48 protein-coding genes and 1 pseudogene are annotated in these 48870 nt (G+C 61.0%); 20 read left to right on the forward strand and 29 right to left on the reverse strand.

The features are described from left to right. Positions 1 to 543 (forward strand): annotated as a pseudogene (locus GNZ13_RS12450) (collagen-like triple helix repeat-containing protein); the annotation flags it as partial. Between the two features lie 123 nt (positions 544 to 666). On the opposite strand, the gene GNZ13_RS12455 reads toward GNZ13_RS12450, so the two are convergent. The 3 genes from GNZ13_RS12455 to GNZ13_RS12465 are packed head-to-tail and all read right to left on the reverse strand — an operon-like array spanning position 667 to position 2768. After that, complete coding sequence (locus GNZ13_RS12455) at positions 667 to 1746, reverse strand: NAD(P)H-dependent flavin oxidoreductase (RefSeq protein WP_172164261.1); 1080 nt, start codon at positions 1744 to 1746, stop codon at positions 667 to 669. A 29-nt stretch (positions 1747 to 1775) separates the two neighbouring features. Next, entirely contained in the window at positions 1776 to 1979 is a 204-nt protein-coding gene (locus GNZ13_RS12460; RefSeq protein WP_172164264.1) for a tautomerase family protein, read from the reverse strand. A gap of 51 nt (positions 1980 to 2030) precedes the next feature. Beyond that, a complete protein-coding gene (locus GNZ13_RS12465; protein WP_172164267.1) occupies positions 2031 to 2768 on the reverse strand; it encodes an SDR family NAD(P)-dependent oxidoreductase in 738 nt (245 codons plus the stop codon). 170 nt (positions 2769 to 2938) lie between these two features. On the opposite strand from GNZ13_RS12465, the gene GNZ13_RS12470 reads away from it, so the two are divergent. From GNZ13_RS12470 to GNZ13_RS12480, 3 genes are all read left to right on the forward strand, one after another. After that, a complete protein-coding gene (locus GNZ13_RS12470) occupies positions 2939 to 3919 on the forward strand; it encodes a LysR family transcriptional regulator (RefSeq protein ID WP_172164270.1) in 981 nt (326 codons plus the stop codon). 6 nt (positions 3920 to 3925) lie between these two features. Then, positions 3926 to 4852, forward strand: coding sequence for a LysR family transcriptional regulator (locus GNZ13_RS12475; protein ID WP_172164273.1), 927 nt, complete (start codon positions 3926 to 3928; stop codon positions 4850 to 4852). A gap of 196 nt (positions 4853 to 5048) precedes the next feature. Further along, a complete protein-coding gene (locus GNZ13_RS12480) occupies positions 5049 to 6332 on the forward strand; it encodes an MFS transporter (RefSeq protein ID WP_172164276.1) in 1284 nt (427 codons plus the stop codon). Between the two features lie 51 nt (positions 6333 to 6383). On the opposite strand, the gene GNZ13_RS12485 is transcribed toward GNZ13_RS12480, so the two are convergent. The 4 genes from GNZ13_RS12485 to GNZ13_RS12500 all read right to left on the reverse strand — a co-directional run bounded on the left by GNZ13_RS12485 (position 6384) and on the right by GNZ13_RS12500 (position 10219). Continuing rightward, complete coding sequence (locus tag GNZ13_RS12485; RefSeq protein WP_172164279.1) at positions 6384 to 7427, reverse strand: alpha/beta fold hydrolase; 1044 nt, start codon at positions 7425 to 7427, stop codon at positions 6384 to 6386. A 240-nt stretch (positions 7428 to 7667) separates the two neighbouring features. Next, entirely contained in the window at positions 7668 to 8984 is a 1317-nt protein-coding gene (locus GNZ13_RS12490; protein ID WP_172164282.1) for a sensor histidine kinase, read from the reverse strand. Continuing rightward, entirely contained in the window at positions 8981 to 9721 is a 741-nt protein-coding gene (locus GNZ13_RS12495; protein ID WP_172164285.1) for a response regulator, read from the reverse strand. The genes GNZ13_RS12490 and GNZ13_RS12495 overlap by 4 nt, the downstream gene beginning before the upstream one ends. A gap of 126 nt (positions 9722 to 9847) precedes the next feature. After that, complete coding sequence (locus tag GNZ13_RS12500) at positions 9848 to 10219, reverse strand: GFA family protein (protein WP_172164288.1); 372 nt, start codon at positions 10217 to 10219, stop codon at positions 9848 to 9850. A gap of 227 nt (positions 10220 to 10446) precedes the next feature. Between GNZ13_RS12500 and GNZ13_RS12505 the strand changes: the two genes are divergently transcribed. Further along, positions 10447 to 11028, forward strand: a complete 582-nt coding sequence (locus tag GNZ13_RS12505) for a thioredoxin family protein (protein ID WP_172164291.1) — start codon at positions 10447 to 10449, stop codon at positions 11026 to 11028. Positions 11029 to 11238: 210 nt separating this feature from the next. Then, positions 11239 to 11478 (forward strand): DUF4148 domain-containing protein, encoded by a 240-nt coding sequence (locus GNZ13_RS12510; protein WP_172164294.1) that lies wholly within the window; start codon positions 11239 to 11241, stop codon positions 11476 to 11478. Positions 11479 to 11601: 123 nt separating this feature from the next. Here the strand turns inward: GNZ13_RS12510 and GNZ13_RS12515 are convergent, their stop codons facing one another. Beyond that, positions 11602 to 12684 (reverse strand): aldo/keto reductase, encoded by a 1083-nt coding sequence (locus GNZ13_RS12515; RefSeq protein WP_172164297.1) that lies wholly within the window; start codon positions 12682 to 12684, stop codon positions 11602 to 11604. Positions 12685 to 12850: 166 nt separating this feature from the next. On the opposite strand from GNZ13_RS12515, the gene GNZ13_RS12520 reads away from it, so the two are divergent. The 5 genes from GNZ13_RS12520 (at position 12851) to GNZ13_RS12540 (ending at position 19059) form a co-directional block, all read left to right on the forward strand. Further along, a complete protein-coding gene (locus tag GNZ13_RS12520; RefSeq protein ID WP_172164300.1) occupies positions 12851 to 13759 on the forward strand; it encodes an AraC family transcriptional regulator in 909 nt (302 codons plus the stop codon). Between the two features lie 249 nt (positions 13760 to 14008). Beyond that, positions 14009 to 14923, forward strand: a complete 915-nt coding sequence (locus tag GNZ13_RS12525) for a LysR substrate-binding domain-containing protein (protein ID WP_172164303.1) — start codon at positions 14009 to 14011, stop codon at positions 14921 to 14923. A gap of 181 nt (positions 14924 to 15104) precedes the next feature. Continuing rightward, complete coding sequence (locus GNZ13_RS12530; RefSeq protein WP_172164306.1) at positions 15105 to 16394, forward strand: dicarboxylate/amino acid:cation symporter; 1290 nt, start codon at positions 15105 to 15107, stop codon at positions 16392 to 16394. Then, positions 16391 to 17869, forward strand: coding sequence for a cysteate racemase (cuyB, locus tag GNZ13_RS12535; protein ID WP_172164309.1), 1479 nt, complete (start codon positions 16391 to 16393; stop codon positions 17867 to 17869). The genes GNZ13_RS12530 and cuyB overlap by 4 nt, the downstream gene beginning before the upstream one ends. 20 nt (positions 17870 to 17889) lie before the next feature. Next, the gene (locus GNZ13_RS12540) at positions 17890 to 19059 is read left to right on the forward strand and encodes an asparaginase (RefSeq protein ID WP_172164312.1); all 1170 of its coding nucleotides are present in this window, start codon (positions 17890 to 17892) and stop codon (positions 19057 to 19059) included. 90 nt (positions 19060 to 19149) lie between these two features. Here GNZ13_RS12540 and GNZ13_RS12545 read toward each other — a convergent pair whose 3' ends face one another. Further along, positions 19150 to 20292, reverse strand: a complete 1143-nt coding sequence (locus GNZ13_RS12545; RefSeq protein ID WP_172164315.1) for a branched-chain amino acid ABC transporter substrate-binding protein — start codon at positions 20290 to 20292, stop codon at positions 19150 to 19152. A gap of 228 nt (positions 20293 to 20520) precedes the next feature. Between GNZ13_RS12545 and GNZ13_RS12550 the strand changes: the two genes are divergently transcribed. Further along, on the forward strand, positions 20521 to 21444 hold the full coding sequence (locus GNZ13_RS12550; RefSeq protein ID WP_172164318.1) for a LysR family transcriptional regulator: 924 nt from the start codon (positions 20521 to 20523) through the stop codon (positions 21442 to 21444). Between the two features lie 78 nt (positions 21445 to 21522). Here the strand turns inward: GNZ13_RS12550 and speB are convergent, their stop codons facing one another. From speB to pxpB, 14 genes are all read right to left on the reverse strand, one after another. Beyond that, entirely contained in the window at positions 21523 to 22500 is a 978-nt protein-coding gene (gene speB / locus GNZ13_RS12555) for an agmatinase (RefSeq protein ID WP_154559398.1), read from the reverse strand. 245 nt (positions 22501 to 22745) lie between these two features. Continuing rightward, a complete protein-coding gene (locus tag GNZ13_RS12560) occupies positions 22746 to 23501 on the reverse strand; it encodes a glucose 1-dehydrogenase (RefSeq protein WP_172164379.1) in 756 nt (251 codons plus the stop codon). A 51-nt stretch (positions 23502 to 23552) separates the two neighbouring features. Then, positions 23553 to 24062: a gluconokinase gene (locus tag GNZ13_RS12565; protein WP_328807225.1), complete on the reverse strand. Its 510-nt coding sequence runs from the start codon at positions 24060 to 24062 to the stop codon at positions 23553 to 23555. 113 nt (positions 24063 to 24175) lie between these two features. Continuing rightward, positions 24176 to 25024 carry a transporter substrate-binding domain-containing protein gene (locus GNZ13_RS12570; RefSeq protein WP_172164321.1) on the reverse strand — a complete coding sequence of 283 codons (849 nt, stop codon included), beginning with the start codon at positions 25022 to 25024 and terminating at the stop codon, positions 24176 to 24178. 96 nt (positions 25025 to 25120) lie between these two features. Further along, on the reverse strand, positions 25121 to 25849 hold the full coding sequence (locus tag GNZ13_RS12575) for an amino acid ABC transporter ATP-binding protein (protein WP_172164323.1): 729 nt from the start codon (positions 25847 to 25849) through the stop codon (positions 25121 to 25123). 27 nt (positions 25850 to 25876) lie between these two features. Then, positions 25877 to 26626: an amino acid ABC transporter permease gene (locus GNZ13_RS12580; RefSeq protein ID WP_172164325.1), complete on the reverse strand. Its 750-nt coding sequence runs from the start codon at positions 26624 to 26626 to the stop codon at positions 25877 to 25879. 1 nt (position 26627) lies between these two features. Continuing rightward, positions 26628 to 27329: an amino acid ABC transporter permease gene (locus tag GNZ13_RS12585; protein WP_172164327.1), complete on the reverse strand. Its 702-nt coding sequence runs from the start codon at positions 27327 to 27329 to the stop codon at positions 26628 to 26630. A gap of 371 nt (positions 27330 to 27700) precedes the next feature. Further along, on the reverse strand, positions 27701 to 28711 hold the full coding sequence (locus tag GNZ13_RS12590) for a 2-hydroxyacid dehydrogenase (protein WP_172164329.1): 1011 nt from the start codon (positions 28709 to 28711) through the stop codon (positions 27701 to 27703). Between the two features lie 65 nt (positions 28712 to 28776). Then, a complete protein-coding gene (locus tag GNZ13_RS12595; RefSeq protein ID WP_172164331.1) occupies positions 28777 to 31569 on the reverse strand; it encodes a phosphoenolpyruvate carboxylase in 2793 nt (930 codons plus the stop codon). An 8-nt stretch (positions 31570 to 31577) separates the two neighbouring features. Continuing rightward, positions 31578 to 32336: an SDR family oxidoreductase gene (locus tag GNZ13_RS12600; RefSeq protein ID WP_172164333.1), complete on the reverse strand. Its 759-nt coding sequence runs from the start codon at positions 32334 to 32336 to the stop codon at positions 31578 to 31580. 192 nt (positions 32337 to 32528) lie between these two features. Beyond that, positions 32529 to 33296 (reverse strand): LamB/YcsF family protein, encoded by a 768-nt coding sequence (locus GNZ13_RS12605; protein WP_172164335.1) that lies wholly within the window; start codon positions 33294 to 33296, stop codon positions 32529 to 32531. A gap of 85 nt (positions 33297 to 33381) precedes the next feature. Then, positions 33382 to 33861: an acetyl-CoA carboxylase biotin carboxyl carrier protein gene (locus GNZ13_RS12610; protein WP_172164337.1), complete on the reverse strand. Its 480-nt coding sequence runs from the start codon at positions 33859 to 33861 to the stop codon at positions 33382 to 33384. Between the two features lie 3 nt (positions 33862 to 33864). Then, positions 33865 to 34890, reverse strand: coding sequence for a 5-oxoprolinase subunit C family protein (locus GNZ13_RS12615; protein ID WP_172164339.1), 1026 nt, complete (start codon positions 34888 to 34890; stop codon positions 33865 to 33867). Further along, on the reverse strand, positions 34887 to 35558 hold the full coding sequence (gene pxpB / locus GNZ13_RS12620) for a 5-oxoprolinase subunit PxpB (RefSeq protein WP_236001970.1): 672 nt from the start codon (positions 35556 to 35558) through the stop codon (positions 34887 to 34889). The genes GNZ13_RS12615 and pxpB overlap by 4 nt, the downstream gene beginning before the upstream one ends. 200 nt (positions 35559 to 35758) lie before the next feature. Here pxpB and GNZ13_RS12625 point away from each other — a divergent pair, with 200 nt between their 5' ends. Next, a complete protein-coding gene (locus tag GNZ13_RS12625) occupies positions 35759 to 36892 on the forward strand; it encodes an RNA-guided endonuclease TnpB family protein (protein ID WP_172164344.1) in 1134 nt (377 codons plus the stop codon). Between the two features lie 59 nt (positions 36893 to 36951). Here the strand turns inward: GNZ13_RS12625 and accC are convergent, their stop codons facing one another. From accC to nac, 3 genes are all read right to left on the reverse strand, one after another. Next, entirely contained in the window at positions 36952 to 38304 is a 1353-nt protein-coding gene (accC, locus tag GNZ13_RS12630) for an acetyl-CoA carboxylase biotin carboxylase subunit (RefSeq protein WP_172164347.1), read from the reverse strand. 6 nt (positions 38305 to 38310) lie between these two features. Beyond that, positions 38311 to 38808 (reverse strand): acetyl-CoA carboxylase biotin carboxyl carrier protein, encoded by a 498-nt coding sequence (accB, locus tag GNZ13_RS12635; protein WP_172164350.1) that lies wholly within the window; start codon positions 38806 to 38808, stop codon positions 38311 to 38313. Positions 38809 to 39031: 223 nt separating this feature from the next. Next, a complete protein-coding gene (gene nac / locus GNZ13_RS12640) occupies positions 39032 to 39967 on the reverse strand; it encodes a nitrogen assimilation transcriptional regulator NAC (RefSeq protein ID WP_172164353.1) in 936 nt (311 codons plus the stop codon). A 273-nt stretch (positions 39968 to 40240) separates the two neighbouring features. Between nac and GNZ13_RS12645 the strand changes: the two genes are divergently transcribed. The 7 genes from GNZ13_RS12645 to GNZ13_RS12675 all read left to right on the forward strand — a co-directional run bounded on the left by GNZ13_RS12645 (position 40241) and on the right by GNZ13_RS12675 (position 47291). After that, positions 40241 to 41449: an aspartate transaminase gene (locus tag GNZ13_RS12645; protein ID WP_172164356.1), complete on the forward strand. Its 1209-nt coding sequence runs from the start codon at positions 40241 to 40243 to the stop codon at positions 41447 to 41449. Positions 41450 to 41581: 132 nt separating this feature from the next. Continuing rightward, a complete protein-coding gene (locus GNZ13_RS12650) occupies positions 41582 to 42694 on the forward strand; it encodes a porin (protein WP_328807224.1) in 1113 nt (370 codons plus the stop codon). A gap of 191 nt (positions 42695 to 42885) precedes the next feature. Then, complete coding sequence (locus tag GNZ13_RS12655; protein ID WP_172164359.1) at positions 42886 to 44028, forward strand: Re/Si-specific NAD(P)(+) transhydrogenase subunit alpha; 1143 nt, start codon at positions 42886 to 42888, stop codon at positions 44026 to 44028. A gap of 10 nt (positions 44029 to 44038) precedes the next feature. After that, positions 44039 to 44383, forward strand: coding sequence for an NAD(P) transhydrogenase subunit alpha (locus tag GNZ13_RS12660; protein ID WP_172164362.1), 345 nt, complete (start codon positions 44039 to 44041; stop codon positions 44381 to 44383). Beyond that, complete coding sequence (locus tag GNZ13_RS12665) at positions 44380 to 45819, forward strand: NAD(P)(+) transhydrogenase (Re/Si-specific) subunit beta (RefSeq protein ID WP_172164365.1); 1440 nt, start codon at positions 44380 to 44382, stop codon at positions 45817 to 45819. Before GNZ13_RS12660 ends, GNZ13_RS12665 begins: the two co-directional genes overlap by 4 nt. 112 nt (positions 45820 to 45931) lie before the next feature. Beyond that, on the forward strand, positions 45932 to 46966 hold the full coding sequence (locus GNZ13_RS12670; protein ID WP_172164368.1) for an L-idonate 5-dehydrogenase: 1035 nt from the start codon (positions 45932 to 45934) through the stop codon (positions 46964 to 46966). A 181-nt stretch (positions 46967 to 47147) separates the two neighbouring features. Then, positions 47148 to 47291 carry a SymE family type I addiction module toxin gene (locus GNZ13_RS12675; protein ID WP_172164373.1) on the forward strand — a complete coding sequence of 48 codons (144 nt, stop codon included), beginning with the start codon at positions 47148 to 47150 and terminating at the stop codon, positions 47289 to 47291. A gap of 57 nt (positions 47292 to 47348) precedes the next feature. On the opposite strand, the gene GNZ13_RS12680 is transcribed toward GNZ13_RS12675, so the two are convergent. From GNZ13_RS12680 to GNZ13_RS52250, 3 genes are all read right to left on the reverse strand, one after another. Then, positions 47349 to 47795 (reverse strand): hypothetical protein, encoded by a 447-nt coding sequence (locus tag GNZ13_RS12680; protein WP_172164376.1) that lies wholly within the window; start codon positions 47793 to 47795, stop codon positions 47349 to 47351. Next, positions 47771 to 48292, reverse strand: a complete 522-nt coding sequence (locus tag GNZ13_RS12685) for an RHS repeat-associated core domain-containing protein (RefSeq protein ID WP_236001968.1) — start codon at positions 48290 to 48292, stop codon at positions 47771 to 47773. Before GNZ13_RS12685 ends, GNZ13_RS12680 begins: the two co-directional genes overlap by 25 nt. Positions 48293 to 48753: 461 nt before the next feature. Next, positions 48754 to 48870, reverse strand: a 117-nt coding sequence (locus GNZ13_RS52250) for an IS4 family transposase (RefSeq protein ID WP_236001971.1), incomplete at its 5' end; no start/stop codon positions are given.

Genomic DNA, 48870 nt, shown 5'->3' on the forward strand with positions numbered 1-48870 from the left:
GGCCACGGCGGCTCGGGTGGCTCGGGTGGCTCGGGTGGCTCGGGTGGCTCAGGCGGTTCGGGCGGTTCGGGCGGTTCGGGCGGCTCCGGTGGCGGGGAAGGCGGTGGCTCCGGAAACGGCGGTCACGGCGGCCCCGGCGGCGGGTCGGGGGGCGGGTCGGGGGGCGGCTCCGCTGGGGCCGGCTCCGGCAACCGGCACCCGATCCCCAGCGGCCCTCTTTACCCCGTCGGGGAACTGGTGGGCCGCGGCCTGTCAGTGGCCTCGGTGAGCTGCGGCTCTAAAGGCGGCAACAGCCCTCTCGCACCGATTACCACCTTGCTCGGCGGACTGACCGACGGCTTGGGCGGCGGCGGCTTGGGCGGCGGCACCTCGCACGGATCGTCGACGAGTTCCGCGACCAATCCGGCTGCACCACTGACCGGCCTAGTCGGCACGCTAACCAGCGCACTCGGCGGCGCAAGCGGCAGCTCATCTCCGCTCGCTCCGTTGACGAACCTGCTCGGCGGCCTCACAGGTGGACTCGGCGGTGGCACCAAGCACTAGCCCGCAACACGTGGTGCCCCCAAGGCACCACGTGTGCGACCTCCAGCGTGCAACAGAAAGCAACCGGCCGGACCTGACTCGCATCACAGCTTCACGACGTCAGGCCCGGCACACTTCAAGTGTTCAACTAACCATTCCAGTTTGCGCTTCACGGATCTCGCGAACGAGCGTCTGAACCAATTCCGCCGCCGGCATTGCACGTGAAAGTCGCACGGCCTGCCCTGCCCATTGAGCAGCATAGGCAGCGCTTCCCTGCGCTTTCGCGGCCGCATGCAACGCCTTACCAGCGTCATAAGCGATCGGATAATCAGGCAGCGCGGGTCGCATTGGATCGTCGCCCAACTCACTAAACCGATTCTCGATGCCGCGCGCCGCACGTCCAGAAATCGCGCTAATGAACGTCGTGCGACTGTGGGGATTCAGCAGTGCGGCCCGATATGCTGCGTCGGCAGCAGATTCGGGCGATGCGACGAATGCGGTGCCGAGTTGCGCCGCCTGTGCGCCCAGCGCCAACGCAGCCGCGATGCCCGCGCCATCCATGATGCCGCCGGCCGCGATCACCGGCAGCGGAATCTCGCGAACAATCAGTCGCACGAGCGCCATCGTACCGAGCAACTCGTCCGGGGCCAACGGGTCGAAATTTCCCCGATGACCGCCTGCCTCGTTGCCCTGCGCAACGAGGCCGTCCAGTCCTGCTGCATGGATCCGAGTTGCTTCGTCAAGACTGGTGGCACTCCCAAGCAGCATGATCCCGGCTTCGCGTAACGCAGCGATTTTCCTGGCCGACGGCAACCCGAAGTGAAAGCTGACCACAGCCGGACGCTCGTCGAGCAACATCTCGAGCATCGCATCGTCTTCGACAAAACTCGTATAGATCTCGCGCAGCGCCGTGGGTGGTTGAGCACCGAAGCGCGCGAAGTGCGGCGCCAGATACTCGAGCCAACGCGCCTCCCGAACGGGATCGGCAACGGCCGGCGCATGGGCAAACACATTGACGTTAAACGGCTTGCTGCTCAACGCGCGTATTTCGTGGATCGCCGCCCGCGCGCTCTGCGCGTTCATCGCACCGACACCGAGCGAGCCCAATGCGCCCGCGTTCGATACCGCCGCAGCGAGCGCCGGCGTGCCCACGCCCGCCATCGGCGCCTGGATAATCGGCAAGACGACGCCCAACCGGGCGAGCAGATTCGCAGAGTCCTTCATGGCCTCAGCCCCTTGAAATCGTGACGCGCTCAGCGTTGCCGTGCGCGTATGTCTGTGGTCGATTCGCCCCCCCAGCCCCAATTGTCCGTATCGATTTCCTCGATCACGACGAAAGTGGCTGCGGGGTCCTTGTGCAACACGCGCACCACAAGATCGGTGGCGCCCTTGATCAACTCGGCCTTCTGCTCGCGCGTGACGCCTTCGCGCGTCACCTGAATATTGATGTACGGCATGATGCACTCCTTTCAGTTGTCCCAGGTTCGACGGGGTGTCGATGGGGTGTCTTACCACCTGCCGGCAGTCGACCCACCATCCACAGGCACGATGACGCCCGTGACGAACTTCGCATCGGTCAGATAGAGCACGGCATCGACAATGTCCTGAACCGCGCCGATCCGGCCCGCGGGTTGCATCGCCTTGAGGAATTCGTGCGTGCCACTGTCATGCAGCGGGGTGTCGATAATGCCGGGCGCGACGGCCGACACCTGCACGTTGTTCGCAGCCAGTTCGAGCGCGAGGCCGCGGGTCGCCGCATTGATGCCGCCTTTGATCAGCACCGGCAGCAACGCCGGCACGCTGACGTTCGGTTGCAGCGCGATACTCGCCGTGATATTCACGATGTGCCCCGCACCGTTGGCCGACATATGCGCGGCGGCTTGCTGCGTCGGATAGAAGAAGCCTTTGAGATTGGTGCCGACTATGGCGTCGAAATCTTCCGTCGTGTAGCCGGCGACCGGCTTCGCGATAAAGATACCCGCGTTGTTCACCAGAATGTCGACGCGGCCAAACACAGCTATCGCGCGCTCGAACAGCACGCGTGCCGTTTCGGGGTCCGCGATATCGCCCGCCACGGCAAGAAAGTTCGGCGGAGCGCCAAGTTTGTCGGCGGCGGCGTTCAAGCGGCTCATCGTGCGGGCATTGCCGACGACGTTGTAGCCACGTTCCAGATAGGCCTTGACCAGCGCAAAGCCGATACCGCTAGACGCACCGGTGATGACGACAGTCTTGTTTTGAGTGTTCATGATGTTCGACTCCATGGGTAAGGGAAAGCGAGGGAAAACGGCTGCGGGCCCCGTATCGGCGGACACCGCAGGGAGTCGCGATGTCTGTCCGGCTCCCATGCAACTGACTATACTTATGCCACCCGTGTCGATAAATACGCCCATGTCGAATTCATTTGATACATCAGGTAATGAATAGCCCGCGGATCATCGAACGAAACAGCAAGCGTCAGTTCGACGACTTGATGCTCGGCAGCATCGAGTTGTTCTGTCTCGCGGCGGAACTGGAGAGCTTTACGGACGCCGCCACCGCTGCCGGCGTCACGCCTGCGGCGGTGAGCCGCTCGGTGTCGCGGCTCGAGGAGCGCATGGAGGTGCGGCTCTTCGTCAGAACCACGCGCCGTATCCGGCTGACCGACGCGGGCAGGACGTACTACGAGCGTTGCCGCGAGGCGCTCGGACAACTCGTCGACGCAGAGCGCGAAGCGACCGGCCAGCAGTCCGCCGCCGCCGGCGTGTTGCGGATCAGCATGCCGACGCCCTATGCGCACTATCGCGTGCTGCCCATCCTGCCGGCCTTCCGCGAACGGCATCCGCAGGTGCGGGTCGACGTGCACATCAGCAATCGCAACATCGACTTCGCCGAAGAAGGCTTCGATCTGGCCATTCGCGGCAGCGCGCCGGGCGAATCGAATCTGATTGCCCGCAAGCTCGAAGACGCGGAATTGGTCGTGGTGGCCAGTCGCGCTTACCTGTCGCGGGCCGGAACGCCGTCGTCGCTGGACGACCTCGCGCGCCACGATTGCATTCAGTTCGATCTGCCAAGCAGTGGCCGCAAGATTCCCTGGCTGTTCAAAAGCGGGGCGGACGTGCGGGAGCTTTTCACCGATGGCGGTTATACGAGCGCGGGCGATGTACTCGGCGGCGTGACGTTGGCGCGCAGCGGCGCGGGGCTCTTCCAGACGTATCGTTTCGTGGTTGAGCAGGACTTGGCGACTGGCGCTCTAGTGGAAGTGTTGCCGGCGCTCGGCGGCGCCTCGCGACCGTTCGTGCTGCTGTACCCCCACAAACGCCATCTGTCGTTGCGGGTGCGACGCTTCGTCGATTTTCTCGTCGAGACGCTCGGCTCCGCTCCGCGCGATGAGCTCACCTCTTCCCTCCTTGACGGCTGAACGACGATGGATCGAATCGACGCGATGAAGGTATTCGTCTCCGCCCTCGACGAGGGCAGCCTTGCCGCGGCAGGCCGGCGTCTCGGCCGCTCGCCCGCCGCCGTGAGCCGGGCCATTGCGTTTCTCGAAGCGCATGTCGGCATGGCGCTACTGCATCGCACAACGCGCACGATCAAGCTGAGCGAAGCCGGCGAGCGTTACGCTGCCTCGTGCCGGCGAATCCTGACCGACCTCGAAGAAGCCGATCTGACGATTGCCGGCGAACGCGCGGCGCCACGCGGCACGCTGACGCTGACCGCGCCCGTGGCCGCCGGTCAGGACTTTCTGCGCCCGCTGCTCGACGAGTTTGTGGACCTGTATCCGGATGTCACCGCGCGCCTCTACCTGCTCGACCGCCCCGCTAACCTGATCGACGAAGGGATCGACGTCGCGCTGCGCATTGCCCACCTGGCCGATTCGACGCTCATCGCGATGCCGGTCGGTGAAGTGCGCAGAGTGGTTGCCGCCGCGCCGCGCTATCTCGCCAAACATCCGCGTCTCGAGGACCCCGGCGATCTCGCCCAACACCGAATCATTTCGATGACGCATTTCGGCGTCGATTCGTGGAGCTTTCCGTCGTCGAACAATTCGGCCGCTCCGCAAACGGTGCACTTCACGCCGCGGCTGATCGTCAACAGCGTGCAAGGCGCGGTGGCCTCCGCCGTTGAAGGCTACGGCGTCACGCGGCTCTTTTCGTACCACGTCGCCGAGCAGGTCCGCGAAGCTTCATTGAAGATCGTGCTGACCGGTTACGAGCAGGCGCCGCTCCCCGTTCATCTGCTCACGCCGCAAGGCCGCCTCGCGGTGCCGAAAGTCCGGGCCTTCGTCGACTTCGCGGTACCGCGTCTGCGCACCCATTTCAGCGCGCTCAAAGCGATCACCGACGCGGATTAAACCGTCACGCGGAAGAATGTCTGCCGCGCGACGGCGATTCTCTCGCCGCGCGTTCGTCCTTAAACTGCTTTCCATGGGTAAGAGCTGCGGCCAAACCTGGTCGCAGCGCCAAACGCATGGAGCAGGCAATGGACTCGGAACGGAACGTGGTGCTCATCGCCGGTGCGCGGATACGCGCCGAATCACAGGGGGCGTTATGAATCAGCCAGCCAATGTGGCGCCCCGTGGGGTCGGGTTCGCGAACGCGAACCCGACCAGCTATGCCACACGAAATACGCTCTACTGGCGCCGCAACCTTTTCATTTGCGTGTTCGGCTCGTTTACGACGCTCGTCAGTCTGAGCATGTTGCTGCCGTTTCTGCCGCTCTATGTGCAGCAACTCGGCGTGACTTCGCAGGCCGCGATCGTGCAGTGGTCGGGCGTGGCGTTTGGTGCGACCTTTCTCGGCACGGCCGTCACGGCGCCGCTCTGGGGGCGTCTCGCCGATCGTTATGGACGCAAGCCGATGCTCGTGAGAGCCGCGGTCAGCATGGCGATTGTGATGTCGTTGATCGGCATGGCGCACAACGTGACCGAACTGGTGGTGTTGCGGCTGCTGGCCGGATTGATCGGTGGATATGCATCGGCGTCGATTGTGATGATCGGCACCCAGGCGCCGCGTGAACGCGCGGGGTGGGCACTCGGCATCCTGTCGACCGGCTCGCTGGCAGGCAGTCTCGCGGGTCCGCTGGTCGGCGGTCTGCTGCCATCGCTGATCAGCATTCGCAGCACGTTCTTCGCCGGCGGCGCCATGATCGCGGTCGCCGCGGTACTGACGATCCTGTTCGTACGAGAAGATTTTCAGCCTGACGCCGATACCAAAGCGCGCGCCTCAAGCCACCCCACAGCGCGCCCCACGGCGCCGAAGCTGGCCAACCGCACCGTAATGGTCGCGCTGCTGCTCACCGCGATGATGGTGCTGCTCGCCAATATGTCGATCGAACCGATCATCACCGTGTATATCGCGCACCTCAATGTGCCGACCGACCACCTCGCCCGTACCGCCGGCATTGTGATGGCATGCTCGGCGTTCGGCAGCATGCTGACTGCGGCGCGGCTTGGCGCACTGGCGGACCGGATCGGCAGTTGGAACGTGATTATCGGTTGCCTCGTGTTGACCGGACTCATCATGGTGCCGCAAGCGTTCGTCACGCAGTGGTGGCAACTGGCGCTCCTGCGCGGTTTGATGGGCATGACGCTGGCTGGCCTGCTGCCGTCGATTGCGAAACTGGTTCGGCAGGCGGTCAGCGAACACGAGTCGGGAACGATGCTCGGGTATCTTCAGTCGGCGCAATTCGCCGGTCAGGTGATCGGGCCTCTGATCGGTGGAGTGATAGGCGTTCATCTCGGTCTGCACGCTGTGTTCTTCGTCACAGGTTCGCTGTTGATTGCTTGTGCCGTGCTCGGTCAGGTTGTGCGTAATAGGTCAATGCATGCGTGACGGTCTTCTGGTTGCAGCCCGACTTGAGTTCGTCGGACTGCTTACGTCCGATTAAAGACGAGCGACATCGACGATGGCATCGGCAAATGCCTTCGGCGCTTCCTGTGGCAGGTTATGTCCGATGCCGCCGTCGATGTTCCGGTGCAGATACTTGCCGGCGAACTTCTTCGCGTAGGCTGCCGGATCGGGATGCGGAGCGCCGTTGGCGTCGCCCTCCATCGTGATAGTTGGAACCGAGATGGTCGGCGCCTTCGCCAGACGCGCTTCGAGCTCGTCGTATTGCGGTTCGCCCTTGACCAGCCCCAGACGCCAGCGGTAGTTATGAATCACCACCGCGACGTGATCGGGATTGTTGAACGATTCAGCCGAGCGGTCGAACGTTGCATCGTCGAAATTCCATTTCGGCGACGCGAGACGCCAGATCAGCTTGTTGAAGTCGTGGCGGTTCGCTTCATACCCGGCATAGCCGCGCTCCGTGGCGAAATAGAACTGATACCACCAGGCCAGCTCAGCCTTCGGCGGCAGCGGCTTCTTGTTGGCTTCCTGACTGCCGATCAGATACCCGCTCACCGACACCATCGCCTTGCACCGCTGCGGCCACAGCGCGGCAATGATATTCACCGTGCGCGCGCCCCAATCGAAGCCGCCGAAGATCGCTTTGTCGATCTTCAATGCGTCCATCAAGGCAATGATGTCGACGGCAACCACAGCCTGCTGACCGTTGCGAGGCGTATCCGCCGACAGGAACCGTGTCGAACCATAACCGCGCAGATACGGCACGATGACCCGATAGCCCGCGGCTGCAAGCATTGGCGTGACTTCGGCAAAGCTATAGATATCGTAGGGCCAGCCGTGCAGCAGGATGACCACCGGTCCATTCTGCGGACCCGCCTCCGCATAACCCATGCTGAGCGTTCCGGTGTTGACCTGCCGGATATTGTCGAACGAAGCAACACGCGTTGCAGCGTTCGTATTGGGTGGCGTGCCGTTCGACTGCGCCTTGGCGAGTCCGCTTAAACCCAACTCCATCAAACTGATACCAGCAACTGTCGTCCCAAGCAGACGACGACGTCGAGTATTGATCTGGTCCGGCATCGCTGATTCTCCTCCAAGATTAGCCACACAAGCGCAGTGCATGTCTGCCTTGCGAAGCCAGAAAATCTGGCCTGGAAGTATTAAAACTCGGGGACGTATCTGGCATGTGTCTGCAAGGAGCGCCAGTGAAACGTTATGTATTTACCGACGGCGCAGATACATTGAGATACAGAGAGGGGGGAGTTGATGCTCATCGCCGAGAAGATGCGGCATACAACGCAATCAGCGAGCTATCGGAATCTAGTTAACGCCTTTCAGCACGAGCCTGGCTTCCAAGCCACCGTCGGGCCGATTATGCAACGACAGCGTCGCGTCCATCGCCAAAGCGAGTTGCCGCGCAATCGCGAGGCCCAGACCGGTACCGCCGGTTCCGCGATTGCGCGATCCTTCCAGCCGATAGAACGGTTCAAACACCGCTTCCAGCGACTCAGCCGGAATACCCGGTCCGCGGTCGAGCACGGAGACCGTCACGTGCCCGTCCTGCGAGGCGACTCTGATCTCTGCCGCCCCACCGAACTTCAGCGCGTTGTCGACGAGATTGCCGACGATCCGGCGCAACGCTTGAGGACGCGTCACCATTGCAGTGTCGATTCGCCCGTGCAGCGAAACGTCCTTGCCGGCATCCACATAGTCGAGCACGAGGCTGTCGAACAGCGCATCCGGATCGATACGCAGAGGCGCCTCACTGGCGCCGTGCATGGTGCGCGCGTACGTGACACCTTCCTTGACCATCGTTTCCATTTCCTGCAGGTCCTGCTGCAGCTTGGCTCCCTGTGGGCTGTCGTCCATCACGTCGACGCGCAAACGCATGCGGGTAATCGGCGTTTGCAGGTCGTGCGAAATCGCCGCGAGGATCTGCAAGCGCTCGGTCATGTATAGCCTGATGCGGTCCTGCATGGCGTTGAACGCCCGCGCCGCGCGCGCCACTTCGTCCGGTCCGTCTTCGGGCAGGCGCTCCACCTTCAGGTCGGGGCCCAGGGTATCGGCCGCTCGCGCCAACTGGCTCAGCGGGCTCGTCGCCAGCCGTACCGCCAGCCAGCAGCATGCGGCCAGCACCACCAGTTGCAGCACCAGCACCCACGACAACCACGGCGACAGCGGCGCGCCTGGCATGGGGTGATAGTCGATCGTCAGCGGCGTGCCGTCACTCAACTGCAGATGGACCTGCAGGCGCTCTGGGTCACCGGGAACAGCGTTGGCCGTTAGCGGATAGCGCTTGCCGATACCGTCTGCGATAGATTGAGCCACCCTCGCCGAGAGCTCCGCATCCGGAGGTGCGCCGGCGACCCCTGCCCCCAGGTTGAAGGTATAGGTGCGCCGCGCCAGCCTTGGCAGCCATTCGGCGCGTTCGTTAGCGGGTAGATGATCGAGCAGCGCGACGGAACTGGTGACCTCGCGTTCGATGTAACCCATCATCACGTTCGTCATGGTCTGGTCCCGCTCCGTCATGGTGAGCCAGACCGACAGCGTTTGCACCAGCGCAAGACTGACGAAGAGAATCAGGGCCAGCCGCGCGAACAAGGTACGCGGCCAACGCAGCAATGTATTCAGCTTCATGGACTGCCTTCGATCACGGTCACCGCCGCCGAAAATACATAACCCTCGCTGCGCAGCGTCTTGATGTAACGGGGCTCGCGCGCAGTGTCCTGCAGGCGCTGCCGCAAACGGCTGACCAGCAGATCGATCGAGCGGTCGAACGCATCGGCCTGGCGGCCTTGGGTCAGATTGAGCAACTGATCGCGCGTGAGTACGCGCTGTGGATGATCGAGGAACACGCGCAGCAAGCGGTATTCCGCGCCGCTCAGGGCCACCATGGTGCCCTCAGCGTCGAGCAGATGGCGCGCGGTAGTGTCGAGCCGCCAGTCGCCGAAGGCGATCATCGGCGCGGTTTCCGTCACCTGCATGCCGGGCGGCAGCATCCGCGCGCGGCGGAGCACGGAGCGGATGCGCGCCAGCAGTTCGCGCACCGCAAACGGCTTGGCCAAATAATCGTCCGCGCCCATTTCCAGCCCGACGATGCGATCCGTCTCCTCGCTGCGAGCGGTCAACATCAAGACCGGCACCGCGCGAAACTTGCCGGCACGCAATTCCCGGCACAGCACGAGACCGTCTTCGCCGGGCAGCATCAGGTCCAGCACGATCAGATCAGGCGCGCCCTGCTCCAGGACCGTGCGCATCTGGCGGCCGTTGGCGGCCAGCGAAACGCGCATGCCGTTCTTCTCGAGATAGGTGGCGAGCAATTCGCGGATGCCGCGATCGTCGTCGACGATCAGCACGTGGTCGGTGTTTTCCATCAATGGATCAATCCTTTCGACGATTGACTCGCACCCGGTTCACGTTAACCAGCGAACAGTGCACGGGGTGTGCCAGTTCCGCTGCCAATCCGCCCGCCAGGAAGGCGAGAATCGCCATGATCCGTCTCATGCGTCCTCCACGACGGACAGGCTGGCGCCATTGGCCACGCTGGCCTCCAGCGTATACGGGTCGACGCCCTCCAGGCAACCGATGTTGACACGCCAGAGCTGCGGATCCTTGCGCGTCTGGTGGAATGGATAAATGCCGCAATGCTTGCAGAAGTAGTGCTTCGCCGTGCGCGTATTGAACTGGTAGAGCGTCAGCGCTTCCTCGCCCTGCAGGATTTTCAGGTCACCCGCAGCGAACGGCGGCGTCATCGGCGCGCCCTTGCGCCGGCACAGGCTGCAATTGCAACGCGCAGCCGGGACGACATCGGTACGGACTTCAAATTTCACGGTCCCGCAATGATAGGATCCTTGCAGCAATTCGGTACTCATGTGGCGCTCCACAGTAGGCATGGCTGCTTTATAGCCCAGTACGCGCGACGCTTTGTATCGCAATGTATCTGGGCGTTCCCCTGACACAAAACATTGCACCCGAGCCGCCTCCGCGACACAAGCCAGATACGAACGGGCGTTCCAATGCAGCCATGCCCACCACTGGAATGCCCGGCACGACATCCTGGTCTACGCCCGGATCTTCCCCTTCATGAAAGGACGCTGACATGCTCTCCCGACTCAAAACCACCACTACCGTCGCCCTGTTCGCCGCAACCGTGGCAGCCAGCGCTGCCGCAGTCGCAACGCTCGTTGCAAGTCCTGCGGCCAGCGCTGCCTTAACTCCCGCCGCAAACCTGGTCAACAACGACACAACCGCGCCGGAATTCACCGGCATCGATAAATGGCTCAATAGCGATCCCCTGACCATGCAGCAGCTGCGGGGCAAGGTTGTGCTGGTCGATTTCTGGACCTACACGTGCATCAACTGCATCCACGTGCTGCCCTACGTAAAGACCTGGAATCAGAAATACAAGGACCAGGGTCTGGTGGTGGTCGGCGTCCACACGCCCGAGTATCCATTCGAGCGCAACACGGACAACGTCAAGACAGCGATCAAGCGCTTCGACATTACGTACCCGGTAGCGCAGGACAACAGCTACGCAACGTGGCGCGCCTACGACAACCAGTATTGGCCTGCGTTTTATCTGATCGATAAGAAAGGGCACGTGGTCTACACGCACTTCGGCGAAGGCGACTACGAACAGACCGAGGCGAAGATCAAGGCCTTGCTGGCGGAAAACCCGTGATTCGTATCGCAATGTATCTGGGCATCGAGGTGATACAGAACATTGCAATTGACCCGGATTCTCGACACAAGCCAGATACGTCGGCGAGTTTTAATGCATCAACGCCGGATGCAAGACGCAAGCAACATCGAAGAGCCTGACCGAATTGCTGCCCTTGCTGCCTGATACCCCGGCGCCTTCCTTTTAATTTATTAGTTCACGGAGAACGACATGAAAACCTCAATGATCGCTTTGGCCTTCGCTGCATTCGCTACGGCTGGCTTCGCTCACGCATCTGATGCCCCGACAGCAGCAACCGAGGGTCAATCGGGCGCCGCTCAAATGCAGCAATGGAACGCGAGCCAGAGCGGCACAATGCAGAAGACCCGCGCAGAGGTCCGCCACGAGCTGGTGCAGGCACAGCAGGATGGCAAGCTCCCCCGTCTCAACAGTTTGTATCGCGGCAGCTGATTATCTGAACACCGCCGGATTGAACTCCGCTTCCAATACGGTAAGCAATCCTCTTGGTTCAATATCCTTCGCGCGTTCCAATACTTCGACGCCGAGCGCGCTCGGCGTCGAATATAGTTTGCATCAGTACCGAACGCTGCTGGCGGTGACCAGCGGCAACGCTTGCGTCTCCTGTCCGTCGACCGTGGCGCCAGCGAAGATAAAACTCGGCGAAAGATGAGCGTTGATATCTGCGGGGAAATTGAGCGTGGGCTTCGACACCTCGTCGAGCATCGCGATCTGCGCAGCGCTGAGCTCAAGGTCCAGTGCACTCAAGTTGGTTCGCAGTTGATCGATACGTCGCGCGCCGACGATCGTCGAGGTCACGCCGCGCCGTTTGTGAACCCATGCGAGCGCGACTGCAGCGGGGCTCACCTGAAGCTCGGCGGCGACCGCCACAAGCACGTCGATCACCCGAAACTCCTTGTCGCCCGGCACACCGACAAGCGCCGAGCGTTCGGACTTCACGGCTTGAGTGTTTTCGCGCGTGTATTTGCCCGACAACCAGCCGTTCTTCAGCGGACTCCACGGCATGACACCAATGCCGAATTCTTCGGCCATCGGTATCAGTTCGCCTTCGGCCGTCCGCTCCAGCAGCGAATACTCGACTTGCATCGCAATGATCCGGTTCCACCCGCGAAACTGCGCCATGGTCTGCGCTTGCGCGACCTTCCAGGCCGGGGTGTCGGATATCCCGATGTAGCGGATCTTGCCGGAAGCGACCAGGTCGTCGAGCGCGCGCATCGTCTCTTCGATCGGCGTGTTCCGATCCCAATTGTGAATCCAGTAGAGGTCGATGTAATCCGTCTGCAGCCGGCGTAGCGACGCTTCGCATTGTTCGACCATCGCCTTGCGTCCAGCGCCTCCGCCGTTCGGATCGCCAACGTGCAGATTGCCGACGAACTTCGTCGCAATGACGCTGCGATGGCGGCGGTCCTTGCGCGCCGCAAAGAAGTCTCCGATGATTTTTTCCGAGTGACCCAGCGTATAGATGTTGGCCGTATCGATGAAATTTCCGCCACGCTCCAGGTACTCCGAAAGTATGGCCTCCGATTCCGCGGGGCTCGCGCCCCAACCCCAGTCTTCACCGAAGGTCATCGTCCCAAGACAGAAGGGACTCACGCGCAGACCAGAGGATCCGAGTGTGACGTATGAATCAAGCGACATAATGTTTCTCCTGGAAAATGAGCCGATTGGCTAGCTCCAATGAGACCATCGCGCGAGTGCGGCGCGGTAGACCGAAACTCGCAAGCTCTTGCACAATCCTCTCAGATTGGGTGGGTTCGGGCAGATCCGCTTGCGCTTTGATGGCCGGCCAGGCTACGTTTGAGTTATGGATACGCTCGCTGAACTTCGCACCCTGATTGGCCGCCATGCTGTCGACGATGTGACGGCAACGGACCTGCCCGGGGTCGTCTTGTCGGTGTCGAACGCACAGACACAGTCAGTTCATCGTGTCTACGAGCCAGTATTCGCTCTGGTCGCCCAAGGAGCAAAACGCGCGACCCTCGGCGACAGGCTCCTCGAATATCACGCGGGACAATGTCTGGTCGTGACCGTCGATCTGCCGATGTACGGACACGTGATCGAAGCGAGCGCGAAAAAGCCGTTTCTGGCAGTGGGTCTGACGTTGAAGGCCGCAGCTATCGCTTCGTTATTGTTGGACACCGCTTCGGAGGCGCCCGCTATGGTGAACCCGTTCGGTGCGGCTGTCGGCGATGCGACGCCTGAACTGCTTGACGCATTTGTGCGGCTGCTGCGGCTGCTTGAGCATCCGGAAGACGTGCTCGTTCTCGCGCCGATGATCGAGCGCGAAATCTTGTGGCGGATACTCATGGGAAGCCAGGGCGCGCTACTGCGGCAGATCGGTCTCGCCGACAGCCGTCTGTCGCATGTCGGACGCGCGATTCGCTGGATCCGCATGCATTATGCGGAGATGCTGCGCACTGAGGAGCTCGCGGAGCTGGCTGCGATGAGCGTGTCTTCGTTCCATCGACACTTTCGCGCCGTCACCGCCATGAGCCCGCTGCAGTATCAGAAGCAGATCAGGCTTCAGGAAGCCCGCACACAACTACTGACCACGTCCAAGGACATCGCCAGCGTGGGGCTGAGCGTTGGCTATGACAGCGCCTCGCAATTCAGCCGTGAGTACAGCCGGCTATTCGGGAGCCCGCCAGGGCGGGATGCGGAGAGGCTGCGATCGTCGGCCATGCAGGCATGCAGTGCAACTGCCCGATCGTGAGTGACTTCAGTGTCGGCCCACTGCGACCGCTTAAAGTAACCATCGTTTTTTGGACGGTTAACTGGGAAAAGTACATATAAACGGCAAAAATTTGCCTGTTAGCAGCCAAGGCTCCCGGTGCATTGCTGGCGGAAAATCCGTGATTCGTATCGCAACGTATTGCAGAGGAGGATGAGCGGGTGTCGAGCCCGCGTAGAATCACACACTCGTTTCGAGGCACGCGCACTCGCTGCACACATTGGATCCGACATGGAAATCAAGTGGATTGAGGACTTCATCGCGCTCTCCCAGTATCAGAGCTTCTCGCGGGCGGCGGAATTTCGGAATGTCACCCAGTCGGGCTTCAGCAGGCGCATTCAGTCGCTTGAGCAGTGGGTGGGCGCGGACCTCATTGACCGAAGCAGCTTCCCCCCAACACTGACGCCTGCCGGCCAACTCTTTCGAGAGGCCGCGGTAGACATTCTTGGGAAGCTATTCGATACGCGAGCCATCATTCGCATCGACCAACGCATGGCGGGCAAAGGCTTGCAGATTGCAGCGGGCCATACGATCGCGCTAAGTTTCCTGCCTGCCTGGTTGAAGGCGCTCACTGCACGTTTCGGAGAGGTGCGTGCCCGGGTGATACCCACCAATGTCCACGACTCCATCCTCATGCTCGTGAACGGCAACTGCGAACTGATGTTTGCCTATCATCATCCGGAGCTGCCCCTCCATCTCGACCCGGTCAGGTACGAGCATCTCGCCGTGGGCGTCGATGTACTGATGCCTGTCTGCCGGCCAAATCCACGCGGCGCGCCCATGTTCCGGTTACCGGGAACAGCGGCGCGCCCGTTGCCGTTGATTTCGTACACGGAAACCAGCTATTTCGGCCGCTGCCTCGCACTCCTCCTGAGCCGGGTCGATGCAACCCCGGCTTTGCGGCCTCATTACGAGTCCGACATGGCCGAGGTCCTCAAGAAACTGGTCCTGGAAGGCGAAGGCGTTGCCTGGCTTCCAAAAAGCTCGATCGTCGCCGAGCTCGACGCGGGCGAACTAGTCCCAGCCGGCCGGGATGCGTGGCATCTCGAGGTTGAGCTTCGCGTCTACCGGGACGCCTCGAATCGCAGTGAGTTTCTGGACACGCTTTGGCGCCACCTTCGCGCCGCATCGCAGGCCGTAGATTAAGGGTTATCCCGCGTTATGCGAGTCTCGCATATCTCCATGCAAGACCCGCATTGAGTCTTTTTTGATCATCTCTATCATCCGTCCATACACAGAAACGTCGCCCCGCTAGCGGCGTTTTTGCCTCCTGCCAGCGTACGGTGGTCACGTCAGACCTTTGTGCGCCTTCCTCGGACTGATGGAAATGAAAAACCGCCTAACGTTCTATATTGTGGTCGGCATGGTGCTCGGCGTGATTGTCGGCTACGTGTGCCATCGGACCGTAGCCGATGCTGCAGAAGCAAAGACAATCGCCGGTTACTTCTCGATCATTACCGACATCTTCTTGCGGCTTGTGAAGATGATTATCGCGCCGCTCGTCTTCGCCACCCTGGTGTCCGGGCTCGCCGGAATGGAAGGGACGAGCGACGTGCGCAGAATCGGGTTCAGGTCGGTGGGATGGTTCGTGTGCGCCTCGCTTTTCTCGCTCGCGCTTGGCCTCGTCCTTGCGAATGCTCTGCAGCCCGGCGCCGGCTTGCATATGACGCAGACCAGTTCCGATGTTGCCACCGGTCTCAACACCGCGGGTCTGAACTTCAAGGACTTCGTCACGCACGCGTTCCCTTCCAGCATCATCGATGCAATGGCTCGGAATGACATTCTTCAAATCCTCGTCTTTTCCGTGCTGTTTGGTGTGGTCCTGAGTGCCATCAAGACGGACCCGCGCGTAACACCATTGATCGCAGGCATAGATGCGCTCGTCCCCGCGATGCTGAAGCTGACCGACTATGTGATGCGGCTCGCTCCCATTGGTGTCTTCGGCGCCCTTGCCTCCGCGATTACGGTGCACGGCCTGGACGTGTTGACCACCTACGGCAAGCTCGTCGGAAGCTTCTACCTCGGTCTCGTCCTGCTGTGGGCTGTGCTTATCCTCGTTGGTCACGTCTTTCTGGGCAATTCGATCTGGAAGTTGCTAAAAGCGGTCCGTGAGCCCGCGATGCTCGCCTTTTCGACCGCGAGCAGTGAGGCCGCTTATCCGCGTCTGACCGAGAAGCTTGAAGAGTTCGGTATCGACAAGAAGGTCGTCGGCTTTACGTTGCCGCTCGGCTACGCGTTCAATCTCGACGGATCGATGATGTATCAGGCGTTTGCTGCGATCTTTATCGCGCAAGCCTTCGGCATCGACATGCCGCTCAGCGCTCAAATCATGATGTTGCTGGTGCTTATGTTGAGCAGCAAGGGAATGGCCGGCGTCGCAAGAGGTTCCGTGGTGGTGGTTGCGGCCGTTGCCCCGATGTTTCATCTGCCTCCGTCCGGCGTGGTGTTGATCCTCGCCATCGATCAGATTCTCGATATGGGGCGAACCGCCACGAACGTCATCGGCAACAGTATCGCGACGGCCGTTATCGCGAAGTGGGAGACCAGGCGGGTTGCCCAGCAGAACGACGCAGAGAACGACGTTGTCCTGGGCCAACTGCAAGGCGAGACAAAATGATCAGCGCAAACGTGCTGAGCGGGAAAAAGTTCGGCGTGGTGGGCGGCCTGGGTCCACTGGCGAGCGCGGACGTCTTTTTCAAGCTCGTCAAGTCGACACCCGCCTCGAGTGATGCGGAACACGTCGATGTCATTTTCGAGCAGCATCCCTTCCGAAGCGCTGCTATAGGTAGTGAGGCAACGACTCAACGGAAGCTGTACATTTTCGACATGATTAGCGGCTTCGAGAAGAGGGGTGTAACGACCGTTGTACTCCCCTGCTTTCTCAGCCACACGTTTATCGAGGAGCTAAAGGCTAACTCGCCCTTGCAGATTGTCGATATGGTGGAAGCCGTCCGCGGCCACATTCGAAGAAAATTTCCGGCTGCACAGCGAATCGGCGTGCTGACCTCGGACTACACCCGTCGAAAGGGACTATTTGAAAAGTATTTCGCGCAGCCGGAATTCGAAGTTATTCATCCCCGCCCGCGCGACGGTATCGATCTCATCACCGAAGCCGTCTACGGCGCGAACGGCATCAAGAGCGGAAACCTGTCTGGCCGGCCCGTCGCGCTTCTGCGCGAGGCGTGCGAGGACCTCATCGCGCAAGGTGCACAAATCATCGTGCCGGGTCTGACGGAAATTGCGCTCGTGGCCGAGGAAATGGGCTCATTTCGGGTGCCACTGATCGATTCGAATCTTGCGTATGCACAGTACGTGATTGCGGGCGAATACGGTTTGCCCGAATCCATTTTCAAAGTAGGCGTGGTCGGTGGAGTTGGGCCCGCGGCTACGGTGGACTTCATGCAGAAAATCGTACGCAATACGCCGGCGAATCGAGATCAGGACCATATCAGGCTTCTGATTGAACAGAATCCGCAGATTCCCGACCGCACAGAAAACCTGATCGGTGACGGGCCCGACCCAACTATTTCGCTTTACGCGACCTGCAAGAAGCTCGAGTCGGGCGACGCGGACCTCATCGCTATTCCGTGTAACACCGCTCACGCATTTGTTGAGCGTATTCAACCGTATCTGGGCATACCGATCGTCAATATGCTGACGGTTACGGTCCGCCATCTCCGCGAAACGTTTCCGCTGCTGCGCTCCGTTGGCGTGCTGGCAACCTCCGGCACGATCGCAAGCGGCGTCTACGAGAAAGCCCTCGAATCGCAGGGTTTGCGGCAATTCGTTCCGGCAGCGCAATTGCAGGCCCGCGTGATGGATGCGATCTACGGCAAGGAAGGGGTAAAAGCGGGATTTACTACCGGACGATGTCTCGATGACATCGTCGCTGCAATTGATGGGCTCATCGCGGAAGGCGTCGAGGTCATCGTCCTGGGATGTACCGAGCTGCCGCTTTTATTGCCACAGACAAGTTTCGTGGGGACGGCCGGCGCACGCGTCAGCTTGGTCGATCCAACCGATGTCCTTGCACAGCAATGCGTGGCTCTCGCGACGGCGGCCGCGGAACGCCCCGTTTCTTTGCGCTGTTAAATCCTTGTAGGAGACTGGATATGAACATCAACACTACCCTTCAACGGGTCGCCTGTTTGCGCAGGTCGAGCACAACGCTCACCGCTGCGCTTCTCGTCTGCGCTAGCTGCTTGTGTGGCACGAGCGTGTGGGCTGCCGACGCCACGTCTGATAGTGCGGCAGCCACCGAGGCGACGAGTCCGGCAGCCGAATCTCCGCGGATTCTTGTCCTGGCAACCGGCGGCACGATCGCCGGCACAACTGACCCGCGTTCAGCCATTGGCTACAACTCCGGAAACGTCAAAGGCCAGGAACTGGTTCGGGCGGTTCCGGGCATTGAAAAACTCGCGAGCATCAACTCCGAGCAGATATCCAATGTCGGGTCGCAGGATATGAACGACGAGATCTGGTTCCGGCTTGCGCGCCGTATCCAGGAGGCCTTCGATCGAAACGAAGCAGATGGGATCGTGATCACTCACGGCACGGATACGATGGAAGAAACGGCATTCTTCCTGCAAAACGTGGTGCGCTCGGAGAAACCGGTGGTACTTGTAGGGTCAATGCGGCCGGGCGGATCGACCAGCGCGGATGGCCCCGGCAATCTTTACGAAGCGGTGGAAGTAGCAGCGAGTCCGAAATCCCGAGGCAGAGGTGTGATGGTGGTCATGAATGACCAGATTCACGCGCCGCGCTGGATCACCAAGACCAACACGACTGCCGTGCAGACTTTTGCTTCGCCGAACGCAGGTGTGATTGGCTATGTCGATCCGGCGAGCATTCGTTTTGTTGCGCCTGCGCCTGCGCCTGCGCTTGCATCAACGCGCGATGTGCTTGGCTTGCCAACGAATGGCCACCTGCCGCGTGTAGAAATCGTTTATGCGCACAGCAATATGGACGGCGCCCAGATTGACCACGCTATTGCCGATGGAGCAAAGGGAATCGTATTGGCGGGCGAGGGTGATGGCGACGCATCCAAGGAAGCACTGGCCGCCCTCGACCGCGCGGCGAAGAAGGGTATTGTCGTCGTCCGCTCGACGCGTGTGATGTCTGGATTCGTCAACAGAAATGTAGAGGTCGAAGACGACAAGCGCGGCTTCGTCGTCTCATTCGATCTGAATCCGCAAAAGGCGCGCTTGCTCACCCAGTTACTCGTCGCAAACGGCATTACTAACCCCGGCAAGGTCCAGCAGGCTTTTTCGGGTACCTTTTGACCGTGGATCGGCAAGCTCTGATTAGCGGCGTGCGCCGCTGATCAGGCCGCGCACGGCATGATCATCGGCGCATTCAGATTGCCATTGAGCCTAGGGCTGGGTGGACGCCAGCGGCGTGGGCTCACCATTTCGATAGGTATAAATCGTGATTGGCGAGTCCGTCAGGTCGCGGTTTTTGTCAAACCGGTAGTGTCCTGAAACACCGTGAGAATCGATGCCGGCGAGCGCGGCGCGATACTGGGACGGTTCGATCGAATTGGCTTTCTGCATTGCCTGCGCCACGATATTCACGCCATCGTACAAGGCCGCGCTGTAGGTCAACGGGTCGGTATGAAAGCGTTGCTTGTAGTCCGCCTTGAACTGACGGCCCTGGGGTGTCTGATCGAGTACGGGGCCGCCTTGCGGGCAATACACGCGTGTATCGACCGCATCGCCGCCGAGTTTCGCCAGTTCGGCATTGCACATGGCATCGCCGCCGAGCAGGTAGCCGTTCATCGCGAGGCGCTTCATCTGCTTGCGCATCGCACCGGCTTGCGCGTAGTAACCGCCGTAGAAAATCCCTTCCGCGTTCGCGCCCTTGACGTGTGTGAGGATCGAGACGAAGTCGGTCGCCTTGTCGGTCGTATATTCCCGATCGACAATCTCGATGCCGTTCGCTTTAGCGGCATTGATGAATTCATCGGCGACGCCCTGGCCATATGCAGTGCGATCGTCAATCACCGCGATGCGCTTGACCTTCAGTTCCTTGGCCGCAAATTCACCCATGCGGCTGCCCAGTTGCGTGTCGCTGGCGGAGATGCGAAACACGAACGGATAGCCGTGCTGCGTGATCGATGGATTCGACGCGACGGTCGCCATCACGATTCCCGACACATTCACCAGGTTCGAAATCGGAATCGCGACCCCCGAATTGAACGGCCCGAAGATCACCTTCACGTTGGCATCGACCAGGCTTTGCGCAACCGTCATGCCGGTTCGCGGATCGGCGGCATCATCCTGCGAGACCAGTTCGAAACGGGTTTTCTGGCCGCCGATTACGAGCCCCGCGGCATTCAGACGCTCGATCGCCATCCTGACGCCGTTTTCGTCGTCCTTGCCGATGGCGGCCTGCGGGCCGGTCAAGGGCCCGGTCAAACCGATTTTGACTACCTGCTCTGCCGCCGTCGCGCCCACCGACACCATGCTCAAAGCGACTGCTGCCAACCAGCTTGCACCTGCGTACGGCTTTTTCATCGTGCTCTCCTCACATCATGACGTGCCAGATCGCCTTGCCGCCGGAAGTGGCGAACGCGTTGCGCTTCGGCACAGAAAACATCGCTTTGGGGCCGCACTGTCCGTATGCCTTCGCCGAACGTTGGGCAGTGGGGTTGACAGCAATTCTGTGTAGCCAAATTCCTCAATAAAATGCACCATTGATGAAACACATTTCGGTAATTCCCGAAGTAATCGAGGGACGGCACGATGCAAGTTCAGGACACGGATCTCAAGCTGTTGCGGATCTTCGAAACCATCGTGCGATGCGGCGGTTTCGCCGCGGCGCAACCGATTCTCAACATTGGCGCATCGAGCATCAGCGAATACATGTCGCAACTGGAGACCCGCCTCGGGCTGCGGTTGTGTGAACGCGGACGCGCGGGTTTCCGACTCACAGAAGAAGGCGCGGAGTTGCACGCCGCCGCGCAACGTCTGCTCGGCGCGGTCGACACGTTTCATATGGAAGCCGGCGCGTTGCGCAATCAGCTTTCCGGCGTGCTGCGCTTCGGCATGATCGAAGCGACCTTGACCGACAAATATTCGCCGCTGCCAGCTGCGATTCGCGAGTTCGGCCAGATGGCGCCCGAAGTTCGCCTGCACGTGCAGATCGACACACCGGGCAGCATGGAGCAGCACGTGCTGGACGGTCGCCTGCACCTCGCCGTGGGGCCGTTTCCCGCGCGTATTCCTGGCCTCGATTACGTGCCGCTCTATCGCGAGGAGCAGGGACTCTACTGCGCATCGACCCATTCGCTGTATGAGCGGGCGAGCGGGCGCGTCCCCGTTTCGGTACTCAGCAAGCAGCGGCTCGCTGCCCGCGCGTATCTCGGCAACCAGGAGCTCAAGCTGCTGCGCATGCCGCAGGCCGCGGCCTCGGTCGACAACGTCGAAGGTCGCGCCATGCTGATCCTGTCCGGCAATTACATCGGCTTTCTGCCGCCGCACTACGCGCAGTCTTGGGTAGATGGCGGTCTGCTGACCCGCATCGACCCCGAGCACTACGTGACACATCTGGACTTTCAGATCATCACGCGCAAGGGTGGCGAATCGGCGCGGGTGGTGCATGCCTTTTGCAACCAGTTGCAGGCTGCGGCCAAGCAAGTGAGCCGCGCCACGCGAAGCAGCAAATAGCACCCGCCGCGTTACGCGCTAGCGGTCCACGATAAGCCTGACCGGCAATCGCGCTCGCGTGGCGCAAAAGGATCCCGTTTAGCGGGTGAGGTTTCGCTTGACCTTGCGTTGATGCATCACGCGGCCGATCGTGTTCAGCAGCAATTGCGCCGCCAGAATCGAAGTCGAACCGGAATGGTCGTAGTCCGGCGCGACTTCCACGAGATCGATACCGATCACGTCACCCTGCTCGGCGAGACCGGCGAACAATTCGAGTCCTTCGTAATAGAGCAGGCCACCGTGGCTGGGCGTGCCCGTGCCCGGCGCGATCGACGGATCGAAACCGTCGATATCGATCGTCAAGTAGTAACGCACGCCCTTCGGGATGCGGTCAAGGACGCCCTGGATGCCGAGGCGCCGCAGGTCGCGCACCGAGATGATGTCCGAGCCCATCTCGCGCGCCTGTGCGTATCCTTCGCGTGCAGTAGACGACACGTTGCGGATGCCGATCTGCGTCATGCCCGACACCACGCTTTTCTCCGCTGCACGACGCAACGGATTGCCATGGCCGTGACGCACGCCGTGACGCTCATCGACGAAATCGAGGTGGGCGTCGATATGGACGATATGAAACGGCTCCTGACCTTCGAACGCATTGATACAGGGAATGTTGATCGAGTGATCGCCACCCATCACCACCGGCAAGGCGCCCGCCGCGAGGATCTTGCGCACGCCGTACTCGATATTTGCGTGACTCTTCTCCGTGTTGGTGTGCACCATGTCCGCGTCGCCGATATCGACGATCCGAACTTCGTTGCTGGGCAGATAGACGACATCGTCTTCGAAATCGTATGCGCCGCCGTGGCCGAACGAAAACAGGGTCGACGCATCGCGAATCGAACGCGGGCCAAACCTGGCGCCTGCCCGCCATTGCGTACCGCAGTCGAAGGGAGCGCCCATCACCGCGACGTCCGCGTCGATCTTGTCCCAGTCAAGACACAACGGAGACTTCGCGAACGTGCAGATCCCGACAAACGGCAAATTGAGCCGGCCTGTTTCGTAGCTGTTTTCAGACATGAGTGCCTCCGTCCTGTTATGGGTTCAGATAGGTGCGGCGCACGCGGCGGCGGCGCCCTCGCCGCTGAAGCGTCGCCCGTTGTGACGGGCCAGCGGTTTATCTGGAACGGAGTCTAGGCAAACAAATTCAACGGAAAAATGCCAAAAATGAGAAATGCACTTCGGGAGATTCCGAAGCGATGTTCAAGGGCAGTCAGGCCGTGATTGGATCAGTCACACGCTCCCGTCACAACCTGATCCACAACCTACAGCGTAGCCGTCACCCCGCCGTCCACATAAAGAATGTGACCATTTACAAAGTTCGAAGCGTCACTCGCCAGAAACACAGCGGCACCGACGAGATCTTCCACATCGCCCCAACGCCGCGACGGCGTGCGTCCAATCAGCCAGTTGCTGAACGTTTCATCCTTGACGAGCGCCTCGGTCAGTTCCGTCTTGAAGTAGCCCGGCCCAAGGCCATTGACCTGAATCCCGTGTTGACCCCAGTCGATCGCCATTCCCTTCGTCAGCATCTTCACCGCACCTTTGCTCGCGGTGTAGGCCGCGATGTTGGGACGACCCAGTTCGCTTTGCACTGAACAGATGTTGACGATCTTCCCGCGCTTGCGAGCAATCATGTGCCGCGCTACCGCCTGACCGACCAGGAACACGCTGTCGACATTGGTCTTCATCAGCTCTTCCCATTGCGCGTGGGAAAACTGTTCGAGCGGCGCACGACGCTGCATGCCCGCGTTGTTGACGAGAATGTCGATCGCACCGATGTCGCGCTCGATTTGCGCGATTGCAGTTTCGACCTCATCGGGAGACGTCACGTCGAAACTTGCGGCATGAACGGTCGCCCCCTCATCGCGCAAACGGCTGACAGCCTCTTCCAGCCTGGCCGCGTTGCGACCATTCAAAATGACTTCAGCGCCGGCGCCGGCTAATCCTTTGGCGAGCGCATAGCCAATACCGGTACTCGACCCGGTGACCAGAGCACGACGCCCCGACAGATCAAACATCTTCAGATTGTTGTTCAACTCAACTCCTCTTCGACTCTAATTCGTCCGACTTCAATATCCAGCACCGTCCGGCGCGCTCAGCCATTGCATGACCTCTTTCATACTGCACGCGCTGTCCTTCGACGCTGAAAGATGGAGCACACCGGCTTCACCAACAGGCGACTCGAGCGTTGCGAATTGATCCGCGACCAGGGTCGCTGGAAACTCATGGTGAAGCCGTCCAGCCACTCGCGCAACCGCCTCGGAAAAGGAGATGTCGAGAAATAAAAATCTCAGACCGGTGACACGCGCACGCATGCGCTCGCGGTAGCTACGCCTCAATGCGGAACAGGACAGCACGGCCGTTCCATGCATATCATCCATCAGCTCGGCTAGGCGGTCCAGCCAAGGCTCCCGGTCACTGTCGCACAACGCGATGCCCCGGCACATCTTGTCACGGCTTTCCGCCGAGTGATGTTCGTCCCCCTCGATGAAAGCGCCCTCCAGCGCAACCGCCAACTCGCGCGCAAGCGTCGACTTACCCGAGCCCGACACGCCCATCACCACTATTTTATGTATCACGTTGCACAATCCAGCCACGTTGTCCCGGCACGCTATCTACGGAATCGCGCCGGCCATTCAACAGGCAACGGTGCGCGGATAAAAGCGCACCGCTGCCTCACACGTTTCCCGCTTCAGGACACCGGCGTGAACTTGAGCTGGTTGATCGGCGTGACCTTGTCGGTCCGGGTCAGGCCATACGGCGTCTTCGGTCCGAGCCACTTGTTGAAGATATTGCTCATCTCGCCGCTCTGCTCCATCACTGCCAAGGCCTTGTTGACCGCGCCCAGCATGCCCGGCTCGTTCTGGCGCAAGCCCACCGCGATCGGCTCGATCAGCATCGGCTCCGACGCAATCGCCACCGCGCCGTCCGTGCCGTCCACCTGCTTCGCGATCTTCGTCGCAGTCATCTGATTGGTGACGAAGCCTTTGACCTTGTTCTGCTCGAGTGCGAGAAACGCCGAGCTGGTATCGTGAAAGGTCACCGCCTGGCCATCTTTGATCGAAATTGGAATCGACTGCGCGGACGTCGAACCGTCGGCGGCACTAATCTTCTGGCCCGTGAAATCGGTCAGTTTCTTGCCCGCGTCGACTTTCTTTACGACAAGCACTTCCTTGGTGGAATAGTACGAGTCGCTAAAGGCAATCTGCGTGGCGCGGGTTTTGGTGTAGGCCAGGTTTGCAACCACAATGTCGACGCGCCCCAGCTTCAATTGGGGAATCCGCGCCTCGACAGCCAACGGTTCGAGCTTCGCCTTCACGCCCAGTTGTTTTGCCACAGCGTTGCACAGGTCCACATCCATGCCTTCGAGCTGACGCGTCTGCGCATTGGGATACGAGAAGGGCTCGACGTTCGAATACACGCCGCAGGTCAGCTCGCCACGACTCTTGATATCGGCCAATTGATCAGCGTGAGCCGGGGCAATCGATGCAACCGCGCCGCCAACAACCAACATCCCCGCGAAAATCTTCTTTACCTGCATCGTGATGCTCCTGAAGTTTATGTGTAAAGCAATCGACTGCTGATCAAAGGTGGTCCATCTGAATCTGACTCGCGAAGGCTATACCGCTTGCTTGCCTCAATGCGTGCGAAGGTCGGACAAGAATCTCTGCGCCCGTTCGTGTTTCGGGCGCAAAAAGAATTCCTCCGGCTCCGCCGTTTCGAGAATCTTCCCTGCGTCCATAAACCAGACGCGATCGGCAACCTCGCGTGCAAACCCCATCTCATGCGTGACGCACATCATCGTCATGCCTTCCTGCGCGAGGCTCTTCATCACGTTCAGCACTTCGCCGACCATCTCCGGGTCGAGCGCACTGGTGGGCTCGTCGAACAACATCGCCGGCGGATCCATCGCCAGCGCTCTTGCAATCGCAACGCGCTGCTGCTGACCACCGGACAATTGCGGCGGAAAAGCACTGGCCTTGTTCGACAGGCCGACGCGCGCGAGCAAGTCTGCCGCTTTGCGTTCGGCATCCGCGCGCTTGAGGCCGTTCACACGCATCGGCGAAAGCGTGATGTTGTCCAGCACCGACAGGTGCGGAAACAGGTTGAACTGCTGAAACACGAAACCGACACGGCTGCGGTAAGCATTCAGACCCAGCTTCTTGTCATGAATGTTTTGACCGTCGAAAAAGATCTCCCCACGGTTGATCTCCTCGAGCCGGTTGACGGTGCGAATCAGCGTCGACTTACCCGATCCGGATGGTCCGCAGACCACCACCACTTCGCCTTTGCGAACTTCGGCGTTCACGTCCACGAGAGCGTGATATTCGCCGTACCATTTGTTGACGCCGGAAAACTTGATCATGCGAAATACCTCGAAGTGATTGAGCGCCTAGTTCTCGGTGGGCAGCGGATCGGTTAGCGCTACGGCGCCCGCCTTCTGGGTCTTCGATGCGGCACCGGCTCGCTTGCGCGTCACGCGCCGCTCCAGATACTGCGCAAGCTGCGTCAGCGCGTAACACAGAGCGAAGTAGCTCAAGGCGAGAATCAGGTACACGGGAAACGGCTTGGTCAGCAGCCGGTTGTTGATCTGATCCGCCGCGAAAGAGATTTCCTGCACGTTGATGATGTAACCCAGCGAGGTCTCCTTGATCGTCGATACGAACTGCGTGACCATGCTCGGCACCACGTTGTAAAGCGCCTGCGGCAGGATGACCGCGCGCATGGTCTTCATGTAGCTCATGCCGAGTGCTCTCGAGGCTTCGGCCTGCCCTTTCGGCAGCCCCTCGATGCCCGCACGGATGATTTCCCCGAGATAGGCCGAGTCATAGATGACGAGCGCGCACAGCATCGTGACAAACCCTGTAACCGGGTAGCCGGTCAGAACAGGCACGAGAAAGTACACCCAGAAGATCACCATCAGGAGCGGAATGCCCCGCACCATGTAGACGAGACCGGTGGCCGGCGCCCGCAGAAACCGGAAAGGACTGATGCGGGCCAGTGCAACCAGGATACCCAAAGGAAATGCGATGACGAGCGCCGAAAGCGACAGCAGTATCGTCAGCACGATGCCGCCTAGCGGGCCGTGCGGATACTGCCCGATGAGCAGCAGAGTCCAGTTGTCGCGCAGGATGTCGAACATGTCACTTCACTCCCGGAATGCGGTAGTGCATCGCGATTTTCGCGCCGCACAGCATGATGACGAGGGAGAGGCCGAGATACACTGCCGTAGCGATGAAATACGACTCGAAAGACAGGAAGGTTTCGTTCTCGATTTGCCGCGTGACATACGTCAGCTCTGCCGCGCCGATCGCCATCGCGAGACTGGTGTTCTTGAACAGCAAGACCGCGTGATTGACCATCGGCGGAATCGCATTGCGCAGCGCTTGCGGAAGAACGACGAAACGCATGCCGTTCAGGAAGTTCAGACCCAGCGCGCGCGACGCTTCGTACTGACCGTAGGGAATCGCACGCAATCCGCTGCGAATGTCCTCGGAGAGATAGGCAGCGCTGCACAGGCCGATCGCCACGACCGCGAAAATGAACTGGCCGTTGTAGTGGTTCAGCAGCGTCTGCAATGAGTCCGGCAGGATGTTCGAAATACCGAAGTACCAGAACAGGATCTGGACCAGCATCGGCACATTGCGGTGGTAGGCCACGAATGACGCAACGAACGCCGTCGCGAGACGATTGTTGGTCATGCGGATCAGCGTGAGCAGAATGCCCACGACCAGCGAGAGAATCCACGCCAGCGCTGCCATCGCGAGGGTGAGCTCGATCCCATGGAGAAACAGCGCCCCATAGTCGCCTCGCAGCACAGTCGCCAGGTCAAAATGAAGTTTCATGTTGCACGTCCCAATGATTCGGATCGAAGCGATGATCCCGGTCTGATTCGACCTGCGGCACCATCGTTATCCCGCCGGAAGCCTTCGTTGACTTCCGTGTTGAATTGATACTAGCTCGCAAAAAAAGGCTGTAGCAGAGGCCTTTCTTCTGGTGCAATAAGTTTCGGGAATGATGCCGCGGGACGGCTTCCGGCAAGGGAACAGGCGTGGTTCTGCATGGTGTTTGTCTCCAGTATGTGGCGCCTCTGCGGGCGCCTCATCGGGTGGCGCGCTCCTCTATCGGAGCGCACACTGTTGCGAAACAGCGGCGAAACGGCAACGAAACAACGGCGAAGCAACGCCGGCGCAGCATACTGCGCCGGTCATCTCGCTCAGGCAGCGGCTGTCGGGCGCGTCAGCACCTGCGGGTTCACCGGCGTCGGTGGATTGCCCGCCGATGCACCGCACCCCAGGGCGGCAATCAAATTGTCTGCGCAAAGCGCGGCCATCGCGCGCCGCGTGCTGACAGACGCACTGCCGATATGCGGCGTCAGCACCACATTCTTTTGCGCTAGAAGCGCCGGGCAGATAACCGGCTCGCCTTCGAAGACGTCCAGACCGGCCGCCGCGATGCTACCTTCGTTGAGCGCTACCGCGAGAGCTGCATCGTCCACCACGCCGCCGCGTGCGATGTTGGTCAGCGTAGCGGACGATTTCATCTGCTTGAGCTCCGCCGCGCCGATCGCATGGTGCGAGCTGGCCGAGTAAGGCACCACGACGATCAGATGATCCGACTCGCGCAGCAGCGTTTCCTTGTCGACGTAGCGTGCCCGGCAGCTCTCTTCGACATCCGGCGCCAGTTGCGAGCGATTGTGATAGATCACGCGCATGCCGAAACCGAAAGCGCCGCGCCGCGCGATCGCCTGACCAATACGCCCCATGCCGAGAATGCCGAGCGTCGAGCCATGCACGTCGCTGCCGACGAACATGTCGTAGCGCCCGGTCTTGGTCCATTCGCCGGCGCGCAGAAAGTGTTCCGACTCGGTGATGCGTCGCGCAGTGGCCATCATCAGCGCGAAGCCGAAATCGGCGGTGGTATCTGTGAGGACGTCCGGCGTATTCGTTACCAGCACGCCACGCGCGGTACAGGCTTCCACGTCCACGTTGTTGTAGCCCACGCCGATATTGCATACCGCCTTGAGTTGCGGGCAAGCGTCGAGCAAGGTCGCGTCGATCCGGTCGCTGCCCGCCGTCATGGCGCCCACCTTCCCTTGCAGCCGGGCAATCAGCTCCGGTTGCGTCCAGATCGTGTCGTCTGGATTGTCGGTCACGTCGAAGTTCGCGCGCAGGCGATCGACGATGTCCGGAAATGACGCACGGGTAACCAGTACCGATGCACGCATGGAAAACCTCCTTGTGGGGCTCTGGTGATGGTCTCGCGCGGACGTCGCGCAAGAGTCGAAATGGGTCAGCCGAACGCGCCGACCTCGTGGGTCACCGCAGTCGATATCTCGCGAATGCAATGGAATAGCCGCGACATCGGCATAAAAATCTCGGCATGCTCGCGCGCGTAGGGTCCGGTCGCGCGAGGCCCGGCCGGCTCGGCATAGTCGAGGGCAGTGGACTGATCGGTGTTCTCCGGGAAAATCTCCGCCAGCAACGGCAAGACCGCTGGCAAGTCGAGGCCGATGATCGCGCTGTGCAAGCCCTCCGCCGTCACGCTCGGGCGCGGCGCGAACTCGGGGATGTGGGTGGCGTGCAGCCAGATCCGATGAATCAGCGCGAGCCGCAGCGCATGCAGCAAAGTTTCTCGATCGCTCATTCCCACCCGGTCCGGCCACGCGGCGCGCAGTGCGAGATCATCGGCGAGCGCGCGGCGAAACATCGCCTGTAAAGCGGCCGATGCGCCCAAGCGATCGAGCGTCGAGGCGACAGTAAGCAACGCGTCACGATGATCGTCGTCGGTGGCATGAAGCGCGCGATCGAGCCACATGCCGGGGTCCAATGTCGAGACGACCGCGCGAAGCACTTCGATATCCGAGTGCGCGAGCGCGCAGCGGGCAAAGTCGAGCGCCCGGCGAAAGCGCCGGCTGCGAACTCGCATCTGTGTGAACGCCTCGGGTTGGCGGGCGGCCGCCGCGCCCAGTCCGTGCAATGTGTTCGCGCACCAGCCGAACTGCTGCAAGATCGCGTTATTCGGAATGGCCCGCAACTCGCGCGGATGTTGAATACGCGTACGCGCAGCCGCGCCGTCGCTCTGCCGCGCGGCGGGCCGCGACCCTGTACGGTCCAGCAGCGCCGGGCCGAAGGCGCCGAGAATCGCGGTATAACCGGCGTCGTCGACGAGCTCCGTCATCGCGGCGCGGATCGAACCGAAGAAGTCGGCTGCAAAGTCTGGATCGGCATAGATCGGATCGTCAACCGGGCCGACCGGGCGATGGAATGCATGCTCAGCCAAGCGCGCGACCGTCGCGAGAGCCAGCTCCCGTGTACCGAACAGCAGGTAACCGTCACCGCCCTGAAATGCGCTTTCCTCGCGAACCGGATGACCCGCGTCATTGAGCGCGTGCCGCGACGCCGTCGGAGAAAGATACTTGAGGCGGTCGGCGAGCGAGCCCGGATGTGCGCCTCGCCCGATGCTCTCGCCATGCGTGTCGAACAGCACGACTTCGACACCATGAATACCGTGCCGTGCGAGCGTCTGCGCAATCTTCAGACGCAGGCGTTCAATCAGAAAGCTGGCGGCCAACTGACCGACATAGCGGCCCGAGTCGGAGTAGCCGAACTGCAACGCAATGCGCCCATGCAGTTGCACGTAGGCGCGGTAGTGCGCGCTGTTGAGCGCTTCGTCGAGCACGTGCGCGCCATGTTCGAGCGCTTCCGCCGTTTCGAACAGCGGACTGATTTCGATGTGCCGCTCAACGCCAAACAGTTTCGCCAGCCACAATGCCGTGAGCAGCGTGTAGCCGCTCTCGGTCTCCGCGATCAGGAAACGCACCGGAGTCGATCCGTCGATGTGCTTCACCAGTTGTGCGACCGTCATCATCATCCGCACAGCCGTTGCCTGCTCGACCAGGAGCGCGCCGAAGTCGACGGGAACGGTTTCCACCTTGTCGAGCGCCACGTTGATTGCGGCAAGCATCGCGCGGCGGTGCGAGGGCGCGTCCACGGGATCGAGGATGTTCAGGCGATGACGCGCCGCGTTGTGCAACTGGGTGGCATTCAAGCGGACGTGTGTATGCGCGAGTGCCAATCCATGCGCGGCCAGCCCCGCACGGGCGACGCACAAAGCGAGCCGTTCGCTGTCGGCCGCGTGTGCGATCGCGTCTTCGAAGAGCGCGAGCAACGGTGCCAACGAAACGCATGCCTCGTCGCGACGCTCGATCAGGACATGCGCAAAACGTGATACGTGCTGCGGATCCGAGCTCGACGGGCACGCCGCAATCTGCAGGTCGACCGTCGCCAAAGCGGTGTCGACCCGGCGCGAGAGCTGCCGCGCGCTTTCTACCTCTGCGAGTTGCGTGCGAAGCCGTGCTAACTGAAGACGCTTGATCCGCAGCCGCAGACGCAACGTATCCCACCAGCCGATGTCCGTTCGCCCATCCGTGTCGTAGCCGACCCAGGTTGAAATCACCAGCGGCCGCGGAACCAGGGTCGCCCAGCGCTCGGGCCATGCTTCGCGCGCCGCCGATAGCAACGCCGCGTTGAAACGATCCAGCGCGTCACGGCCATTGGCAATCGCGACAGCAGCCTGCTCGAATTCGTCGACCAGCGTGACAGGTAGAGGCCGATGCGATTCGAACGACTCCAGCATCGCACCACAGGCGTGTTCCGCGAGATGCCGCCCAACCTCGGGCGGCAACGCAAAAGTCGGATGGCCGGTGAATACCGCGGCATAGCGCGTGCGCTCCAGTTGAGCGCGAAACTCATCCCAACCGAGCTTGCCTTTCGAATCGCCGGCAGACGGCACGTTGAGCACGTTGCGCGCAACCTCAGCCAACGCGCGTTCATTCGCATCCGGATCGACGCTACCGACGTATCGTGCAAGACGCGCGGCGCGATCCGAGAATGCCTGATCGCGAAGGTAGCGGATCAGCGCCACGACGGCGTCATGGTCGAGCTCATCGCTCTCGATCTGCCGCATGACATCGAACGCAATCGACAGAACCGGATTGCCGAACGGATCGCCGCTCGCCCGGGCGCGGGTGCGGGCTACCAGCGCAAGCAGCCGGTCCGCCAGGGCAGCAAGATTCGAAGACATGCTGGTACTTACTCGTTGTGGTCGGCCGGGTCGCGTTTGATCGTCGTCAGCCCGCCCGGTACCTGCAGCGTGGGCAGGATTTCCATGTTGCTGATGTTGACCGCAAGCGGTGCGGCGATCGCAAAGGCAATCGCATCGGCAATATCGGACGGCAACGGCAACTCGAAGCCGTCGATAAACTGCTTGCGCGCCGCTTCGATGTCGCCATGCACGTGGCCAAAAATATCCGTGGCGACCCGGCCCGGACAGATTTCCGTCACGCGTACACGCCTGCCGGTCGCGTCCACTCGCAACTGGCGCGACAACGCATGGATGCCGGCCTTCGTCGCGGCGTAAATGGAGTTGCCGTTGAAGTTGTAGATCCCCGCGATCGAACTGATGTTGACGATATGACCGCGATCGCGGGCAACCATGCCCGGCATGGTGAGCCGCACGATATGCAGAACGGCTTGCAGGTTGACTTCCACCTGAAGGTCGATGTCTGCGGCAGTGGCGTCCAGAATCGAGCCTTTGGTCGATACGCCGGCGTTGTTCACGACGATATCGAACTGCACGTCCTGCGTCAGCTTCGTGACGGCCGCCAGATCGCACACGTCGATCGCGTGCGGGATGCAGCCGGTTCGCTCCGCCAGTTCATTCAGACGATCGGCGTTGCGGGCGAGCGCATGCACTTCGAGTCCTTCACGGCAGAAGCGCTCGACGATCGCAGCACCCATTCCGGTCGAAGCGCCCGTCACCAGCGCGGTCTTATAGTCTGAAAACGGCATGAATGACCTCTATCTATAGTTCTGAACTGTCGCCCTTCGAGGCGTGCGATAAGCCTGTTACCAATGTATACGCCGGCAAAACGCAGGGCAAAGACGGATTGGCTTTGTAGCGATAAGACTGGCTTATGGTTGAACACGCGGGTTGAACTCAAGGCCGGCTTAGCGCCGTATGAGTGCTGTCCGATGCGTCGCCTAGCGCACGAGCTTCGACACGGGCACGACCCGCCCGCCCGCCGATTCGATCACGCTGCGTACCGTGCGCGCGAGTTCGACAGCGCCGGGTGTATCGCCGTGCAACAGGATCGACTGGACCGCGACCTTGAGCTTGTTGCCCGTGATCGTCGTGATGGTGCCTTCCTCGAGCAACTCTTTGACACGCGCCAGGACGGCAGTGCGGTCTTTGATGACCGCGCCGTCCAGCTTGCGCGACACGAGCGCGCCCTGGTCGTCGTAGGCACGGTCGGCGAGAAACGTGTTCGCCGTACGGATCCCGATGTGGTCGGCGGCCCGTTCGATCTCCGTGTTCGTGGACACGCTGATGATCAGATCGCGATCGAATTCGGCGACGGCCCGCACGAGCGGCTCAGCCAGTTCATACGACGCCGCGGCCATGTTGCCCAGCGCGCCGTGAAAGCTCATGTGCGTGACGCGATGCCCCGCCGCCTTCGCGATGCCCGCAAGCGCGCCCATCTGATACACCACGTAATTCGCCAGTTCAAGCGGGTCCGCCTGAATCTGCCGCCGGCCGAAGCCCATCAGGTCGGGAAAGCCGACATGCGCGCCGACGTCGATCTTGCGCACGAGTGCCATCCGCACCGTCTTGTCCATGATGACCGGGTCGCCCGCGTGATAGCCGCATGCGACGTTGGCGGACGAGACGATATCGAGCATCGCTTCGTCCTCGCCCATCTTGTACGGCCCGAAGCCTTCGCCCAGGTCCGCGTTCAGGTCGATTTCCACAATCCACTCTCCATTCTTTAAGCGGTTTGTGCCGAGCAATCCGCAACGGACAACACCGGCTCAGATTCTGTCTATCGATATGCGTCTACGCCAACGGCGAGAGCTCGAGCAATGGCGTGCCATAGCCGACCGTCGTGCCATGCGCGACGAGCGTCTTCACGACCACGCCATCCGCCGACGCAACCACGGGCACACACAACTGCGCGATCTGCAGCAAGCCGACAATCTCGCCCGGTTTGACGTGATCGCCCGCGCTGACTAAAGGCGTTGAACGCGCCGGATGCGTGGTCAGAAAGATGCCAGCCGACTTCGCGGTGACGCTGACGGCTCGCTCGTTCAGCGACGTTTCCAGCGCGCCCGCTCGTCCAGCGCGAGCCACAGGCGGAGCCGCCGGTGCCTGCGCCCGCACCGACGCGTCCACGCCGTCAGAGCAGGACGCCTGCTCCATCGTCAAACGAACCGTCGCCCCGGGCTTGCTGATTTCGATGAACTCAATATCGACCACCGCCAGCCACGCCGTGATTTGCCGAAGCTCGCCGATATCCACTTCGATTTTTTGTGTCATGTCTCAGTGTCGGGAAGGACGAAACAGCGCAACGAGATTGCGCACCTTGACGAGATAGTTGTCCAGTTCCTCCAGTGCCGCGACGGCTTCCGGATATGTCGTCTGAACAAAGCGAATCTTCGTACCAATGCGCGCTTGTGCAAGACGCCACAAATCCGCCTCGATCACGGTGCCGATCTTCGGATAGCCGCCCGATGGCTGCGCATCCCGAAGCTGAATGATCGGCTGTCCGCTATGCGGCACCTGGATCACGCCCGGCACGATTCCGTGCGAGCGCTTTTCGACCGTATGCGTCGCGATCAATGTCGGACCGGCGAGGCGATATCCGTATCGATCGCTCTGCGGCGTCACTTTCCACCCGTCGCGCCAGAACGCTGCCAGCGATTCCCGCTCGTAGCAGTCGTATTCCGCGGCGGGCAGCACGCGCACCACGGTTTCGCCTGCTTCGGCTGCGGGCAGGGATAACGGCGCCGGCAACGAGTACTCAGGCGGCACGGTGCCGAAACCCGCGGCGTGCGTAGGATCTTGCAGCGCGGCCACGTTGGCCGAGTCGGTCTGGTCCGCCAACCCCACGGCCTTCACCACATCGCCTTTCTGCAATTGACGCCCGTTGTAGCCGCCGAACTGGCCGCGCAATTGCGTGCTGCGCGAACCGAGCACCACGGGCACGTCCACGCCACCCGCAAGCGACAAATAACAGCGCGTGCCGCTGGCCGGCACGCCGATCGTCAGCACGTCGCCCTGTTTCGCCTGCACGGTCCACCACGGCAACACGGGCCGCTCGCCCAGCCGGGCCGAGCAATCGGCGCCGGTGATGGCGAACGCCAGGTCTTCAAGAAACCGGATACGGAACGGAAACATCGGAATTTCGATGCCGGCCGCGTCGTCAGGATTACCGAGCAACAGATTGCCGATCGTGAGCGCTAGCCGGTCCATCGCGCCGGCCGTTCCGACACCGTAACGCAGATAGCCTTCACGCCCCTGGTCCTGCACCGTCGCGAGCGCGGTCGAAGACAAGATCTCGATCATTGAACAATCCTCTCGACGCGAAAACGGATCATGTCGCCGGGTGCCAGCGTGGCCGGGTTGTCACGCGCCGGGTCGAAGAACGACATCGACGTATGCCCGATGGTGTTCCAGCCGCTCGGTCCCGCCGATGCCGAGACCCCGGTCTGTACGCCACCGATCGACACCGCGCCGCCAGGCAGCCCCAACACCGGCACCTTGCGCCGCGGTGTGGCGATACGCGGATCCATGCCACCCAGGTAGCAGTAGCCCGGATGGCTGCCGAGCGCATAGACCGTGTACAGCGGCGCGCAATGCAATTGCACGACCTCATCGACAGACAAACCGGTGTGATTCACCACGTCCAGCAGATGCGGTCCAAACTCGCCGCCATATTCCACTGGCAACTCCACCACCTTCCCTTCGATCTGCAACTCGCCCGCCGCGGCCCACGCATCGCACAGTGCAGCACCGAAAGAATCCGGATCCGCGGGCGGCGTGGAAAACGTCAGCATCAGATTGGTCACGCCCGGCACCGCTTCACGTACGCCCGGCCATGATTCGACCACGCGGGCGAGCGTCCAGATGCGGCGCTGCGTACGCAGATCGAGTGCGCCGGGTGCTTCGAACAGCATGGCCGTCGTACCCAGCATGCTGATGCAAAGCGGCTGCTCCGATTCATCCTGTTTCATTGCAAGGGCGGTCCTCTGTGAATCCAGCCGTAGCCGCTCGACTGTGTCCGCGTGCGCGATCGACGCATGTTCAACGGTCAGCGTCATCTGTGTCTCCGAGAAACCTCGGCCCTCAGGCCGGGGAGGTAAGGAGACGGTTTTGACGTTACTTCCGTGCTCCACTTGACAGTCCCAAACATCTCAATGGTATGGTCTGGTGAATGGAAATCAAGCGCGCATACCGATTCCGGTTCTACCCAACGCCCAGGCAGGAAGTGATTCTTGCGAGGACGTTTGGATGCGCGCGCTTCGCCTATAACCACATGCTCCGGCAGCGCACCGATGCGTGGAATGAGCGGCAGGAACGCATGGGTTATCACGAGACCTCCGCTGCGTTGACGGCGCTCAAAAAGACCGAAGAGCATGCCTGGCTAAACGAAGTGAGTTCGGTTCCCGTGCAGCAGGCGCTTCGGCATCTGCAAACTGCGTTCACCAACTTTTTTGCCGGGCGGGCGAAGTACCCGAGTTTCAGGCGCAAGGATGGCCGGCAGTCGGCCGAATACACCACGAGTGCTTTCAGGTGGGACGGTACGGTGCTCAGGCTGGCGAAGATGGATGAGCCGCTCGCGATCCGCTGGTCACGCGCGATCCCGAAAGGCGCGAAGGTAACGACCGTTACCGTGTCGAAGGATACGGCGGGCCGATACCACGTCTCCATGCTCTGCGACGACGTGGTGAACGCGCGCCCGGTCGCCGCTGGAAAGATCGGCATCGACCTGGGGCTGACCCATTTCGCGATTCTTTCGAACGGCGAGAAGATTGCCGCGCCGAACGTGTTCCGCAAGAACGAGGCGAAGCTCGCAAGGTTGTCGCGGCGTCTCGCGAAGAAGCAGAAGGGCTCGGCCAATCGCAGGAAGGCAAAGCTCAAGGTCGCACGCATGCATGCCCGGACGGCAGACTCCCGCAGTGACTTCCTGCACAAACTTTCGACCCGGTTGATCAACGAGAACCAGGTGATCGCCATCGAAAGCCTGTCCGTCAGGAACATGCAGAAGAACCGTTGCCTGTCGAAGTCGATCAGCGATGCAAGCTGGTCCGAGTTCAGGCGACAACTGGAGTACAAAGCACAGTGGTATGGGCGCACGCCGATCGGTATCGACCGCTGGTATCCATCCAGCAGGCGATGCAGTGACTGCGGGCATACCGTCGCCAGAATGTCGTTGAAGGTCCGTGCATGGACCTGCCCGCAATGCGGGGCAATCCACGATCGCGACGTCAACGCTGCGCGTAATGTTCTGGCCGCCGGGCTGGCGGTGTCAGCCCATGGAGAAAGCGTAAGTCCCATGTCTCTTTGAGATGATGTTGGGTTGCATTCCTTGAAGTGGGAATCCCCTTCCTTCAGGTAGGGGGAATGTCAAGTTTGTTTCCTCTTTGCGAGCCAGCGCTCCAGATGATGAATATCCACGCCGCCCTCGCCGAATCCTTCGTCCTCGAGCATGGCCTGATGTAATGGCACGTTGGTGCGAATGCCTTCGATGCGCATCTCCGAGAGCGCAATGCGCATGCGCGCCAGCGCCTCTTCACGGGTTACCCCGTGGGCGATCACCTTGGCGATCAGCGAGTCGTAATACGGTGGCACGACCGCGCCACTGCTCATATGCGAGTCCACCCGTACGCCGTTGCCGCCCGGCAGTTCCCAAACGGAAATCTTCCCGGGACAAGGGACGAAGGTGAATGGATCCTCCGCGTTGATCCGGCACTCCAGCGAATGGCCGAGCGTGCGAATGTCCGACTGACGAAGGGTCAACGCGTGTCCTTGGGCAATCCGGATCTGTTCCCGCACGATGTCGATGCCCGACGTCATCTCCGTCACGGGATGCTCGACCTGCAAGCGCGTGTTCATTTCGATGAAATAGAACTGGCCGTTCTCGAACAGGAATTCGAAGGTGCCCGCGCCGCGGTAATTCGTCTGCCGGCAGGCCTCGACGCAGCGCTCGCCCACTTGCCGGATCAGTTCCGGTTCGATGCCGGGTGCGGGCGCCTCTTCCAGTACCTTCTGATGACGCCGTTGCAGCGAACAGTCGCGCGAACCGAGCCACAGTGCATTGCCGTGCGTATCGCACAAAACCTGGATTTCGACGTGACGCGGATGCTCGAGAAACTTCTCGACATAGAGCTCTGGCTTGCCGAAGGCGCGGCGTGCTTCCTCGCGCGTCACCGACACTGCTTCGAGTAGCTGCTCTGGGCCTGGCACGACTCGCATGCCTCGCCCGCCGCCGCCGCCCGCCGCCTTGACGATGACCGGGTAGCCGATCTCTTGTGCGACTCGCAGGATCTCCGTGGGGTCGTCCGGCAGACCGCCGTCCGGGCCCGGCACACAGGGCACGCCCGCCGCACGCATGGCACGCTTAGCGGCGACCTTGTCGCCCATGGTCCGGATGGAGTCGGGTTCGGGGCCGATGAAGGCCATGCCCGCCGCCTCGACCTGCGCCGCAAAATCGGCGTTTTCCGAAAGAAAGCCGTAGCCGGGATGAATCGCCTGCGCGCCGCTCACGTGCGCCGCGAACAGGATCGCGGCCCGGTTCAGATAACTCTGCCCAGGCACGGCAGGACCGATGCACAGCGCTTCGTCGGCGAGCCGCACATATCGCGCATCGGCGTCGGCCTCGGAATGGACGGCGACGGTTTTAAGACCTAGTTCACGACAGGCGCGCTGGATTCGAAGCGCGATCTCGCCGCGGTTGGCAATCAGTACCTTGTTGAACATGGTCGATCAGCCGATCCGAAACAGCGGTTGCCCGGATTCCACTTCGCTGCCCGGAGCCACAAGAATCTCCAGAATAGCGCCGCTGAGCTCGGACTCGATCGCGTTGAACATCTTCATTGCCTCGATCGTGCAGAGCACCTGCCCTTCTTCGATCGTGTCACCGGGATTCACGAAGGGCGCCTCGCCGGGCGCCGGTGTCAGATGAACGACGCCGAACATGGGTGCACGAACGAGTTGCGGCTCGGTTTCGGTTGCAGGGGTTGCGGGGAGTGCGTCGACTGACGACGCCGGCCCAGCGAGCGGAGCTTGAGCCTCTTTGGCCCCTTGCGCATCCGGGGCAGACGTCGTGGCTACACGCTCATCGCCCGCTAACGCGTCAGCCCGTTTGCCGCGACGTTTCGCCTTCACAAGCTTGACCCGTTCCTCGCCCTCGATGACTTCGAGCTTGGCTAGCGGAGATTCCGCCAGCAGGTCGATAAGCGCCTTAATCTTCTGGAGATCCATCTTTGAGTCCGTGGCCGGTTGGACGCACGCCGGTCGACTGGCGTGCGCGAAGCGCCGTTGGGGCGGGTCGGCAACTGGATTCGATTTCCAGTTGTCTCGCCCACGTGACGGCTAGCCTCGTCGCTCCGGCTCACTGCGAACCGGGCGATCGACGATGGACTCAATGTATCCGGCGCATAAAATTTGCGCCAAGACGGTTTGGCTTTGTAGCGATAAGGCGCGCTTATGTATCGGCGCTATCGGCGCCGGACTCGAAGCGCACGTCGAGCGCAAGGTCGCCTGCCAGTTCCAGCAGGATGTCCTTGACGGCCGCGGCGGGCTCGGAAAGAGGCAAATGGTCGGACAGACAGACCGAAAGAGGAATCTTGATGACGGGCGAAACGATACGGCATTGCACGACGTCGCCCGCCGCGGCCACGACCCGTGCGGTGGAATCCGGCAGGATGGTCGCACCGATCCCCGCGCTCACCGCCGCCGACAACGTCGACGCCGATTCGATTTCGGCCACGACCTTGGGGATCATCTGCACGCGCGCAAATCCCTCGTCCACATACTTGCGCAGATAGTTGTACGGACGCGGCAGCAGCAAAGGCACGTCGCGCAATTCCGTCACGCCGATCTGCTCCTGCGTGATCCCCATGCTGCGCGGCGCCACGAGGAACAGTTCCTCGTTCATCAGAAGCTGGAACGACAGGCCGTGTACGGGCTTATCGCCATACAGCACGGCCATGTCCATACGCCCGTTCATGATCAGCTCGCTGAGCGTCGTGCCGAAATTCTCGTTGATGTAGAGCAGGATATCCGGATGCCGGGCACGCACGGTACGCAACAGCGGCAACGACAGCGCCGACGCGCCGGTGCCGGGCGCCAGCCCCACCGAAACCTGACCTGACAGCGTCTGGCCGGCACTCTTGACGTCGGCCTGAGCCTGTTCGTACTGGCGCAGGATCAGCTGGGCGTGGCGATACAGCGTCGCGCCCGCCTCGGTGGCCGTGACGCCCCGCTTGGTGCGCACGAGCAGTTGTTGCTGGAACTCGTCTTCGAGCGTGATCAACTGCTGGCTCAGCGCCGGCTGGGCGATATGAAGCACTTCGGCGGCCTGCGTCAGGCTGCCGATATCGACGATCTTCACGAAGTACTTCAAACGCCGCAGGTTCACGGTAGTTACGTCTCAACGTTAAGGGATGGCAACAATGATAGGGCAAGCGCCGCCCGCCGCACAGTGCTTAAAAAACGTCCGGCCCGCACTGGTCACGCGGAAAAGCCGGCGTATCAGCGTATTCCCGCATGAACCTCAGCCAGCAAAGCCGGACGCGCACGCGTACCGTCGTGTCATAAGTGGATGTTATTGCGCCAGCGGAAAGACGTCTTGGCTTGAACTTTTTCGCGCGCTTAATGTGAAGGCTCGTCAAATGCCGTTGAGGAGTCAAGAGTGAGTGCATCGCGAATTGCCGCGCGCGTCCAGCGAATCAAACCTTCACCGAGCAGTGCCGCGGCCGACCGCGCCGCGGAACTGCGGCGGCAGGGAAAAACCATCGTCAACCTCGTGGTCGGCGAACCCGATTTCGACACGCCAGCGCACATTCGCCAAGCCGCTTTCGAGGCGATGGAGCGTGGCGAAACGCGCTATACGCAAACGGCGGGCACGCCCGCGCTGCGCGCCGCCATTGCCGCCAAGCTGCAACGCGAGAACGGCCTTTCGTACGATCCCAAGCACATCATCGTGACGTGCGGCGCCAAACACGCGATCTTCAACGCGCTCGCCATCACCGTGGAAGCAGGCGATGAAGTCCTGATTCCCGCCCCCTACTGGGTGTCCTACCCGGACATGGCGCTCGCCTGCGACGGCGAGCCGGTCATCGTGCCCTGCACCGAGGAAGATGGCTTCAAACTGACGCCCGCCGCCCTCGAAGCCGCAATCACGCCGCGCACGCGCTGGCTGATCATCAATTCGCCGACCAATCCGACCGGCGCGACTTATAGCGCCAAAGAACTGCGCGCCCTGGCAGACGTGCTGCTGCGTCACCCGCACGTGCTGGTGATGATGGACGACATCTACGAACACATCCGCTTCGAAGGTGAAGCGTCACAGCACCTTCTGTCGATCGAACCCGAACTCAGTTCGCGCACCCTGGTCGTCAATGGCGTGTCCAAAACCTACGCGATGACCGGATGGCGCATCGGCTATGCCGCCGGCCCCGCCGACCTGATCGGGGCCATGGACACGCTTCAGTCCCAATCCACCAGCAACGCCAGCTCGATCAGCCAGGCCGCGGCGCTCGCGGCGCTGAACGGCGACCAGACATTCGTGCAGCAATCGGTGCGGACTTACAAGGCGCGCCGCGACCACGCGCTCGAAGCCCTTAACGCGATTCCCGGCATCAGTTGCAAAACCCCGGGCGGCGCCTTCTATCTGTATGTCAATTGCAGCGGCATGATCGGCCGCACCACGCCGCAAGGCAAGCGCCTCGAGGGCGACGCGGATGTCGTGCTGTATCTGCTCGAACACGCCGGTGTCGCCCTGGTTGCCGGATCGGCCTATGGCGTTTCACCTTTCTTCCGGATGTCGATCGCGACGAGCATCGAGACCATCGATGAGGGCTGCCGGAAGATTGCCGCCGCGGTCGCTGCGCTGAACTGAGAGTATGGCGACGACGTAAATACGTAACTTAGCGTAGCGTCGTCGCTTTGTAAAAAGACATGCCGCGCCGAGAGGACGCGGCAGTCGGTTTGGAGTTTTCCACTTTTCGTCAATCTGCAAGGGGATCTATTCGTGAAAAAGCACACTTTAGGCATACTAACTGGTTTAGGATTGGCAATCTCCGGGATCGCGCATGCGCAGTCGAGCGTCACCCTATACGGCATCATCGACGAAGCGGTACGCTACGACACCCACCAGAACAAGTCCGGCGGGAAGCTTTTCACGATGGGTAGCGGCGGCGAGATCCAGGGCAGCCGCTGGGGTCTGCAGGGAACCGAGGATCTTGGCGGTGGGTTAGCCGCCATTTTCCAGCTCGAAGGCGGCTTCACACCGAATACCGGCGTGACGCAGCAATCCACGCCGTCCGGCACTGCCCGCCTGTTTGGCCGCACCGCGATGGTGGGGCTGAGCAGCACCACCTTCGGCACGGTGACGCTGGGACGGCAGTACACCCTGGTGCACGAAATGGGATGGACGCACGATATCTATGCGTTCGCCAATTACACCGGCACAGTCGGCTTTCAGGGCGCCGGATTAACTGGCGGCGGCCGTCTGGACAATAGCGTGCGATATACCTCGCCGACGCTCGCCGGCTTCACCCTCAAGGGCGCGTATACGTTTGGCGGGGTAGCGGGCAGTATTCACCAGAACTCGTCGCCGGCCGTCAGCCTCTCCTATGACCACGGCCCCTTGAGCGTCGGCGCGGCCTACCAGATCGTGAACGATATCGGTGGCCTGACGCCTGCAACCAGCACCTACGGCAGCACCTACTTCGGCGTGACGATCCCGGACAGCTCGCAAAAGATCTTCACCGCGGGCGCAACCTATAAATTCGGCGCGGCGAAGGTGTTCGGTTCGTATATCTACAGCCACGTCTATCCGGCCGACTATCGCAACGACTCCTTCTCCGCCGCGGTCCAGTACTACATCACGCCGGCACTCGTGCTCGATCTGCCGTTCTACATCGACTTCGTCCATCACGCAAGTCAGAGCGGTACCCGTATCACCACCGGTCCGACGTTCGATTATTTCCTCAGCAAGCGCACCGACGTCTATGCCGGCGTGGACTACAACCACCTGACCGGCGCCTGGACGACCCTCGCCGCAGCCTCCGGCTCCAACCAGCCGTTTTTCGGCTTCAACTCGCTGTTCGAAGCCACGATCGGTCTGCGTCACAAGTTCTAGGATTTTCCACGATTTGCAGCGTTGAACGTCTGTTCGGTGTCGCCTGACGCCGGCAGACTTCTCCGAAGGCCAACCAAACATCGGGACGCGCAGTCCTGTCCCGATCGTCCCGATCGTCAACGCGCAGCGCCAGCATCAGAAGGCGGGCCTCGATCCGCCGATTCCGTCCATCCATCCCAGGAGGAACACCCATGAATATCGGCATCCCTGCCGAAAGCCGCGCCGGCGAGACGCGTGTCGCCGGCACGCCGGAAACAGTCAAAAAACTTACCACGCAGGGGCATACCGTTTTTGTGCACAGCACGGCAGGCGAGCGTGCGCATTTCCCCGACACCGCCTACGCACAGGCCGGCGCAACGCTCGTCGGCCCGGCCGAAGCATTCGCGGCCGATCTCGTGCTCAAAGTACAGACCCCGACAGAAGCCGAACTTCAGCACATGAGGCGTGGCGCGGCTCTCGTCGGCATGCTTAACCCGTTCGACGTGGATCAGGTCGCGCGAATTCACGCCGCCGGCATATCCGCGTTCGCACTCGAATCGATTCCGCGTACGACTCGTGCGCAAAGCATGGACGTGCTGTCGTCGCAAGCCAATATCGCCGGCTACAAGGCCGTGCTGCTGGCGGCGAGTTTGTACCAACGGTTCCTGCCCATGCTGATGACCGCTGCGGGCACCGTCAAAGCGGCACGTGTACTCATCCTCGGCGCAGGCGTCGCGGGCCTGCAGGCGATCGCCACGGCAAAGCGGCTGGGCGCAGTGATCGAAGCGTCGGACGTGCGCCCCGCCGTCAAGGAACAAATCGAATCGCTGGGCGCAAAGTTTCTCGATGTGCCGTGCGAAACCGACGAAGAGCGTGAAGCCGCCCAAGGTGTAGGCGGCTATGCGCGCCCGATGCCGGCCTCGTGGATCGCACGCCAGGGCGCCTTGGTCCATGAGCGGGCCAAACTGGCGGATATCGTGATTACCACCGCGCTGATTCCGGGTCGCACGGCCCCCACGCTGCTCAGCGAAGAAACGGTACGTGAGATGAAACCGGGCTCGGTGATCATCGATCTGGCCGCAGGCAGAGGTGTCAGCGTGGGCGACAGGCGCGGCGGCAATTGCCCGCTGACCGAAGCGGATGCGGTGGTGCTGCGCCACGGCGTCCACATCGCCGGCTATACGAATCTGCCGGCCATGGTCGCAACGGATGCATCGTCGCTCTACGCACGCAACGTGTTCGACTTTCTGAAACTGATCATCGACACCGACCGCAATCTGAAGATCGATACCAGCGACGATATCGTTGCGGCCACCTTGCTGGGTCACGACGCCTCGATGCTGAAGACGGCATAAGGAGACCGCCATGGAACTCATCACTCATACCACCACCAATCTCATCACTTTTGTTCTGGCGATCTATGTCGGTTACCACGTTGTCTGGAACGTGACTCCTGCCCTCCATACGCCTCTGATGGCCGTCACCAACGCGATCTCCGCCATTGTGATTGTCGGCGCCATGCTGGCGGCAGGACTGACCGTGGGCGGCACCGGCAAGGCATTCGGCGCGTTCGCCGTGGCGCTCGCTGCAGTCAATGTGTTCGGCGGCTTCCTCGTGACTCGTCGCATGCTTGAAATGTTCAGGAAAAAAGAGCCTAAAAAGGCCGCCGCAAACAAAGCTGCAAACGAAGTCAACGGAGTCTCGCGATGAGCATGAATGTCGTCACTTTGTTATACCTTGTCGCCTCTGTATGCTTCATTCAGGCGCTCAAAGGGCTGTCGAATCCGAAAAGCGCCCGGCTGGGCAATGCCTTCGGCATGGTCGGCATGGCGCTCGCCATTCTGACCACCATCGCGCTGATCGCGAAACAGGCGTCCTCGCTCGGCTCGGACCTGATGCTTGGACTGACGGTGCTCGTCGTCGCGCTGATCATCGGCGGTGCGATCGGCACGGTTGTTGCCGCACGCGTCGAGATGACCAAAATGCCCGAGCTGATTGCGGCCATGCACTCGTTGATCGGATTGGCGGCCGTTTGTATTGCCTATGCGGTGGTCTCCGAGCCGTCCGCTTTCGGGCTGGCCGCAAGCGGCGGCGAGCTGCCGTATGGCAATCGCGTCGAATTGTTCATCGGCACCTTTATCGGCGCGATTACGTTCTCCGGGTCGGTGATCGCGTTCGGCAAGCTGTCCGGCAAATACCGCTTCCGCCTGTTTCAGGGCGCACCGGTCGTCTATCCCGGGCAGCATGCACTCAATCTTGCTCTCGCCATCGCGATGGTCGGCTTCGGGATCGCGTTCTTTCTGACCCAGTCATGGTTGCCCTTCATCGTCATGACGACGATCGCGTTCGCGCTTGGCGTGCTGATCATCATTCCGATCGGCGGCGCCGACATGCCGGTTGTCGTCTCGATGCTCAACTCGTATTCGGGCTGGGCTGCCGCGGGCATCGGCTTCTCGCTGAACAACCCCATGCTGATCATTGCCGGATCGTTGGTCGGCTCGTCGGGCGCGATTCTTTCGTACATCATGTGTCGGGCGATGAACCGGTCGTTCTTTAGCGTGCTGCTTGGCGGCTTCGGCGCTGAAGCCGCGGTTGAGGGCGGCGCCAAACGGGAACAACGGCCGGTCAAATCAGGTTCCGCCGACGATGCTGCGTTCCTGCTCGGCAATGCGGAATCCGTCGTTATCGTTCCGGGCTATGGTCTCGCGGTCGCGAGAGCACAGCATGCGCTGAAGGAGTTGACCGACAAGCTCACCGGCAAGGGCATCGACGTCCGTTATGCGATCCACCCGGTGGCCGGCCGGATGCCGGGCCATATGAACGTGCTGCTCGCCGAAGCGGAAGTGCCGTACGAACAGGTATTCGAAATGGACGACATCAACGCGGAGTTCGGCCAGACCGATGTTGTGCTCGTGCTCGGCGCCAACGACGTGGTCAATCCCGCCGCAAAGACAGATCCGGCGTCGCCGATCGCCGGCATGCCGATCCTGGAGGCCTATAAGGCGCGCACCGTGATCGTCAACAAGCGGTCGATGGCCTCCGGGTACGCCGGTCTCGACAATGATCTGTTCTATATGGACAAAACGATGATGGTGTTCTCGGACGCCAAGAAGGTCATCGAGAACATGACCAAGGCGCTCGAGTGAGCATCCATAAGCGGCAACTATCGGCCCAGACAACATTGCTCTTTGTCGACCGGAGTATTAAACGCTACCGTATAGCGTGCTGATCCCGCATTCACCGTTATAGGCACTTACCATGCATGCACTCGTCATTCACGCACCACTCGATCTGCGCATCGAGGAGGTTCCCACACCTGAACCGGAGGCAAACCAGCTGCTCGTTCGAGTTCGAGCCGGCGGTATCTGCGGCTCCGATCTTCACTACTTCAATCACGGCGGTTTCGGCACGGTTCGCATCAAGGAACCCATGGTGCTTGGCCATGAAGTCTCCGGCGCCGTCTCGCGTGTAGGACCTGGCGTGACAGACATGCCAGCCGGTACACGGATCTCCATCAGCCCGAGCCGGCCTTGTGGTCTGTGCCAATACTGTCAGCAAGGTCTGCAGAACCACTGTCTGGATATGCGCTACTACGGCAGCGCCATGCGCACGCCGCACGTGCAAGGCGCATTCCAGCAGGAGATCGTGATCGACCGTTCACAAGCGCACGTCGTGGCTGACTCGTTGAGCGATGCCGAAGCTGCGATGGCCGAACCGCTCTCCGTCGCACTTCACGCCGTTCGACGCGCGGGTCCGTTACTCGGTAAGCGTGTGCTCGTCACAGGGTGCGGTCCGATCGGCGCGTTGATCGTGGCGGCTGCACGCAGAGCCGGTGCGGCGATGATCGTAGCAACCGATGTGAATACGATGCCGCTCGACAGCGCGAAAAAGGTCGGCGCCGACCTTGCCCTCAATATCGCGGAGACGCCGGACGCGCTCCAGCCGTTCGCCGCCGACAAGGGCAGCTTCGACGTTCTCTTCGAAGCGAGCGGCAACGCAGCGGCGTTACGCGGTGCATTCGACGTGCTCAAACCGCGCGGCGTGATCGTCCAGGTCGGCCTCGGTGGCGACATCTCATTGCCGATCAACGTGATTGTCGCCAAGGAATTCGACCTGCGCGGAGCGTTCCGCTTTCACGAAGAGTTCGCTGTTGCCGTCGAACTGCTGAACAAGGGCTTGATCGACGTGAAGCCCTTGATTACCGGCATTTTTCCGTATCAGGATTCGGTCAAGGCATTCCAGACAGCGGGCGACCGTTCGAAATCGATGAAGGTGCTGGTGAGCTTCGATTGAACGCGCACGTATGGCGACGATAACGCGGTAATCCGCGTTCGTCGCCGTGCGTTTGCCCATGACGGCTATGGGCATTGAGTAGGTGGCGGGGTTACTCCCACCACCCTCTCACATAGGTGAGTAACCCACGGGAATCGCACCCGCAGGCCATGAATCCTGGCGCTATCAGAAGGAGGCACGCATGCCCACCCATCTGCGCAAGGACCCGCCCACCTTTCCGTGGATGAAGCTCTCAGGGCGATGGATCGAGACCGCCGGCTTTAAACCCGGACAGCGCGTGCGTATCACCGTCGAACACCAGAAGCTCATCATTACGCCGCTTTAAATACAGAAGGGGCCGCGAATGCGGCCCCTTCTGGACGGGTTTCACTCCGAGGCTGGGCTATGCAGCCGTTACACAAACTCCCGAGGCATTTATAAGGTCTGGTCGCTGTCGCCAACTAGCCGAACGTGCGTCCACCCTGAACGTCCCGCCGTCATCATCAGGATTACAGATAACTGTCACACCGCTATCGCGATCAAGCAATATTTGCGCGGATAAGACAATTCCATCATTTCCCAAGCCAACGCCTTCGCACCGCAAATTCCGAACGCCGTGCAATTCAAGCTCAATCGCACTATCGGAGAGTGGTTGACTTTGGAAGATCACGTTAACACTTGACTCCCCCGGGAAGTTCTCCTGCGGGAATACCATGCCGCCTTCCCCGTTAACATACATTGGATTGCTCATAAAAAAACTTCGGATGCAACTGTCGTGTAACCAATGTGCAGTTTTCATAAAGTCCGTCACCGCCGCCTGACTATCTAACGGAATGAAATCTGGCAACATCTGCTTCCTCCAATCTTGTGGATATCACTCAAGCTCTGACGGACACCATCCATCTTTTGGGGGCTGAGGTTTGGGCGGTTTCGGCAGCGGACCATAAGGGCGGGGGAATTTGCTCCGTACGCCATCAATCCAGTCATGCACATGATCGCCAATTCCGTCGTGATTCCAGGATGGCCGTGATCGTAGTCTATCGCCGGCCGAGCATCCGGACCGTATTTCCTGCCGTCTCCATACGTGCCGTCAGGTCTTAGGCCCGGCCAATAAGTCGAATCGGGATCTCCGGTTGCCGGCTTACTGTATATCGGTCCTCCACCTGGCATCGGACCCACAGGAACCGGAAATCCAAATGCCTGCAGCCCGGACGGATCGCTGAACTGAACCGGGTTCCCATCTACATAAGCATACGCATTCGTCTGCTCACTTGCGTAGCCTATGGGGTCTTCGCTAATGAACCTTCCGGTCGCCGGACTGTAATACCGGTTCCGGTAGTAATACATCGGTACTACGACAGACCAAACCAGTTTGCAGTTGGAAGGTCACGTCATAGTTGCACCAGTCGAACGTACGTACCGCACTATTGACGTATGCCGAATTGCAGGTGGCGCATCGCCGGTTACGCGAGGGTCAGCGGTAGATAAACCCTATACAAAAAATTCCCTCACGAAGGCGCAGGCACTCTGGACTTAAAAATCACAATCCCAAGTCGAACGCCAATCCATATCCCACACGCCATTCCGAACGGGAACAATGCCAACGTAGCCTCACGCCACCCGTGCTTCACCCATAGAGAAAATCCGCTACTGACAACCACAACCATCAAAACCATAGAGTAAAAATCAAACAGTTGCCACGGTGACAACAAACCGTTCGACCATGCCGGCAGCCCCCATTTTTTACCTTTTGGCCAGAAAAGATGGTTTAAAAAGAGAACACACAAAGCCAGGAAAAAACCATGGCGTTATACACAAATGTCGTCACCGCCGTCGTCGCTTAACAAGCGCAATGTTTTTGCAGCGACATGAACTTCTCTGAGTCCGAGCCAGATCGTTTTTGCGCCGGGTTCGCCATCGCCCTT

This window comes from Paraburkholderia elongata (genome assembly GCF_013177735.1).
In the GTDB taxonomy this organism is placed as follows: domain Bacteria; phylum Pseudomonadota; class Gammaproteobacteria; order Burkholderiales; family Burkholderiaceae; genus Paraburkholderia; species Paraburkholderia elongata.

What these genes read in the sequence shown, in the direction of transcription:
- GNZ13_RS12455 (WP_172164261.1), bottom strand. Translation starts at nt 1,746, where the DNA reads ATGAAGGACTCTGCGAATCTGCTCGCCCGGTTGGGCGTCGTCTTGCCG.
- GNZ13_RS12460 (WP_172164264.1), bottom strand. Translation starts at nt 1,979, where the DNA reads ATGCCGTACATCAATATTCAGGTGACGCGCGAAGGCGTCACGCGCGAG.
- GNZ13_RS12465 (WP_172164267.1), bottom strand. Translation starts at nt 2,768, where the DNA reads ATGAACACTCAAAACAAGACTGTCGTCATCACCGGTGCGTCTAGCGGT.
- GNZ13_RS12470 (WP_172164270.1), top strand. Translation starts at nt 2,939, where the DNA reads ATGAATAGCCCGCGGATCATCGAACGAAACAGCAAGCGTCAGTTCGAC.
- GNZ13_RS12475 (WP_172164273.1), top strand. Translation starts at nt 3,926, where the DNA reads ATGGATCGAATCGACGCGATGAAGGTATTCGTCTCCGCCCTCGACGAG.
- GNZ13_RS12480 (WP_172164276.1), top strand. Translation starts at nt 5,049, where the DNA reads ATGAATCAGCCAGCCAATGTGGCGCCCCGTGGGGTCGGGTTCGCGAAC.
- GNZ13_RS12485 (WP_172164279.1), bottom strand. Translation starts at nt 7,427, where the DNA reads ATGCCGGACCAGATCAATACTCGACGTCGTCGTCTGCTTGGGACGACA.
- GNZ13_RS12490 (WP_172164282.1), bottom strand. Translation starts at nt 8,984, where the DNA reads ATGAAGCTGAATACATTGCTGCGTTGGCCGCGTACCTTGTTCGCGCGG.
- GNZ13_RS12495 (WP_172164285.1), bottom strand. Translation starts at nt 9,721, where the DNA reads ATGGAAAACACCGACCACGTGCTGATCGTCGACGACGATCGCGGCATC.
- GNZ13_RS12500 (WP_172164288.1), bottom strand. Translation starts at nt 10,219, where the DNA reads ATGAGTACCGAATTGCTGCAAGGATCCTATCATTGCGGGACCGTGAAA.
- GNZ13_RS12505 (WP_172164291.1), top strand. Translation starts at nt 10,447, where the DNA reads ATGCTCTCCCGACTCAAAACCACCACTACCGTCGCCCTGTTCGCCGCA.
- GNZ13_RS12510 (WP_172164294.1), top strand. Translation starts at nt 11,239, where the DNA reads ATGAAAACCTCAATGATCGCTTTGGCCTTCGCTGCATTCGCTACGGCT.
- GNZ13_RS12515 (WP_172164297.1), bottom strand. Translation starts at nt 12,684, where the DNA reads ATGTCGCTTGATTCATACGTCACACTCGGATCCTCTGGTCTGCGCGTG.
- GNZ13_RS12520 (WP_172164300.1), top strand. Translation starts at nt 12,851, where the DNA reads ATGGATACGCTCGCTGAACTTCGCACCCTGATTGGCCGCCATGCTGTC.
- GNZ13_RS12525 (WP_172164303.1), top strand. Translation starts at nt 14,009, where the DNA reads ATGGAAATCAAGTGGATTGAGGACTTCATCGCGCTCTCCCAGTATCAG.
- GNZ13_RS12530 (WP_172164306.1), top strand. Translation starts at nt 15,105, where the DNA reads ATGAAAAACCGCCTAACGTTCTATATTGTGGTCGGCATGGTGCTCGGC.
- cuyB (WP_172164309.1), top strand. Translation starts at nt 16,391, where the DNA reads ATGATCAGCGCAAACGTGCTGAGCGGGAAAAAGTTCGGCGTGGTGGGC.
- GNZ13_RS12540 (WP_172164312.1), top strand. Translation starts at nt 17,890, where the DNA reads ATGAACATCAACACTACCCTTCAACGGGTCGCCTGTTTGCGCAGGTCG.
- GNZ13_RS12545 (WP_172164315.1), bottom strand. Translation starts at nt 20,292, where the DNA reads ATGAAAAAGCCGTACGCAGGTGCAAGCTGGTTGGCAGCAGTCGCTTTG.
- GNZ13_RS12550 (WP_172164318.1), top strand. Translation starts at nt 20,521, where the DNA reads ATGCAAGTTCAGGACACGGATCTCAAGCTGTTGCGGATCTTCGAAACC.
- speB (WP_154559398.1), bottom strand. Translation starts at nt 22,500, where the DNA reads ATGTCTGAAAACAGCTACGAAACAGGCCGGCTCAATTTGCCGTTTGTC.
- GNZ13_RS12560 (WP_172164379.1), bottom strand. Translation starts at nt 23,501, where the DNA reads ATGTTTGATCTGTCGGGGCGTCGTGCTCTGGTCACCGGGTCGAGTACC.
- GNZ13_RS12570 (WP_172164321.1), bottom strand. Translation starts at nt 25,024, where the DNA reads ATGCAGGTAAAGAAGATTTTCGCGGGGATGTTGGTTGTTGGCGGCGCG.
- GNZ13_RS12575 (WP_172164323.1), bottom strand. Translation starts at nt 25,849, where the DNA reads ATGATCAAGTTTTCCGGCGTCAACAAATGGTACGGCGAATATCACGCT.
- GNZ13_RS12580 (WP_172164325.1), bottom strand. Translation starts at nt 26,626, where the DNA reads ATGTTCGACATCCTGCGCGACAACTGGACTCTGCTGCTCATCGGGCAG.
- GNZ13_RS12585 (WP_172164327.1), bottom strand. Translation starts at nt 27,329, where the DNA reads ATGAAACTTCATTTTGACCTGGCGACTGTGCTGCGAGGCGACTATGGG.
- GNZ13_RS12590 (WP_172164329.1), bottom strand. Translation starts at nt 28,711, where the DNA reads ATGCGTGCATCGGTACTGGTTACCCGTGCGTCATTTCCGGACATCGTC.
- GNZ13_RS12595 (WP_172164331.1), bottom strand. Translation starts at nt 31,569, where the DNA reads ATGTCTTCGAATCTTGCTGCCCTGGCGGACCGGCTGCTTGCGCTGGTA.
- GNZ13_RS12600 (WP_172164333.1), bottom strand. Translation starts at nt 32,336, where the DNA reads ATGCCGTTTTCAGACTATAAGACCGCGCTGGTGACGGGCGCTTCGACC.
- GNZ13_RS12610 (WP_172164337.1), bottom strand. Translation starts at nt 33,861, where the DNA reads ATGACACAAAAAATCGAAGTGGATATCGGCGAGCTTCGGCAAATCACG.
- GNZ13_RS12615 (WP_172164339.1), bottom strand. Translation starts at nt 34,890, where the DNA reads ATGATCGAGATCTTGTCTTCGACCGCGCTCGCGACGGTGCAGGACCAG.
- pxpB (WP_236001970.1), bottom strand. Translation starts at nt 35,558, where the DNA reads ATGAAACAGGATGAATCGGAGCAGCCGCTTTGCATCAGCATGCTGGGT.
- GNZ13_RS12625 (WP_172164344.1), top strand. Translation starts at nt 35,759, where the DNA reads ATGGAAATCAAGCGCGCATACCGATTCCGGTTCTACCCAACGCCCAGG.
- accC (WP_172164347.1), bottom strand. Translation starts at nt 38,304, where the DNA reads ATGTTCAACAAGGTACTGATTGCCAACCGCGGCGAGATCGCGCTTCGA.
- accB (WP_172164350.1), bottom strand. Translation starts at nt 38,808, where the DNA reads ATGGATCTCCAGAAGATTAAGGCGCTTATCGACCTGCTGGCGGAATCT.
- GNZ13_RS12655 (WP_172164359.1), top strand. Translation starts at nt 42,886, where the DNA reads ATGAATATCGGCATCCCTGCCGAAAGCCGCGCCGGCGAGACGCGTGTC.
- GNZ13_RS12660 (WP_172164362.1), top strand. Translation starts at nt 44,039, where the DNA reads ATGGAACTCATCACTCATACCACCACCAATCTCATCACTTTTGTTCTG.
- GNZ13_RS12665 (WP_172164365.1), top strand. Translation starts at nt 44,380, where the DNA reads ATGAGCATGAATGTCGTCACTTTGTTATACCTTGTCGCCTCTGTATGC.
- GNZ13_RS12670 (WP_172164368.1), top strand. Translation starts at nt 45,932, where the DNA reads ATGCATGCACTCGTCATTCACGCACCACTCGATCTGCGCATCGAGGAG.
- GNZ13_RS12675 (WP_172164373.1), top strand. Translation starts at nt 47,148, where the DNA reads ATGCCCACCCATCTGCGCAAGGACCCGCCCACCTTTCCGTGGATGAAG.
- GNZ13_RS12680 (WP_172164376.1), bottom strand. Translation starts at nt 47,795, where the DNA reads ATGTTGCCAGATTTCATTCCGTTAGATAGTCAGGCGGCGGTGACGGAC.
- GNZ13_RS12685 (WP_236001968.1), bottom strand. Translation starts at nt 48,292, where the DNA reads ATGTATTACTACCGGAACCGGTATTACAGTCCGGCGACCGGAAGGTTC.